The organism is Kribbella sp. NBC_01510 (assembly GCF_045040325.1).
Classification (GTDB): Bacteria; Actinomycetota; Actinomycetes; order Propionibacteriales; family Kribbellaceae; genus Kribbella.
The window spans coordinates 5,259,014-5,314,741 of the sequence record NZ_CP109418.1 but is presented as its reverse complement, the minus strand read 5'-3'; the positions used below and the strand labels follow the sequence as shown (position 1 = coordinate 5,314,741).

The 55,728-nt window shown below is 68.3% G+C and carries 60 protein-coding genes (2 of these 60 only partly in view); 25 read left to right on the top strand and 35 right to left on the bottom strand.

All coding sequences use genetic code 11. From position 1 onward, the window contains the following. From OG558_RS26795 to OG558_RS26775, 5 genes are all read right to left on the bottom strand, one after another. A protein-coding gene (locus OG558_RS26795) for a hypothetical protein (RefSeq protein WP_405065482.1) crosses the window boundary here: on the bottom strand, positions 1-99 show its beginning. 579 nt of this gene lie to the left of the window's left edge; only the first 99 of its 678 coding nucleotides appear in the window; its start codon is at positions 97-99; its stop codon lies off the left edge, out of view. A 2-nt stretch (positions 100-101) separates the two neighbouring features. Next, positions 102-1,487, bottom strand: coding sequence for a glycine--tRNA ligase (locus OG558_RS26790; RefSeq protein ID WP_329475368.1), 1,386 nt, complete (start codon positions 1,485-1,487; stop codon positions 102-104). Positions 1,488-1,578: 91 nt separating this feature from the next. Continuing rightward, a complete protein-coding gene (locus OG558_RS26785; RefSeq protein WP_405065481.1) occupies positions 1,579-1,869 on the bottom strand; it encodes an antibiotic biosynthesis monooxygenase family protein in 291 nt (96 codons plus the stop codon). Between the two features lie 10 nt (positions 1,870-1,879). Beyond that, positions 1,880-2,212, bottom strand: a complete 333-nt coding sequence (locus tag OG558_RS26780; protein ID WP_405065480.1) for a hypothetical protein — start codon at positions 2,210-2,212, stop codon at positions 1,880-1,882. Further along, a complete protein-coding gene (locus tag OG558_RS26775) occupies positions 2,209-2,703 on the bottom strand; it encodes a hypothetical protein (protein ID WP_405065479.1) in 495 nt (164 codons plus the stop codon). The genes OG558_RS26780 and OG558_RS26775 overlap by 4 nt, the downstream gene beginning before the upstream one ends. Before the next feature lie 76 nt (positions 2,704-2,779). Between OG558_RS26775 and OG558_RS26770 the strand changes: the two genes are divergently transcribed. Further along, positions 2,780-3,088 (top strand): DUF6703 family protein, encoded by a 309-nt coding sequence (locus OG558_RS26770; protein WP_329475365.1) that lies wholly within the window; start codon positions 2,780-2,782, stop codon positions 3,086-3,088. A gap of 2 nt (positions 3,089-3,090) precedes the next feature. Here the strand turns inward: OG558_RS26770 and OG558_RS26765 are convergent, their stop codons facing one another. Next, entirely contained in the window at positions 3,091-3,633 is a 543-nt protein-coding gene (locus OG558_RS26765) for a TetR/AcrR family transcriptional regulator (protein WP_405065478.1), read from the bottom strand. 97 nt (positions 3,634-3,730) lie between these two features. On the opposite strand from OG558_RS26765, the gene OG558_RS26760 reads away from it, so the two are divergent. Further along, a complete protein-coding gene (locus tag OG558_RS26760; protein ID WP_405065477.1) occupies positions 3,731-4,960 on the top strand; it encodes an FAD-dependent monooxygenase in 1,230 nt (409 codons plus the stop codon). Here OG558_RS26760 and eboE read toward each other — a convergent pair. Together eboE and OG558_RS26750 are read right to left on the bottom strand one after the other, a co-directional pair. Further along, positions 4,957-6,108 carry a metabolite traffic protein EboE gene (eboE, locus tag OG558_RS26755; RefSeq protein ID WP_405065476.1) on the bottom strand — a complete coding sequence of 384 codons (1,152 nt, stop codon included), beginning with the start codon at positions 6,106-6,108 and terminating at the stop codon, positions 4,957-4,959. The genes OG558_RS26760 and eboE overlap by 4 nt on opposite strands. 108 nt (positions 6,109-6,216) lie before the next feature. Next, a complete protein-coding gene (locus OG558_RS26750; RefSeq protein WP_405065475.1) occupies positions 6,217-7,521 on the bottom strand; it encodes a YibE/F family protein in 1,305 nt (434 codons plus the stop codon). A gap of 52 nt (positions 7,522-7,573) precedes the next feature. Here OG558_RS26750 and OG558_RS26745 point away from each other — a divergent pair, with 52 nt between their 5' ends. The 7 genes from OG558_RS26745 (at position 7,574) to OG558_RS26715 (ending at position 13,035) form a co-directional block, all read left to right on the top strand. Continuing rightward, positions 7,574-8,524 (top strand): metal ABC transporter substrate-binding protein, encoded by a 951-nt coding sequence (locus tag OG558_RS26745; RefSeq protein ID WP_405065474.1) that lies wholly within the window; start codon positions 7,574-7,576, stop codon positions 8,522-8,524. Continuing rightward, on the top strand, positions 8,521-9,279 hold the full coding sequence (locus OG558_RS26740) for a metal ABC transporter ATP-binding protein (RefSeq protein WP_405065473.1): 759 nt from the start codon (positions 8,521-8,523) through the stop codon (positions 9,277-9,279). The genes OG558_RS26745 and OG558_RS26740 overlap by 4 nt, the downstream gene beginning before the upstream one ends. After that, positions 9,279-10,283 (top strand): metal ABC transporter permease, encoded by a 1,005-nt coding sequence (locus tag OG558_RS26735; protein WP_329484878.1) that lies wholly within the window; start codon positions 9,279-9,281, stop codon positions 10,281-10,283. Before OG558_RS26740 ends, OG558_RS26735 begins: the two co-directional genes overlap by 1 nt. A gap of 212 nt (positions 10,284-10,495) precedes the next feature. After that, a complete protein-coding gene (locus tag OG558_RS26730) occupies positions 10,496-10,897 on the top strand; it encodes a Fur family transcriptional regulator (protein WP_405065472.1) in 402 nt (133 codons plus the stop codon). Between the two features lie 50 nt (positions 10,898-10,947). Continuing rightward, entirely contained in the window at positions 10,948-11,385 is a 438-nt protein-coding gene (locus tag OG558_RS26725; RefSeq protein WP_405065471.1) for a MerR family transcriptional regulator, read from the top strand. Positions 11,386-11,462: 77 nt separating this feature from the next. Further along, entirely contained in the window at positions 11,463-12,437 is a 975-nt protein-coding gene (locus OG558_RS26720) for an aldo/keto reductase (protein WP_405065470.1), read from the top strand. A gap of 85 nt (positions 12,438-12,522) precedes the next feature. Beyond that, positions 12,523-13,035, top strand: coding sequence for a GNAT family N-acetyltransferase (locus OG558_RS26715; RefSeq protein ID WP_405065469.1), 513 nt, complete (start codon positions 12,523-12,525; stop codon positions 13,033-13,035). Here the strand turns inward: OG558_RS26715 and OG558_RS26710 are convergent. Then, complete coding sequence (locus tag OG558_RS26710; RefSeq protein ID WP_405065468.1) at positions 12,999-14,093, bottom strand: S-(hydroxymethyl)mycothiol dehydrogenase; 1,095 nt, start codon at positions 14,091-14,093, stop codon at positions 12,999-13,001. The two genes, OG558_RS26715 and OG558_RS26710, sit on opposite strands and share 37 nt — an antisense overlap. 238 nt (positions 14,094-14,331) lie before the next feature. Here OG558_RS26710 and OG558_RS26705 point away from each other — a divergent pair, with 238 nt between their 5' ends. Genes OG558_RS26705 through OG558_RS26690 form a run of 4 tightly spaced genes read left to right on the top strand, consistent with a single transcriptional unit; the run spans position 14,332 to position 18,009 of the window. Next, positions 14,332-15,222, top strand: coding sequence for an ABC transporter ATP-binding protein (locus OG558_RS26705; RefSeq protein ID WP_405065467.1), 891 nt, complete (start codon positions 14,332-14,334; stop codon positions 15,220-15,222). Beyond that, complete coding sequence (locus OG558_RS26700) at positions 15,222-16,040, top strand: ABC transporter permease (RefSeq protein WP_405065466.1); 819 nt, start codon at positions 15,222-15,224, stop codon at positions 16,038-16,040. The genes OG558_RS26705 and OG558_RS26700 overlap by 1 nt, the downstream gene beginning before the upstream one ends. After that, on the top strand, positions 16,040-17,368 hold the full coding sequence (locus OG558_RS26695; RefSeq protein WP_405065465.1) for a sensor histidine kinase: 1,329 nt from the start codon (positions 16,040-16,042) through the stop codon (positions 17,366-17,368). Before OG558_RS26700 ends, OG558_RS26695 begins: the two co-directional genes overlap by 1 nt. Next, entirely contained in the window at positions 17,365-18,009 is a 645-nt protein-coding gene (locus tag OG558_RS26690) for a response regulator transcription factor (RefSeq protein WP_328522291.1), read from the top strand. Before OG558_RS26695 ends, OG558_RS26690 begins: the two co-directional genes overlap by 4 nt. On the opposite strand, the gene OG558_RS26685 is transcribed toward OG558_RS26690, so the two are convergent. Continuing rightward, positions 18,003-18,836 carry an isoprenyl transferase gene (locus OG558_RS26685; RefSeq protein ID WP_405065464.1) on the bottom strand — a complete coding sequence of 278 codons (834 nt, stop codon included), beginning with the start codon at positions 18,834-18,836 and terminating at the stop codon, positions 18,003-18,005. The genes OG558_RS26690 and OG558_RS26685 overlap by 7 nt on opposite strands. Positions 18,837-18,973: 137 nt before the next feature. On the opposite strand from OG558_RS26685, the gene OG558_RS26680 reads away from it, so the two are divergent. From OG558_RS26680 to OG558_RS26665, 4 genes are all read left to right on the top strand, one after another. Next, a complete protein-coding gene (locus tag OG558_RS26680) occupies positions 18,974-19,573 on the top strand; it encodes a hypothetical protein (RefSeq protein WP_405065463.1) in 600 nt (199 codons plus the stop codon). Beyond that, positions 19,534-20,553, top strand: coding sequence for a hypothetical protein (locus OG558_RS26675; RefSeq protein WP_405065462.1), 1,020 nt, complete (start codon positions 19,534-19,536; stop codon positions 20,551-20,553). Before OG558_RS26680 ends, OG558_RS26675 begins: the two co-directional genes overlap by 40 nt. Positions 20,554-20,661: 108 nt before the next feature. Beyond that, positions 20,662-21,081, top strand: coding sequence for a hypothetical protein (locus OG558_RS26670; protein WP_405065461.1), 420 nt, complete (start codon positions 20,662-20,664; stop codon positions 21,079-21,081). Further along, positions 21,078-21,839: a PIN domain-containing protein gene (locus tag OG558_RS26665; RefSeq protein ID WP_405065460.1), complete on the top strand. Its 762-nt coding sequence runs from the start codon at positions 21,078-21,080 to the stop codon at positions 21,837-21,839. The genes OG558_RS26670 and OG558_RS26665 overlap by 4 nt, the downstream gene beginning before the upstream one ends. An 8-nt stretch (positions 21,840-21,847) precedes the next feature. On the opposite strand, the gene recO is transcribed toward OG558_RS26665, so the two are convergent. From recO to OG558_RS26650, 3 genes are read right to left on the bottom strand one after another with little or no spacing between them, the layout of a single operon-like run. After that, positions 21,848-22,594 (bottom strand): DNA repair protein RecO, encoded by a 747-nt coding sequence (recO, locus tag OG558_RS26660; RefSeq protein WP_405065459.1) that lies wholly within the window; start codon positions 22,592-22,594, stop codon positions 21,848-21,850. Positions 22,595-22,606: 12 nt separating this feature from the next. After that, complete coding sequence (locus OG558_RS26655) at positions 22,607-23,434, bottom strand: SDR family oxidoreductase (RefSeq protein ID WP_405065458.1); 828 nt, start codon at positions 23,432-23,434, stop codon at positions 22,607-22,609. Beyond that, positions 23,431-24,420: an aldo/keto reductase gene (locus tag OG558_RS26650; RefSeq protein WP_405065457.1), complete on the bottom strand. Its 990-nt coding sequence runs from the start codon at positions 24,418-24,420 to the stop codon at positions 23,431-23,433. The genes OG558_RS26655 and OG558_RS26650 overlap by 4 nt, the downstream gene beginning before the upstream one ends. 181 nt (positions 24,421-24,601) lie before the next feature. On the opposite strand from OG558_RS26650, the gene OG558_RS26645 reads away from it, so the two are divergent. From OG558_RS26645 to OG558_RS26635, 3 genes are all read left to right on the top strand, one after another. Continuing rightward, entirely contained in the window at positions 24,602-27,679 is a 3,078-nt protein-coding gene (locus OG558_RS26645) for an FtsX-like permease family protein (RefSeq protein ID WP_405065456.1), read from the top strand. 67 nt (positions 27,680-27,746) lie between these two features. Next, positions 27,747-28,583, top strand: a complete 837-nt coding sequence (locus OG558_RS26640) for an ABC transporter ATP-binding protein (RefSeq protein WP_405065455.1) — start codon at positions 27,747-27,749, stop codon at positions 28,581-28,583. A gap of 123 nt (positions 28,584-28,706) precedes the next feature. Next, complete coding sequence (locus OG558_RS26635; RefSeq protein WP_405065454.1) at positions 28,707-29,243, top strand: ATP-binding cassette domain-containing protein; 537 nt, start codon at positions 28,707-28,709, stop codon at positions 29,241-29,243. On the opposite strand, the gene OG558_RS26630 is transcribed toward OG558_RS26635, so the two are convergent. From OG558_RS26630 to leuA, 9 genes are all read right to left on the bottom strand, one after another. After that, positions 29,202-29,507, bottom strand: coding sequence for an SAV_915 family protein (locus OG558_RS26630; protein ID WP_405065453.1), 306 nt, complete (start codon positions 29,505-29,507; stop codon positions 29,202-29,204). The two genes, OG558_RS26635 and OG558_RS26630, sit on opposite strands and share 42 nt — an antisense overlap. A 75-nt stretch (positions 29,508-29,582) precedes the next feature. Next, positions 29,583-31,040: a GNAT family N-acetyltransferase gene (locus OG558_RS26625; protein ID WP_405065452.1), complete on the bottom strand. Its 1,458-nt coding sequence runs from the start codon at positions 31,038-31,040 to the stop codon at positions 29,583-29,585. Positions 31,041-31,086: 46 nt separating this feature from the next. Beyond that, the gene (locus OG558_RS26620; protein ID WP_405065451.1) at positions 31,087-32,928 is read right to left on the bottom strand and encodes an ABC transporter substrate-binding protein; all 1,842 of its coding nucleotides are present in this window, start codon (positions 32,926-32,928) and stop codon (positions 31,087-31,089) included. A 60-nt stretch (positions 32,929-32,988) separates the two neighbouring features. Next, entirely contained in the window at positions 32,989-33,192 is a 204-nt protein-coding gene (locus OG558_RS26615) for a hypothetical protein (protein WP_405065450.1), read from the bottom strand. Beyond that, a complete protein-coding gene (locus tag OG558_RS26610; protein ID WP_405065449.1) occupies positions 33,192-34,283 on the bottom strand; it encodes an ABC transporter ATP-binding protein in 1,092 nt (363 codons plus the stop codon). The genes OG558_RS26615 and OG558_RS26610 overlap by 1 nt, the downstream gene beginning before the upstream one ends. Beyond that, positions 34,280-35,365 (bottom strand): ABC transporter ATP-binding protein, encoded by a 1,086-nt coding sequence (locus tag OG558_RS26605; protein WP_405065448.1) that lies wholly within the window; start codon positions 35,363-35,365, stop codon positions 34,280-34,282. The genes OG558_RS26610 and OG558_RS26605 overlap by 4 nt, the downstream gene beginning before the upstream one ends. A 2-nt stretch (positions 35,366-35,367) precedes the next feature. Further along, positions 35,368-36,270 (bottom strand): ABC transporter permease, encoded by a 903-nt coding sequence (locus OG558_RS26600; protein ID WP_405065447.1) that lies wholly within the window; start codon positions 36,268-36,270, stop codon positions 35,368-35,370. A 13-nt stretch (positions 36,271-36,283) separates the two neighbouring features. Then, entirely contained in the window at positions 36,284-37,384 is a 1,101-nt protein-coding gene (locus OG558_RS26595; RefSeq protein ID WP_405065446.1) for an ABC transporter permease, read from the bottom strand. A gap of 237 nt (positions 37,385-37,621) precedes the next feature. Then, on the bottom strand, positions 37,622-39,295 hold the full coding sequence (gene leuA, locus OG558_RS26590) for a 2-isopropylmalate synthase (protein WP_405072219.1): 1,674 nt from the start codon (positions 39,293-39,295) through the stop codon (positions 37,622-37,624). A gap of 312 nt (positions 39,296-39,607) precedes the next feature. Here leuA and OG558_RS26585 point away from each other — a divergent pair, with 312 nt between their 5' ends. From OG558_RS26585 to OG558_RS26575, 3 genes are all read left to right on the top strand, one after another. Beyond that, the gene (locus OG558_RS26585; protein WP_405065445.1) at positions 39,608-40,417 is read left to right on the top strand and encodes an EamA family transporter; all 810 of its coding nucleotides are present in this window, start codon (positions 39,608-39,610) and stop codon (positions 40,415-40,417) included. Between the two features lie 59 nt (positions 40,418-40,476). Beyond that, positions 40,477-40,896: a PPOX class F420-dependent oxidoreductase gene (locus OG558_RS26580; RefSeq protein ID WP_405065444.1), complete on the top strand. Its 420-nt coding sequence runs from the start codon at positions 40,477-40,479 to the stop codon at positions 40,894-40,896. 78 nt (positions 40,897-40,974) lie between these two features. Then, positions 40,975-41,964, top strand: a complete 990-nt coding sequence (locus tag OG558_RS26575; RefSeq protein WP_405065443.1) for a GNAT family N-acetyltransferase — start codon at positions 40,975-40,977, stop codon at positions 41,962-41,964. Here OG558_RS26575 and OG558_RS26570 read toward each other — a convergent pair. The 7 genes from OG558_RS26570 to OG558_RS26540 all read right to left on the bottom strand — a co-directional run bounded on the left by OG558_RS26570 (position 41,961) and on the right by OG558_RS26540 (position 49,696). After that, on the bottom strand, positions 41,961-44,693 hold the full coding sequence (locus tag OG558_RS26570; RefSeq protein WP_405065442.1) for an AAA family ATPase: 2,733 nt from the start codon (positions 44,691-44,693) through the stop codon (positions 41,961-41,963). The two genes, OG558_RS26575 and OG558_RS26570, sit on opposite strands and share 4 nt — an antisense overlap. A 317-nt stretch (positions 44,694-45,010) precedes the next feature. After that, the gene (locus OG558_RS26565; RefSeq protein WP_405065441.1) at positions 45,011-45,676 is read right to left on the bottom strand and encodes a GNAT family N-acetyltransferase; all 666 of its coding nucleotides are present in this window, start codon (positions 45,674-45,676) and stop codon (positions 45,011-45,013) included. Positions 45,677-45,695: 19 nt separating this feature from the next. Beyond that, a complete protein-coding gene (gene era / locus OG558_RS26560; protein ID WP_405065440.1) occupies positions 45,696-46,625 on the bottom strand; it encodes a GTPase Era in 930 nt (309 codons plus the stop codon). After that, complete coding sequence (locus OG558_RS26555) at positions 46,609-46,941, bottom strand: cytidine deaminase (RefSeq protein WP_405065439.1); 333 nt, start codon at positions 46,939-46,941, stop codon at positions 46,609-46,611. Before OG558_RS26555 ends, era begins: the two co-directional genes overlap by 17 nt. 22 nt (positions 46,942-46,963) lie before the next feature. Then, on the bottom strand, positions 46,964-48,268 hold the full coding sequence (locus OG558_RS26550; protein ID WP_329475323.1) for a hemolysin family protein: 1,305 nt from the start codon (positions 48,266-48,268) through the stop codon (positions 46,964-46,966). Between the two features lie 30 nt (positions 48,269-48,298). Further along, entirely contained in the window at positions 48,299-48,772 is a 474-nt protein-coding gene (ybeY, locus tag OG558_RS26545; RefSeq protein WP_329475322.1) for an rRNA maturation RNase YbeY, read from the bottom strand. 9 nt (positions 48,773-48,781) lie between these two features. Further along, the gene (locus OG558_RS26540; RefSeq protein ID WP_405072218.1) at positions 48,782-49,696 is read right to left on the bottom strand and encodes a PhoH family protein; all 915 of its coding nucleotides are present in this window, start codon (positions 49,694-49,696) and stop codon (positions 48,782-48,784) included. A gap of 542 nt (positions 49,697-50,238) precedes the next feature. Here OG558_RS26540 and OG558_RS26535 point away from each other — a divergent pair. Both OG558_RS26535 and OG558_RS26530 read left to right on the top strand, forming a co-directional pair. Beyond that, complete coding sequence (locus OG558_RS26535) at positions 50,239-50,748, top strand: SigE family RNA polymerase sigma factor (protein WP_329475321.1); 510 nt, start codon at positions 50,239-50,241, stop codon at positions 50,746-50,748. A 76-nt stretch (positions 50,749-50,824) separates the two neighbouring features. Beyond that, positions 50,825-51,979, top strand: a complete 1,155-nt coding sequence (locus tag OG558_RS26530; protein WP_405065438.1) for a Gmad2 immunoglobulin-like domain-containing protein — start codon at positions 50,825-50,827, stop codon at positions 51,977-51,979. A gap of 27 nt (positions 51,980-52,006) precedes the next feature. Here OG558_RS26530 and OG558_RS26525 read toward each other — a convergent pair whose 3' ends face one another. From OG558_RS26525 to OG558_RS26500, 6 genes are all read right to left on the bottom strand, one after another. After that, on the bottom strand, positions 52,007-53,413 hold the full coding sequence (locus OG558_RS26525; RefSeq protein WP_405065437.1) for a sensor histidine kinase: 1,407 nt from the start codon (positions 53,411-53,413) through the stop codon (positions 52,007-52,009). Continuing rightward, the gene (locus OG558_RS26520) at positions 53,413-54,099 is read right to left on the bottom strand and encodes a response regulator (protein WP_405065436.1); all 687 of its coding nucleotides are present in this window, start codon (positions 54,097-54,099) and stop codon (positions 53,413-53,415) included. The genes OG558_RS26525 and OG558_RS26520 overlap by 1 nt, the downstream gene beginning before the upstream one ends. Positions 54,100-54,121: 22 nt before the next feature. Then, positions 54,122-54,343 (bottom strand): hypothetical protein, encoded by a 222-nt coding sequence (locus OG558_RS26515; protein WP_405065435.1) that lies wholly within the window; start codon positions 54,341-54,343, stop codon positions 54,122-54,124. Further along, positions 54,343-54,759 (bottom strand): hypothetical protein, encoded by a 417-nt coding sequence (locus tag OG558_RS26510; protein WP_329475316.1) that lies wholly within the window; start codon positions 54,757-54,759, stop codon positions 54,343-54,345. The genes OG558_RS26515 and OG558_RS26510 overlap by 1 nt, the downstream gene beginning before the upstream one ends. Before the next feature lie 526 nt (positions 54,760-55,285). After that, positions 55,286-55,615 carry a helix-turn-helix domain-containing protein gene (locus tag OG558_RS26505; RefSeq protein WP_329475315.1) on the bottom strand — a complete coding sequence of 110 codons (330 nt, stop codon included), beginning with the start codon at positions 55,613-55,615 and terminating at the stop codon, positions 55,286-55,288. Positions 55,616-55,697: 82 nt separating this feature from the next. Further along, positions 55,698-55,728, bottom strand: partial view of a 16S rRNA (uracil(1498)-N(3))-methyltransferase gene (locus OG558_RS26500; protein WP_405065434.1) — the 3' portion only. The gene runs 686 nt beyond the window's last position; the window shows 31 of its 717 coding nt (coding positions 687-717); its start codon lies beyond the right edge, outside the window — the gene reads right to left on this strand; the stop codon is at positions 55,698-55,700.

The following is a 55,728-nucleotide window of genomic DNA, read 5'->3' as shown; positions in this document are numbered from 1 at the left end:
CGGCTTGGAGTCCGAGCACGCTGCCAGCAAGAACACCGCGACCGCGGACAGCCCGAAAACGGCCAGCCCGAAGCGCAACCGCTCCCGCGTGAACATCATCGTCAGCAACCCACCAGGTGCTGGGCGAGGTAGCCGGTGACCTCGGTCAGGGCGACGCGCTCCTGCTTCATCGAGTCGCGCTCCCGAATCGTCACCGCCTGGTCCTCGAGCGTGTCGAAGTCGACGGTGATGCAGTACGGCGTACCGATCTCGTCCTGCCGACGGTACCGGCGGCCGATCGCGCCCGCGTCGTCGAAGTCCACGTTCCAGTTCTTCCGCAACTCGGTGGCCAGATCGCGCGCCTTCGGGGACAGATCCGCGTTGCGCGACAACGGCAGTACGGCGGCCTTGACCGGCGCGAGCCGTGGGTCGAACCGCAGCACCGTCCGCTTGTCCACGCCACCCTTGGCGTTCGGCGCCTCGTCCTCGGTGTAGGCGTCGAGCAGGAACGCGAGCACGTTGCGGGTCAGGCCGGCCGCGGGCTCGATCACGTACGGCGTCCAGCGCTCGCCCTTCTCCTGGTCGAAGTACGACAGGTCGACCCCGGAGTGCTTGGAGTGGGTGGACAGGTCGAAGTCGGTCCGGTTCGCGATGCCCTCGAGCTCGTCGAACTCCTTGCCGCCGAAGTGGAACCTGTACTCGATGTCGACGGTGCGCTTCGAGTAGTGGCTCAGCTTCTCCTTCGGGTGCTCGTAGAACCGCATGTTGTCCGGGTTGAGACCGAGGCCGGTGTACCAGTCCCAGCGGGTCTTCAGCCAGTACTCGTGCCACTCCTCGTCCGAGCCCGGCGCGACGAAGAACTCCATCTCCATCTGCTCGAACTCGCGGGTGCGGAAGATGAAGTTGCCCGGGGTGATCTCGTTGCGGAAGCTCTTGCCGACCTGGGCGATGCCGAACGGCGGCTTCTTCCGGGCGGTGCCCATCACGTTCGCGAAGTTGATGAAGATGCCCTGCGCGGTCTCCGGGCGAAGGTAGTGCAGGCCCTCCTCGGACTCGACCGGGCCGAGGTAGGTCTTGAGCAGGCCGTTGAACATCCGCGGCTCGGTGAACGTGCCCTTGTTGCCGCAGTTCGGGCAGGCGATCTCGGCCAGCTTGACGTCGTCGACGTCCTTGTTCTTCCGCCGGGCGTAGTCCTCGCGCAGGTGGTCGTCGCGGAACCGCTTGTGGCACGACTGGCACTCGGTCAGCGGGTCGACGAACTCGGACAGGTGCCCGGACGCCTCCCAGACCTTGGTCGGCAGGATCACCGACGAGTCCAGGCCGACGATGTCGTCACGGCTGGTCACCATCGCCCGCCACCACTGGGTCCGGACGTTGTTCTTCAGCTCGACACCGAGCGGCCCGTAGTCCCAGGCCGACTTGGTTCCGCCGTAGATCTCGCCGCACGGGTACACAAAGCCTCTCCGCTTACTGAGGCTGACGACGGCATCGACGGTTTCCACGGGCACTTTGAGACTCCAGAACAGGCCAGTAATGAACACACTTGCACTTCGGAAGGGTCCAGGCTATCGGTCCGAGGCGGCCGTCGTCGCATCAGTGCTACGGAAGCAACTCGGCGAGGTCCTCATACGCGGTCGGCTCGTCGACAGCCTGGGAAAGGAGCGGTACGGCGGTCAGCTTCACCTCGTACGGCGACAACGCCCGGCGATAGCTGCCGACGTTCTCCCACTCCATGTTCAATGCCAGCAACTCCGGGTCATCGACATTCCGCCCGACCTGCGCCGAGACGAACCCCTTCTGCTTGGCCAGCACGTCGATGGCAGCCCGCGCTCGGACGGCGAACTCGGCCTGCGCGTCCTCCCCCACCCGGAACCTGATCACCACGAACACGCCCGCCACCCTAGTTCACCCGCTCCGGCCACCCGGTCCCCACCGCCCGCCCAGGCCGCCCCTCCGCCCCGATTTCCCGAAACACCAGTCGATAGTCGGCACTCTGCTGCGGATCGGATTGCAGATACGCCGTCACACAATCCCGCAGATCCCGCTTGCCAGGCTCGTATCCGAGCGCGTGGTGCCCGTCGGCGGTCCCGGCCGCGAGCTGGTCGATCAACCGGAGGGCCTGCTGCCGGAGGAACACCCGGCCGGGATCCCGCCGCGCCTCGGCAGCCAACCGGCGCAAGTCGTCGACGAATCCACTCGTCAGCAACAGCTCGTAGCCCGGCCCACGACTCACGGGTTGTCGCCTTCACGGCGAATCTTCTCCAGCTCCGCGACCGACTCCGGCCCCATCAATTCAGCGATCTCGTCCACGGTGAACGGGCGGCTGTCTGGGAGGGGTTGGGTGGCGTAGGTGCGGACTGTTGGGTCGTCGACTACGCCTGCGGGTGGCTCATCGTCGCCTCTGAGGTGGCGGTACTGGGCGACGGACAGCACGACCGCCTCGGGCACGCCGGACTCGCCCCATACCACCGGCGCCCCGTCGCCGGCGCGCGCCGCGGCCACCACCGCGGCCAACTCCCCCGCCAGCCGGCCCGGCTCCAGCACCTCCGCACCCACGACGAACTTCGACTCACCGCCGAGGTCCTCGAATTCGTCGTACGTGAGCACGACGGCCTCCGGCACGCCCGCGCCGAAGCTGAAGGCGCGCGTCCGGCCGGCGCGGAAGCGGGTCAGGATCGCGGGGAGGTCGGCACGGACGTCGGCAACGGAAGGCAGATCGGTCATGCCCTTGAATGTATTGGTTCGCGCTGCGGGGCGTCCGGAGTTATCCACAGCTTCGGCGGCCTGGAACAATAGAGCAATGAGTTCCCAGGGCAGTCAGCCGGTGAGTCCGCTGCGGCAGCGGATCACCAAGTTCAGCTATCCCTATATCGCCCGGCTGCACAGCATGCCGAAGCTCACCCTGCCCGGCATCACCCTGGTCCTCGCGCTGGTCGGTGTCTTCGGCCCTGTCGCCCTTGCCGTCCCCGCGCTGATTCTGCTGGCACTGCTGTTGTCCTGGCTCGGCTTCCTGTCCTGGCCGGTCGTCGGCACCGGCGCCCGCCTGCTCCGGATCTTCTCGATCCTGGTGATCCTGCTCTTCGCCGTTTCCCGCATCGCCAACGGCTGACGCTACGGGCGGCCCAGGCTGTCGTACGCCGCGTCGACGGCAGCGGATCGCAGTTCGTCGACCGGGACGTGGTCGATCATCACCGCGCAGTCGGAGAGCCCACCGATCGCGACCATGCAGCGGACCTGGTCGGCGAAGGCCGGGGCCGGGCCGATCAGGAGGTCGGCGAGTTGCCCGCGCCATTGGATGAAACGGTCGGCGAGTTTCAGCTCGTGCAGGACCGCCAGGTCGCGGATCGCCAGCTGGATCAGCGTCCGATGACGGTAGGCGAGGTCGAAGTACGAGCCCAGTAGCTCCCGTGCCTCGACGGGGGCGGCCGCCTGCTGTTCGGCGGCGTACGCCTCGAAGTCCTCGACCAGTGGCTGGACCAGGCTGTTCAGCAGGTCCTCCCGCGAGGCGAAGTGGTAGTAGAGCGCCGGCTTGGTGACACCGAGGCGGTCGGCGATGTCGCGCAGGCTCGTCTGCTGGACCCCCTGCTCGGAGAACAGCTCGATCGCGACCCGCTGGATCCGCGCCCGGGTGTCCCCCGTCCGTTGTCTCGGCATACCGCAAAGATTAACTGACTTTCCGTTAAGTAAGCCATTGACACGGCCACAGTCGAGCACTTACTTTCCGTTCAGTAAGCGAACCAAGGGGGTTCCCATGAAGATCCTGATCTCGGGTGCGAGCGTGGCCGGTCCGGTGCTCGCCTACTGGTTGCACCGCTACGGTTTCGAGCCGACCGTCGTCGAGCGCACCCCGGCGATGCGGCACGGTCTCGGTGGTCACGCCGTCGATCTGTTCGGCCCGGGCGCCGAGGTCGCCCGCCGGATGGGCCGCTGGGACGCGATCGAGGCGGCCCGGACCCGGATCGAGTCGATGACGATCGAGCGCTTCGGCAAGCGCCCGGTCCACGTCGACCTCAGCCGCCTGTACGCCGGCATCTCCGGAAGTCACGTGGAGATCCTCCGCGGCGAGCTCACCAAGATCCTGTCCGACGCCACCCGCGCCGGCACCGAATACGTCTTCGGCGACTCGATCGCGACCCTGCACGACGACGGCGCCGGCGTCGACGTCACCTTCGAGTCCGGCGACGAGCGCCGGTTCGACCTGGTGATCGGTGCCGACGGCATGCATTCGACCGTCCGCCGGCTCGCGTTCGGCCCGGAGGAGTCGATGCGCCGGCCACTCGGCGGCTACCTCGCGGTGTTCTCGATGCCCGACGTCCTCGACCTCGGCAACGGGATGGTCGCGCACTTCTCCGTCGACCGGATCGTCGCCGGGTACGGCGTTCACCAGACCGGCCAGACCCGCGCGGGCTTCCTGTTCCGGACTCCGCACGAACTGCACTACGACTACCGCGACAAGGGCGAGCAGAAAGCCCTGCTGGCCAAGGAGTTCCGCGACTACGGCTGGAAGGCGCCACTGCTCCTCGAGCACCTACCCGCGGCCGAGGACTTCTATTTCGACTCCATCTCGCAGATCACGCTCGACACCTGGCAGCGCGGCCGGATCGGCCTGGTCGGCGACGCCGGCTTCTGCCCGGCACCGGCTGTCGGTGGCGGCACCAGCCTGGCGGTCGTTACGGCGTACATCCTGGCCGGCGAGCTCGCAGCGGCGCGCAGCGATCTCCCCTCCGGACTGCGGAACTACGAGAGGACGGTCCGGCGGATGGTCGACCTGAGCCGGGCGATCGGGCCGAAGGTGATGCGCACACTGATTCCCGGCAGCCCGACCGCGCTCAAGCTGATGCCGTTCGCGGCGGCCGCCGTACCGAAGCTGCCGACCTCGGTGCAACGGTTCATCTGGTCGCAGAACGCCGTGGGCAAGGCCCTCAGCTCGGTGCCGCTTCCCGACTACTCCGACCTGACCAGAGTGCCGCGCGCGGCCTAGTCGATCGCCTGCAATCCCAGCCCTGTCAAGCGATCGCGAAGCCACCGCAGTTCCTTGGCGATCCGCTTGGCCAGCTGCTGCTTTGTCTTGGGAGGGCGCGGCCACGCGTAGACCTCGGACTCCAAGTGATGCGTGAGTGGATGGCCACCGCCGACCAGTCTGGTCAGACAGTCCTCCAAGGCAAGAGTTGTCGCCGAGAGCGGAGGTGGCGGCGCGGTGTGGGCGGGGACGTGGGCATGCATGCGCCAGGCCGAGTGCCCAGACAGCTCGTACGCCTGCGCGACATCGTCCACCCCAGGCCCACCCCACTCACGGACCTGCCGCAGGTACTTCGGAGTTCCGAGCTGTCCGAGCGCATAGCGACCGGCAGCGTCGGACGGGTCCACCAACGTCGGCGCCACCGCCAGTTGTCCCTTCACCACGTCAACGCCGGCCCGCCACAGTGTCTCGAACGCGTCCGCGGGCTCCTCGAACTGCACCGCGAGATGACACGCGTCCAATCCCAGTCCGATCCGCGACAGACCGCCGTACGGACTGGAATATCGGCTCAGCCAGGCGGCGGCCTGGCCGATCATCTCGAGGACGCAGCCGGGTTCGGGTTCGACGGCGATCCGGATCCTCCGACCCGTCCGCGTCTCGGTCCGGGCGAGGTGCTGCTCGACACCGTCGAGCGCCTTCCGGGCCGCGGTGTCGCGCGCCTTCGACCACGGCACGCGCCACGCGAGCGGCAGCGTCGAAATCGATCCGTACGACGCGTCCGCCGGGAGCAACTCGGCCAGGACGTCGACCAGATCGAGGGTGTACCGGAGTCGCTCGGGCTCGGTCCAGTCCGGGCAGAACACCTTGGTGCCGACGACCTGGTCGGTGAAATGTGCGTGTGGGATGCCGTTCAGCGTGACGACTTCCAAGTGGTTCCGGGTGAGCGATCGACGCAACTTGTTCAGCGAGGACGGCGAGTTCGCCAGCCGATCGGCCACTGGACTCGCGAGCCACAGACCGATGCCGAGCACCGGCACATCCAGCTCCACGCGGACCCGCCGCGCGCAGCCGTCGAGATCGGCGATCACCCCGTCGAGGTCGTCGGCCGGATGGACGGTCGCGCAGTACCCCACATGGACGGTCGACCCGTCCCGATGACGGAACCTCATCAGCACTCCTCACCCCGTATAGCCACCGAAGGTAGTCGTGAGCGGACCCTCTGTGACCTAGCAGAACAGTAGGAGCCCGAGGCCCTGGGCGGAAGGGGTGATTTTCAGTTAGCCCGCGTGGATGTGTTCCGGCTCCGCGGTGACCAAGTCGCGCGAGCGGTCCGCGACCGCCATCGCCGCGAGCGCGGTGGTCAGCGGGACGGCCGCGATGATGCCGAGGCTGCCGACGAGGCCGCGCACCACTTCCATCGCGACCAGTTCGGTCGAGACGACGTATCGGCCGGGCAAGCCCTGGATGGCGAAGACGAGCAGGATCGGCATCGCGGCACCGGCGTACGCGAGGACGAGGGTGTTGACCACCGAGGCCACATGGGTGCGGCCGATGCGCAAGCCCGCGCCGACCAGCTCACGCCGGTTCGCGGCCGGGTTCGCTGCGGACAACTCCCAGACCGCGGCCGCCTGCGTGACTGTGACGTCGTCGAGCACCCCCAACGCACCGATCACCATCCCGGCGACCAACAGTCCGGTCAGGTCGATATCGGGCGCGAACTGCTGCGCGGCCGACGCTCCCTCGGACGCCCACCCACTCAACTGGCAGAGCTTGGTGAAGAACCAGCCCAGGACCACGGTCAGCCCCAGCGCGGCGATCGTTCCGGACAGCGCAATCGAACTCTCTGCATTGATCCCGTGCGTGAGGAACAGCGCTATCGCCATGATCACCGTGCCACCGACGACCGCGACCACCAGCGCGTTCGAGCCCTTGAGGATCGCCGGCATGATGAATTGCGTCAGCATCACCGCGGTCACCGCCAGCGCGATCAACGCCGCGAAACCACGCCAGCGCGACAGCGCCACGACCGCGATCGCGAAGATCACCGTCAGCAGCAACAACGGTTTCGTCCGGTCGTGGTCGACGTACTGGTACCGGTCGGCGATCGTCGTCGCGCCGGCCACCACAGCGAGCATGACCGGCTGACCGACCTTGGGCGGGATCGGGACCTGACCGCCCGTCGGGACCTGGACCGGCACCGCCTTGGCCTTGTCCGCGCCGGTGGTCAGCTTCACCGTCGCCAAGTTGCACTTGTCCTTCGGATCCGGGCACGCCTTGAGCGCGGTGACCTCGCCGCGGGCGGTGTTGGTCTGGTACGACGTGACCTTGACGCCACCACCCGGCCACATCACGATCATCGCCACCACGGCGGCCGTGAGCAGCGGGATCAGTACGGCGGCGACCACGATCCGGACCCGCCGGGCGACGATCGCGTCCGAGTCCACCACCGAGGTGTCGACCACGTGGTCGCCGTGCCCATGCCCGTGACCATGCCCGTGACCATGGCCGGCGGGAATGTCGAGCTTGCGGCGGCGGTTGCTCCGGTGGTCGGCGCGCCGGCGCCCGACAGTACGGCTGGCCATCGGTCAACTCCCTGTTTTGACAATGACTTCCAGTTAAATGAAAATGATTGTCATGAGATCTAGTACTCGTGCTGTCGTCGCCGGCGCCACCGCCCTGGCGGCCCTCACCCTGGTGGGGTGTGGTGGCTCGACCGCCAGTGGCTCTGGCGACGGCAAGCTCGACGTCGTGACTTCGTTCTACCCGCTCGAGTTCATCGCCCGCTCAGTGGGGGGCGACGCGGTGCACGTCACCACCCTGACCGCGCCGGGTGTCGAGCCGCACGACCTGGAACTCACCCCCAAGCAGGTCGGCCACGTCGCCACCGCGAACCTGGTCGTCTACGAGAAGGGCCTGCAACCGGCCGTCGACGAGGCGATCGACCAGAACGCCAAGGACGCCGGCTTCGATGTCGCCCCGGCCGCCAAGCTGGAGGCCACGGGCGCCGACTTCGAGGAGCATCAGGAGCCCGGCGGCGCGGCACCGGCCGCGCACACCGAGGACGCGCTCGACCCGCACTTCTGGCTCGACCCGGTCCGGTACGCCGATGTCATCAACGCGGTCACCGAGAAGCTGGTCGCCACCGACAGCGCGAACGCCGAGGGCTACCACGCCCGGGCCAAGACTCTGCTGGCCGAGATCGGCAAGCTCGACAGCGACTTCAAGACCGGCCTGGCCGACTGCCGGCTCAAGACCTTCGTGACGAGTCATCAGGCCTTCGCCTACCTCGCGAAGCGATACGGTCTGACGATGGTCGGCATCGCCGGGTTCACCCCGGACGCCGAGCCGACCCCGGCCCGGATCAAGGAGGTCCAGGACATCGTGAAGGCACAGCAGGTGACCACGATCTTCTACGAGGAACTGGTCAGCCCGAAGGTGGCCGAGACGATCGCCCGGGACGTCGGCGTGCACACCGCCGTACTGAGTCCGATCGAGGGCCTGTCGGACGCGAACTCGCAGGAAACCTACCTGACCCTGATGCGGCAGAATCTCCAGGAGCTCGAGAAGGCGAACAGCTGCGCGTGACACCTCCAGAAACCTCCGCGAAGGCCGTTCAGGTCGCCGATCTCTCGGTCGACCTGGGCGGTCGTCTCGTGCTCCGGGGCGTCGACCTGCAGATCCGCCAGGGCGAGGTGGTCGCGGTTCTCGGCACCAACGGCTCCGGCAAGTCCACGCTGATCCGGACCATCGTCGGTCTGCTCCCGGCTGCTCGTGGAGGGGTCCGCCTCTTCGGCACGCCGGTCCCCCGCTTCCGGCAGTGGCGTCGGGTCGGGTACGTCCCGCAGCGGATCACCGCGGCCGGCGGCGTACCGGCGACCGTCTACGAGGTGGTGTCGTCCGGACTGCTGTCGAAGCGGCGGATGTTCACCCCACTCGGCTCGGCCGGCAAGGAGGCGATCGACGCGGCGTTGGAGATCGTCGACATGGCCGACCGGCACAAGGACGCGGTGGCCGAGCTGTCCGGCGGGCAGCAGCAGCGGGTCCTGATCGCGCGGGCGCTGGTGTCCGACCCGGAGCTGCTGATCCTCGACGAGCCGACCGCCGGGGTGGACCTGGCCAGCCAGCAGATCTTCGCCGACGCGATCCGGGAGCGGGTCACCCGCGGCACCACCGTGGTGATGGTCAGCCACGACCTCGGCCCGATGGATGCGCTGATCGACCGCTCGGTCGTCCTGCGCCGCGGCCGGATCGTGTACGACGGCCCGCCGCACGCCTCCCAGACCCACGCCCATGTCCACCACTCACACACAGATGACGACCCGGGATGGCTGACGTCCTGATGACCATGTTCCAACTGGAGTTCATGCAGCGGGCGTTGATTGCCGGGCTGCTGACTGGTCTGTCTGCCCCTGCCATCGGCACCTATCTGGTCCAGCGGCGGCTGTCGTTGATGGGTGATGGCATCGGCCACATCGCGATCACCGGTGTCGCCCTCGGTCTGCTGACCGGCACGGCGCCGGTGTTCACCGCGGTCCTCGTGGCGATCGCCGGTGCGACCGCGATCGAGCTGGTCCGCGCCCGCGGCAAGGCCAGCGGCGACGTGGCGCTCGCACTGCTCTTCTACGGCGGCATCGCGGGCGGTGTGCTCCTTATCGGGCTTGCCGGTCAAGGCGCCGCCACCCTGAACACCTATCTGTTCGGTTCACTGACGACTGTGTCCCCAAGCGACCTGTACGTCGTCGTCGGGCTGGCCGTGACCGTCCTGGTGGTGGCGATCGGGTTGGGACCGCAGTTGTTCGCGGTGTGCCAGGACGAGGAGTTCGCCCGCACTACCGGACTCCGGGTCCAACTGCTCAACCTGGTGATCGCGGTCATGGCTGCCGTGACGGTGACCGTGGCGATGCGGACGGTGGGCCTGCTGCTGGTCAGCGCGCTCATGGTGGTCCCGGTGGCGACCGCACAGCAGCTGACCCGGTCTTTCCGCAGTACGTTCGTGACCGCGTGTGGGATCGGTGTCGTGGTGTGCCTGGCCGGCATCATCACGTCGTACAACGCGAACGTGGCTCCGGGCGCGACCATCGTCGTACTGGCGCTGGCGTGCTTCGTGGTCGCCGCGGCGGTGGGCACGCTGCTCCGGCGGCGGTCCGGCCGGGCCCGCCCGCTCGCGGACGAGGAGCCGGAGGTCGGCGTACCGGCTCCGGAGCCGCATGTGGTGAGCTCTGGTCACCCGCACGCGCACAACCCGGCCTGCGGCCACAAGAAGGTCGAGCACGGCGATCATCTCGACTACGTCCACGACGGTCACCTGCACGCGGCCCACGACGATCACTGGGATGAGCACTAGTGCCCCGCGGTGGAGATAGTTCGAGTGATTGCGGTGCCCAGGTGCGTGCATCACGGTGCTTGGCGAGCGTCCTCGATGTGGTGCATCGTGGACGTTCGCCAAGTGCCGTGAGGTGCGTGCCTGGGCGCCGGAAGCGCCGAAGGATCTCCGCCGCGGGGCACTCGCTTGCTGACTTCTGAGAGAATCGGTGTGACTTGAGGACAGGAGGAATGGTGGCCATCGGAACACGCTCGACCCGTCAGCGCGCGGCGGTCGCGCTCGCGCTCGACAACCTCGACGAATTCCGGACCGCGCAGGAGATCCACCAGGAGCTCCGGACCGCGGGTGAGGCCGTCGGCCTGACCACTGTCTACCGGACCCTGCAGGCGCTCGCGGATTCGCGCGAGGTCGACGTCCTGCGCACCACGGACGGCGAGACGGCGTACCGGCGCTGCTCGAAGGGTCACCACCACCACCTGGTCTGCCGCAACTGCGGCCGCACGGTCGAGGTCGAAGGCCCGGCGGTCGAGCGCTGGGCGGACAAGGTCGCGGCCGAGCACGGGTACGCCGACGTCAGCCACACGCTGGAGATCTTCGGGACCTGCGCGGACTGCCAGCAGCCCCAGCGCTTGTGACGCAGGTCACCTTTGCCTTTGAGCGCACTCGAAGGCCTACGGTTGACGACATGAACACCACGGAGTTGCTCGACCAGCCGGTCGACCGGCACTTGCTGGGGCTGCTCGAGCTCCCCGACGACCTCCCCGAGCACCTCTCGATCGCCGATGCCGCCGCGATCACCGGGCTCACCGCCCACACCCTGCGGTACTACGAACGGATCGGACTGGTCCAGGTCGGTCGCGACGACGCCGGCTACCGCAGCTACGACCGGCACGCGATGGGCCGGATCGTGTTCGTCACCCGGCTCCGGGCGTCCGACATGCCGATCGGCACGATCAGTCACTACCTGGACCTGGTCGAGCAGGGCGATCACACCGCGCCGCAGCGGCTCGCTCTGATGGAAGAGCACCGGGCCGGCATCCAGCGCCGGATGCGTGATCTGCAGGCGGCGCTCGCGGTGACCGAGTACAAGATCACCGTGTACGGCGGAAACGCCACTCCGTAATCCGTTCATCGCTCAGCCGAGGACCCCTTGCGCGGTCCGTCGGCGGGCAGAGCCATGCCAACTTCTGGGAGATTCTGATGAAACTGGGTAGCAACGGCGCCGAGGTCAGCCGCCTCGGACTGGGCTGTATGGGAATGAGCTTCGCCTACGGCGCGACCGACGACACCGAGTCGATCGCGACGCTGCACCGGGCGCTCGACCTCGGCATCACCTTCCTCGACACCGCCGACATGTACGGGTACGGCGCCAACGAGGAACTGGTCGGCCGGGCGATCGCCGATCGCCGGAACGAGGTGTTCCTGGCGACCAAGTTCGGCATCGTCATGGATCCGCGGGACGTCACGAAGCGCGGTGTGAACGGGTCACCCGGCTATGTCCGGTCGTCGATCGACGCTTCGCTGCGGCGGCTCGGCCTCGACCACGTCGACCTGTACTACCAGCATCGTGCGGATCCCGACGTACCGGTCGAGGAGACGGTCGGGGCGATGGCGGAACTGGTGGAGGCCGGGAAGGTCCGGTATCTCGGGTTGTCAGAGGCGTCGGTGGACACCATCCGGCGCGCGCACGCCGTACACCCGATCACGGCGGTGCAGAGCGAGTGGTCGCTGTTCAGCCGGGACATCGAGGAGTCGGTACTGCCGACCTGCCGTGAGCTCGGCATCGGGATCGTGCCGTACTCCCCGCTCGGTCGCGGCATGCTGACCGGCGCGGCGCCGAAGAACCTCGCCGACGACGACTTCCGGCGTACTCTGCCGCGCTTCAACGACGAGAACCTCGAGGCGAATCTCGCGCTGGTCGACGAGATCCGCGCCGTTGCCTCCCGGTACGACGCGACGCCCGGGCAGGTCGCCCTGGCCTGGGTGCTTGCTCAGGGCAACGACGTGGCGCCGATCCCGGGAACGAAGCGACGCAAGTACCTCGAGGAGAACGCCGCGACGCTGGAGCTGGAACTGTCGGCGGACGACCTGGCCGCACTCGCCAAGCTGACGCCGATGGGCGCGCGCTACCCGGACATGACCTGGGTCGACCGAAGTACTGCCGCGCTGGACTGATAAGCTGACCGCAGTAAGCCTTCCGTACCGGATCTCCTTCCGGCGGGAGGCTTTTCTGCGTTCTCAGACCCTTGTGAGGAGACCTATGTTCGTACGACGAGCCGACACGGAGGACCGTGTCGTCCTGGAGCGGTTCTGGCTGATGTTCCGGCACGACATGTCGGAGTTCCAGGGCCAACTGCCGCGGCCGGACGGGAGTTACCGGACCGAGTGGCTGGAGAAGGTGCTCACCGGGGACCCGGACTGGGCCGGGTACTTGTTCTACAGCGGCGAGAGTCCGGTCGGCTTCTGCTTCATGCGGGCGCTCTCGCAACCGGTGCGAGTGCTCAACGCCTTCTTCATGGTCCGACCGGTACGGCGCAATGGACTAGGGCTGCGGGCGGTGCGCGAGGTCCTCGCACACCACCCCGGCCCGATTGACGTCGCATTCCAGGAGAACAACCCGAAAGCCGTCCGGTTCTGGCACCGGGTCGCCACCGAGGTCTCGGGCGACCTGTGGACGTCGGAACGCCGCCCGATCGCCGGGAAGCCCGACGCGACACCCGATGTCTGGATCTCCTTTCAGAACACCACGACCGAGCGCAGCACATCGCCGTGATGCATCTTGGTGAACGCGGCCTCCACGTCGTCAAGGGCAATCGTCTCGGAGACGAAGCGATCCAGCGGTAGCCGACCCTGGAGATGGAGGTCGATCAGCAGCGGGAAGTCCCGGGTCGGCAGGCAGTCGCCGTACCAGCTCGACTTCAGGGAACCGCCGCGGCCGAAGAAGTCGAGCAGCGGCATCTCCAGTGTCATGTCCGGCGTCGGTACGCCGACCAGGACGACGGTGCCGGCCAGGTCACGGGCGTAGAACGCCTGCTTCCACGTCTCCGGACGGCCGACCGCGTCGATCACCACATCCGCACCGAACCCGCCGGTCAGCTCCTGGACCGCGGCGACGACTCCGTCGTGGTCGAGGCCCTTGGAGTTGATCGTGTGGGTGGCGCCGAGCTCCTGGGCCACGGTGAGCTTGCGGTCGTCGATGTCGATGGCAATCACTTTCGCCGCCCCGGCCAGGCGGGCTCCGACGACAGCCGCCGTACCGACTCCGCCCGAGCCGATCACGGCGACGCTGTCACCGCGGCCGACGTTGCCGGTGTTGATCGCGGCCCCGAGCCCGGCCATCACACCGCAGCCGAGCAGGCCGGCGACCTCCGGCTTGGCGGCCGGGTCGACCTTGGTGCACTGGCCGGCCGCGACCAGGGTCTTGTCGGCGAAGGCGCCGATGCCGAGGGCCGGGCTCAGCTCGGTGCCGTCGGCCAGCGTCATCTTCTGCTTGGCGTTGTGGGTGTTGAAGCAATACCAGGGACGGCCGCGCAGGCAGGCCCGGCAGTTGCCGCAGACGGCCCGCCAGTTCAGGACGACGAAGTCGCCCGGCTGGACGTCGGTGACGCCGTCGCCGACCGACTCCACGATACCGGCCGCCTCGTGACCCAACAGGAAGGGGAAATCGTCGTTGATGCCGCCCTCGCGGTAGTGCAGGTCCGTGTGGCAGACGCCGCACGCCTGGATCTTCACCACCGCCTCCCCCGGACCGGGATCCGGGATCGTGATCTCCTCGATCGACACCGGTTGGCCTTTGCCCTTCGCCACCACACCACGCACCGTCTGAACCATTCCCCGACGCTATCCGCCACCGGGCGATCCCGTCATCCTTCGCGGGCGTGGCGGCGTGCGTAACGACAGGACGTAGTCGTGTGCGTACATGCCCGCGCCCGCCTGAGCAACCACCGGCGACCCCTCGCCGAGCCGACTACCACCTGTTCTTACGTACGCCTCTGTCCACCGGTCGGGGGACACCGAGTCCATCGGGCGGTGCTCCCGGGGGACGGTGCCGGAACGTGAAGGTTGAGGCATGCAGACAGACAACGCAGTGCGGGTGCGGGGCCTGGTGAAGCGATACCCCGACAAGGTCGCGGTTGACGGCGTCGATCTGGACATCCATCGGGGTGAGGTGTTCGCCCTGCTCGGGCCGAACGGGGCCGGCAAGACGACGACCACGGAGATCCTGGAGGGGTATCGCCGGGCCGACGAGGGTGAGATCAGCGTGCTCGGCACCGACCCGGGGCACGGCGACCGGCACTGGCGCAGCCGGCTCGGGATCGTGCTGCAGACGTCGCGCGACGAGGCCGAGTCCACGGTGTCCGAGCTGGTCAACCACTACGCCGGCTACTACCCCAACCCGCGCGACCCGGACGAGGTGATCGCCTCCGTGGGGCTGGAGGAGAAGCGCAAGACCCGTCCGCGCAAACTGTCCGGTGGACAACGCCGGCGGCTCGATGTGGCGCTCGGTGTGATCGGCAACCCGGAGCTGCTGTTCCTGGACGAACCGACGACCGGGTTCGACCCCGAGGCGCGGCGGCAGTTCTGGACGCTGATCGAGGGCCTGCGGACGAGCGGTACGACGATCCTGCTGACCACCCACTACCTGGACGAGGCCGAACACCTGGCCGACCGGGTCGGGGTGATCGCCGACGGCCGGATGCTCGAGATCGCAACACCGGAGACGCTCGGCGGACGCGGAGCCCGGACCGCGCGGGTCTCCTGGAGCGACGCCGACGGCCCGCACGAGCTGCGCACCGACCAGCCGACGGCCGAGGTCGCCGCGCTGATGCAGCGCTTCGGCGGCGAAGTACCGGAGCTCGAAGTACGGCGCCCGAGCCTGGAAGACATCTACCTGGACCTGATCGGCAACGTCACCGCCGCCGACCGGGCCGCTGTTGCGATCGAAGCTGGAGCACTCTGATGGCCGACACGTCCACCAAGCCGCTGCCGTCGACGCTGTCGATCGGCCTGGCCCGCACCAAGCTCGAGGTCCGCGAGTTCTTCCGGGAGCGGGAGGCGCTGATCTTCACCTTCTTCTTCCCGATCATCTTCCTCGGCATCTTCTCGGCCGTCTTCGGCAGCACCGACTTCAACGGCGTCAACGCCGCGACCTACTTCACGCCCGGGATGATTGCGTCCGGCATCTTCCTGAGCAGCTTCCAGTCGCTCGCGGTCAGCATCGCGCTGGAGCGCGACGACGGCCTGCTGAAGCGGCTGCGCGGTATGCCGATGCCCCCACAGTCCTACTTCGTCGGCAAGATCGGCCTGGTCCTGATCACCTCGATCGCGCAGATCGCGTTGCTGCTGACGATCTCCGGGGTGCTGCTCGGCGTCGACCTGCCGACCGACCCGGCCAAGTGGGCGAACTTCGTGTGGATCTTCGTTCTCGGTACCGCGTCGGGGTCGGCGCTGGGGATCGCGTTCAGCGTCGTACCGAGATCCGGCAAGGCGGCGTCCGCGGTCGTCGCTCCGGTGGTCCTGCTGCTGCAGTTCATGTCCGGCGTGTACTTCGTCTACAGCAGCCTGCCGCCCTGGATGCGCGGCGTCGCCTCGGCATTCCCGCTGAAGTGGCTGGCCCAGGGCATGCGGGCGGTGTTCCTGCCGGACGGGTTCGAGGTGAACGAGCCGGGTGGCTCGTGGCAGCTGGGCACCTGCGCGATCGTGCTCACAGTCTGGCTGATTGTGGGCCTGTTCGTCGCCCAGCGCGTCTTCCGCTGGACCCGGCGGGACGCGGGCTGATGAACGAGCTCTCCGGTACGACGCCGGCCGCACCGGCCCGGCGTCGTACCGGGCCGGCCGCCTGGAGCGCGCCGCGAGCGTGGGTCCTGGTGTGGAGGAAGATGGTGGCCGTGGAGAGCTCTGACACCGGGGTCGACCAGCCCGTGTGGACGCGGACGCTGGTCGGCTGGCACATCGTGTTCTGGGTGCTGCTGGCGATGACGCTGGCGCTGTCCTTCTCCGGGGACCTGACCCCGACGCGGCAGGCGGTGTTCGTCGGGGCGGCGGTGGTGCTCGGGGCGGCGTACCAGTTCATCGGGATGCCCGCGATCCGGTCCCGCCGCGCGCTTCGGTCGTACGCCTATCGGCTCGTGCTGATCGCCTGCCTGGTGGTGCTGGTCGCGCTGCATCCGCAGTCGGTGTTCCTGATGTTCATCGCGTCGGCGCAGATCTGGCTGCTCTGTGAGGACGTGCGCGAGGGCGCGGCGCTCAGCCTGCTGCTGGTGGTCGGCGTCGGCGCGGCGCAGCTGTGGAACGTCGGATGGGGCTGGGGCGCGTTCTGGGACATCCTGCCGTGGATGCTGGTCAGCCTGGTCGTAAGCCTGCTGTTCGGGATCTGGATCGAGAAGGTGATCACCCAGAGCCAGCAACGGGCCGAGCTGATCGAGCAACTCGAGTCGGCCCGGGACGAGCTCAACGAAGCGCACCACAGCGCCGGTGTGATGGCCGAGCGGGAGCGGATGGCTCGGGAGATCCACGACACGCTCGCGCAAGGGATGACGAGCATTGTCATGCTGGCCCAGACCGCCGCGGTCGAACTGCAGCGCGGCGGGACCGACGGCGCCGCAGCCCGGCTGGCGGCGATCGAGGACACCGCCCGGGAGAACCTGGCTGAAGCCCGCGCGCTGGTTGCCGCGTTCACGCCGGTTGCGTTGTCGGAGGCAACATTGTCCGAGGTGCTGCGGCGGCAGGCCGAACGGTTCGCGGCCGAGACGGGCGTCGACGTACAGGTGTCGCTGGACCTACCGGACGAGGAGGTCGCCGCGCTGCCGCAGGCGCAGCAGGTGGTGTTGCTGCGATCCGCTCAGGAGGCGCTGGCAAATGTGCGCAAGCACGCCCGGGCGACGCAGGTACGGATCACGCTGGGGCTGTCGGACGGCGGGGTGTGGATCGAGATCCGGGACGACGGGTCCGGGTTCACGCCGGCCGCGGTGTCCGGTGGCTTCGGGCTGACCGCGATGCGCGGGCGGGTCGAGGAGTCGGGTGGTTCGGTGCAGGTGGAGAGCGCGCCGGGGCGGGGTACTCGCGTTCAGGTGCTGATACCGGCTACGGCGCAGGAGGATGCGTGATTCGGGTTCTGGTGGTCGACGATCATCCGGTGGTGCGGTCCGGGCTGATCGGCATGCTCGCGGTGACCGACGACATCGCGGTGGTCGGCGAGGCCGGTGACGGCGCGGAGGCTCTCGCGCTGGTCGAGTCGACGCGGCCCGACGTCGTACTGATGGATCTGCGGATGCCTGGGCGCGACGGGGTGTGGGCTACTGGTGGGATCGTGGCCCGGTACCCGTCGACGCGGGTGCTCGTGCTGACGACGTACGACACCGACACCGACATCCTGCACGCGGTCGAGGCGGGCGCGGCGGGGTATCTGCTGAAGGACACTCCCCACGCCGAGTTGTTGGACGGGATTCGCTCCGCGGCCCGTGGTGAGACCGTCCTCGCGCCGCCGGTCGCGGCGCGCCTGATGAACCGCCTGCGTACGCCGGCCGCGCCCGCCGCGGCCCAGCCGTCACCTCGCGAGCTCGAGGTCCTCGCGGCGGTGGCTCGCGGCCTCAGTAACGCGGAGATCGGCCGAGAGCTCTTCATCGGCGAGGCGACTGTGAAGACGCATCTCCAGCGGCTGTTCACGAAGCTGGATGTGGACGACCGCACCCGAGCCGTCACTGTTGCGATGGAGCGGGGCCTACTCCCGAATCCCCGCGCTCACTGAGACACCTCGTTGGGGACGGCGCCGCCGTACCGGCGATCGCGCTGGGCGTAGAGCTCGATCGCGCGCCACAGGTCGCGGCGGTCGAAGTCCGGCCAGAGTGTGTCGAGGAAGACCATCTCGGCGTACGCGAGCTGCCAGACCAGGAAGTTGCTGGTCCGCTGCTCACCGGAGGACCGGACGAACAGGTCCACCTCGGGGATGTCCGGCGCATAGAGATGCCGGGCGATCGTCTGCTCGGTGATCCGGTCCGGCTTGAGCTTGCCTGCGGCAACATCCCGCGCGATCGCCTTCATCGCGTCGGCGATCTCCGCGCGACCGCCGTAGTTCACGCAGAACTGCAGGGTGATCGTGTCGTTGTCCTTGGTCCGCTCCTGCGCACGCTCCAGTTCGTCGATCACGCTCTTCCACAACCGCGGCCGCCGCCCGGACCACACCACCCGGACCCCCATCGCGTCCAACTCGTCCCGCCGACGGTGGATCACCTCGCGGTTGAACCCCATCAGGAACCGCACCTCTTCCGGCGACCGCGCCCAGTTCTCCGTCGAGAACGCGTACGCCGAGATGTACTTCACCCCGATCTCGATCCCACCCTTGATCACATCCAGCAGCGAAGCCTCCCCCGCCTTGTGCCCCTCGGTCCGAGGCAGCCCCCGCTGCTTGGCCCACCGCCCGTTCCCATCCATGACAATCGCCACATGCCGAGGCACCAACTCCCTCGGCACCGCCGGCGCCCGCTCCCCCGAAGGATGCACCTCAGGCGGAACCACCACCTTCTCCCCCACCCGAAGCCCCTCAACCCGACCCCGACGACGACCCAATGGCGACATATGCCGATCCTCTCCCACGCCCGGCACCGCGCCACACCCACCCCTTTGCACGAACCTGCAACCTGTGGATAAACCACCCCTCCGAACACCCTCCGTATGACACCCTTACACCACCCGCAACCCAGAACGGAGCCCGCATGACCCCCCGACCGGCCCTCGGCCCCGCCCTAGCAGCCCTCTGCGCCCTCACCGCGCTGACCGCCTGCCAAGGCTCCCCCGAAGCCGGCCATCCCAACACCACCCCCTCAGCGACCCCAACCCCAACAGCACCATCAACCCCAACCTGGACCGCCGAACAACAAACAGCAATCACCGCCGCCAAAGCGCAGTACGCTGCCGCGCGAACAGCCATCGACGCGGCGCTCGGCAGTCCGTCGACGGCGACCCGCGCAAAGCTCCAGCAGGCTGGAAACGGCGGCGAGTGGATCATCCAGGTGCTGGGGGACGTGAAGTTCAACCAGGATCGTGGTTGGTACCAGGAGGGCAAAGTCATCGTGACGTCGATGTCCGTGGCGTCAGTCAAGCTAGATGGGGAGCAGCCCGAGGTCCTTCTCAACGTCTGCCTGGACACTTCCAAGACGTCGCTGCGCTACCAGGCGACCCGCAAGCCTGTGCCAGTCGGCCCTGGAAATGGGAAACGGCACAAGGCCCAGGCGACGCTGGTCTACGCGCCACCGGCCGGTCGGGCCAATGAGATGTGGTTCCTCGTCAACGAGAAAGACGCAGGCTCATGCTGAGGGCTGCCTTTCTGGCAACGGCTTTCGTCCTGCTTGGGACGACGTTCGCACCGGCCGCCTCGGCGCAGGTCTACAACAAGGTGCCGCCGAAGCCCAAGGGCGATTACGTGCTCATCTGCAATACGAACCACGACTGTATGTGGATTCTGCGCTCCGTCGCGGAAGGCGATAAGAAGACGCCGCACCCTGGCAAGAAGCCCGCCAAGCAGCCGAAGCCGCTGTGCCTGTACAACGGTGCTCCGCAGGCGTGTACATCGGCGCTGGGCAACTGGTCGAACAGCCAGCAGTGCTACCTGCAGAGCTTGAGCCCGCCGCCCCCGTACAGCGATCCAAGGTGGGAAGGGCACACGGATGGCAGCATCTGGGCGTGTGTCCGGGAGCTGGGATACGACGAGGGGCGGCACGTGGTGACTCGATGGGTCTGGCTGCCAGGAGCGCCCGACACAGCGGTCGTCGATCCTGTGACTCTGGTATACCAAGCCATCGCGCAAATGCAGTTGGCGCCGCCGTTGGTCAAGTCAGCGCCTGGAGTGGGGCAGGTTGGGTTGGTGAATATGCCGGTCTGGTTCTGGGTGGACAAGACGCAGAACACCTGGGGGCCCATCGTGCGGACTGCGAGTGTGCCGGGGTTGTCGGTGACGGCTACTGCGCAGGTCAAGGCGGTCAATTGGTCGCTTGGGGATGGGAACACGATTCGGTGTGAGGCCGCGGGTACGCCCTACACGAAGGCGATGGGCGTCAAGGACTCACCTGACTGTGGATATCGATACAAGAAGACGTCTCGGGAACTCCCCAGCTGCAAGTATCCGGTCGCGGCGACCGCCCAGTGGGACATCACGTGGCAGAGCACCCTGGGCGATACCGGACAGCTCTCGATGACACAGCAGGCCGCAACACAGCTGCGGATCGCGGATGCTGTGCCGGTGTTGGTGGATCCTGATGGGTCGGAGGCGGTTGCGCCGGCCAAGAGCGGGTGCTGAGGTGCCGGCGATCAGGCGCCGTACTCCTTCACACGGCCGGCTGGCCGTTGTCCACAGGGGTGCGGCTTCTTACCGGTGGCGAGACCCGAGTTTGGTTACGATCTGTCTATGACTGGGCCTACTACTGACTCGCGGATCTACCTGCTCGATCCGGATGAACGACCGATCGTGCAGGGCGGGCCGGCAGTGGTGGGGCCTGATGGGACACGGGAGGACATTCCGCCGCTGGTGTTTCGGGCTGTGCAGCATGTGGTTGCGGCGATGCGGGCCGGACGGGCGGTCAAGATCACTCCGTTGCGACCCGAGTTGCCGATTGATGAGGCCGCGGATGCCATCGGGATGGGGCGGGACGATCTGCGCAAGCACGTCGCCGCGGGGGAGGTTCCGTTTCGGTCGTCGCAGTACGTGGACTGGGTGCAGCTGGCCGACATCATCAACTGGGACAACGAGCGCCGCTTGCGGCGGCGGGCAATCCTCGACGAGCTTCTGGCCGAGGATCCGACGGACGACAGCGGGCCGTCGTCGTGACCGAGTCATCCGCGCCCAACTCGGGCCGCCCGGAGCGGGCGTTCCTGGATGCCAACGTGATCCGTGGACAGCAGACCAACGACATCCTCTTGTCACTGGCCGACAACCAGGTCTTCGAACCCCGCTGGACACAGCAGGTCATCGATGAGATGCGCCGCAATCGGCCACCGGGGCTGTCGGAGAAGGCTATCGACAGGCGCATCACGATGATGAACGCGGCGTTCGAAGACGCGATGACAGAAGCTCCTCCGCAGGAGCTGCAGGATCAGATGCAGGCGGATCCGAAGGACAAGCATGTGCTTGCGGGTGCTGTTGCCAGCGAGTCGGATGTCCTCGTCACGGACAACCTCAAGGACTTCGATCCGCCGTCGTCCGGGCCGAACGCGATGCGGGTCGAAAGCCTCAACCAGTTTCTGAGCCGCAAGCTCGAGGAGGATCCCGAGCGGGTTCAGCAGGGCATGCAGGACATGCTCAGGGGTTACCGCCGCGACCCGCGCACGATGTCCGCGCTGATCGACACGATGGCGGAAGGGCAGGAGCTCAAGGACTTTGCGAAGCAGCTCAACGCCGTGGTGCCACCGGAGCAACGGGGCAGTTCTCCTGCTCTGAGCGGGAACCAGCGCGGCTCCGCTCAGTACGCCGCTCTCGAAGGGGTGGCGCGGCCGGGGAACGTCCAGGCACCCACGAGTACATCGGAGGCCCGCAAGTCCACCGGGCAGGATCTCGAGAAGTCCAAGGGCGCCGAGCAGGATGTCTAGGCGGTCGGTCAGCTGCCAGTTCCCGAACTCAGGTCTAGGTGGGGGAGGGAGCGGAGTTGGTGGTCTTGGTGGTAGGTGAAGAAGGCGGCGGTGAGGCTGGTGGCTTCTCGGCGGGTTCGGGGGTCGGCTTGGAGGGCGGTGGGCCAGTCGCCGGTGAGGAGGGCGGCCAGGTGGGTGACGGTGGCTGGGGAGGGCATGGCTGAGGCTGGGGGGCGGCAGGAGGAGCAGACCATGCCGCCGGCGGCGGGGTTGAAGGCTCGGTGGGGGCCTGGTTCGCCGCAGCGGGCGCAGTCGCCGAAGGACGGGGCATAGCCGGAGATCGCCAGGGAGCGGAGCAGGAAGGAGTCGAGGACCAGGCCTGGTTCGCGTTCGCCGGTGGACAGGACGCGGAGGGCGCCGGCCAGTAGCAGGTGATGCTGGGTGGCGGGTTCCTTCTCCTCGACGACGAGGCGGTCGGCGGTCTCCAGGAGGACCGTGCCGGTGGTGTACCGCGCGTAGTCGCCGACGATCCCCTCGCCGTACGCCGCGATCGACTCGGCCTGGGTGACGACGTCGAGGGTGCGGCCGGTAGCGAGTTGCAGGTCGACGTGGCTGAACGGCTCGAGCCGCGCGCCGAACCGGGACGACGTACGGCGGACTCCCTTGGCGACCGCGCGGACCTTGCCGCGCCCGCGCGTCAGCAGCGTGGCGATCCGGTCCGCCTCACCCAGCTTCTGGGTGCGCAGCACGATCGCCTCATCCCGGTAGAGCGGCACACGGCCAGTCTCTCACCCGCGACCGACATACTCCTCGAGGCTGATCGGCCGAGCACCGGTGATGTCCTCGACGGCGGTCGAGAGGTGGCTGAGCTCGCCGCTCGCGATCGCGGCGTACGACGTGACCCACCCGGCAACCTCCCACGGCGGAGCGCCGAAGCACTCGCGGGAGCGATACGCCTCGTCCAGCGTCTCGGGCTCGTAGCGGACCTTCCGCCCCCACGCCTCCGTGAGTACGGCGGCCGCCTCGGCGAGCGTGAACGCGGCCGGCCCGGTCAGGTCGTACGTCGCCCCGGAGTGCCCCGAGTCCACCAGCACCCGGGCCGCTACCGCCGCCACGTCATCCCGCGCGACCGCGGCCGTCCGCCCGTCTCCGGCCGGACCGCGAATCACCCCGTCCTCGCCCGCGAACCCAGGTACGAAGTCGAGATACAAGTTGTCCCGCAGGAACGTGAAGCCGACACCGGTCGACCGGATGTGCTGCTCCGTGTGCCAATGGTCCCGCGCGAACGTGAACGTCGCCCCTGGCGCCGCGCCGGCGAACGACGTGTAGACGATCCGCCTGACTCCCGCCGCCACCGCCGCGTCAACCGTTGCCTTGTGCAACGCGACCCGATCCGCCGATTCCGTTGCACTGAGCAACATCAACGTGTCGACCCCGTCGAGCGCGTTCAGCAGCGCGGCCTGCTCGCCGTACGCGGCCTGCGCCACCTCAGTGTCCGGCAACGACGGAGCCCGTCCGGGATCCCGGACGATCAGCCGCTGGCGTACGCCGGAATCCGCCAGCCGCCGCGCGATCCGGGACCCGAGGCCGCCGGTCGCAGCGGTGACGCCGATCACTTCCCCACCAGGTCCATTCCACCGTCGGTGTACCGCTGCCCGGACACCGCCTCCGCCGGGAACGCCTCGTCGAGCGCGGCCAGTTCGGACGCCGTCAGCGTGACGTCGACCGCACCGAGATTCTCGGCCAGGTACTTGCGCCGCTTCGTCCCCGGGATCGGCGCCACATCGTTGCCCTGAGCAAGCAGCCAGGCGAGCGCCAGCTGGCCGGGCGTGATCCCCTTGGCCGCCGCCAGCTCCTGCACCTTGGCGACCAGGTCGAGGTTGCGCTGGAAGTTCTCGCCCTGGAACCGCGGCAGCCCGCGCCGCATGTCGTCCGGCTCGAAGTCCTCCGGCGACTTGAGCTGCCCGGTCAGGAACCCGCGCCCGAGCGGGCTGAACGGCACGAACCCGATCCCGAGCTCCCGCAGCGTCGGCAGTACGACGGTCTCCGGGTCGCGCGTCCACAGCGACCACTCACTCTGGACGGCGCTGATCGGGTGCACGGCGTGCGCGGCCCGGACCGTGTCACCGTTCACCTCGGACAGCCCCAGGTACCGCACCTTGCCGGCCTGGACCTGCGAAGCCATCGCACCGACCGTCTCCTCGATCGGCACCTGCGGGTCACGCCGGTGCAGGTACCACAGGTCGACGTGGTCCACGCCCAGCCGGCGCAACGATGCGTCCAAGGCCTGTACGGCGTACTCCGGCGAACCGTCGACCTGGTTCGCGAGGCCGAGGCCGGCCCCAGGCTTCTTGAAGCCGAACTTGGTGGCGAGCACCACCTCGTCGCGACGGCCGGCCAGTGCGCGGCCGACGAGTTCCTCGTTCTCGCCGGCGCCGTACACGTCGGCGGTGTCGAGGAAGGTGCAGCCCGCGTCGATCGCCGCGTGCAGGGTGGCGACGGACTCGGCCTCGTCCGAGGTCACGCCGTACGACTGGGACATCCCCATGCAGCCGAGGCCGAGGCAGGAAACGGTCAGATCGCCGAGTTGGGATTCACGCATGCCCCGAACCTACCGCCGTCACTCGATGCGCCGGGCAACCCCCCTCCCGCACAGTCACCGTCCGTGATCCGGATTGCTGCCTAGACAACAACTCTGTGACATTTCGGCACGGTCCGGTACAGCCATCGGCCGGTTCCGTATCTTCGGGCGGGCGGGCGAGACGCTGGGGGTGGCTGAACAGATGTTCCTACGACGGGCGCTGCGGTACCGGTGGTCCCAGGCGCTGGTGCTGGCCGGTATCAGTCTGCTGATCGGGACCTGCGCGGTGTTCGGGCCGTGGTTCGCGCGCGCCGTCGAGCAGACCGTGATGACCGAGACCCTGACCGGGCAGCGCCTGTCGGCCGCGTGGCAGCTCGAGACGAGCCCGACCCGGAGTTCCGCCGGCACCCAGTCCCGACCCGAGGACCTCAGCAAGCTGGTACCGGCCGACCTCGCGCCTCTCTTCACCAAGCCCGTACTCGGCATTCACAGCGACGTCGTCTGGCGCGATGCGGACCCGTCGATCGTCAGCCGGCTGCTGTGGCGCGAGGGGTACTGCGACCAGATCGTCGTGGTCGCGGGCCGGTGCCCGCACGGACCGAACGAGGTGATCGCGTCGACGGTGGACCAGGCGACCTGGGGTGTCCAGCTCGGCGCGAAGGTCAACGCCGTACCGGACACGTACGCCGGTGGCGGCACGCTCACCGTGGTCGGGTTGTACCGCCCCAAGGACGTCGGCGCGGACTACTGGTTCGGCCGGCCGCCGATCGGTCATTCCAAGCCACCGGGAGACAAGGCGCCGGGCGAGACCGACTATCTGTTGACCGACCGTACGACGTTCACACCCGACATCTGGAATCAGCACACGACGCTGGACACCCGGCCGGCCCCCGGGCTGGCGAGGCTCGACGACCTGGACCGGCTGGAGGCGGCATCGACTGCCGTGAAGAGCCAAGCCGCCGAACTCGGCGCCGACAACACCTCCGGGCTGATCGGCGTGATCGACCGGATCCGCGACGAGCGTGAGCAGGCCGCGACGATCATCCCGCTCGTGATGGTCCAGGTCGCTCTGTTCGGACTGGTCGTCCTCGCCTTGGCCCTTGCCGTGGTCGTCGACCAGCGCCGGCCCGAGATCGCGGTCGCCCGCCTCCGCGGATCCACCGCACGCCGTACCGGCCGGTCGTTGTCCGTTGAGCTGGGCGTGCCTGTACTGGCCGGAACGCTCGCCGGTGCACCGGTCGGCTTCGCGCTCCTGCTGATCGTCCGAGCGACCTGGCTGCACCGAGGCTCCCCCATCGAGCTGCCGTGGACGGTGCCGGTCGCGCTGCTGGCGGTTGCGGTGGTTGCTCTCGGCGTCGTAGTGCTTCAGGTCCGCGGCGTCGTACGGCAGCAGATCTCCGCGCTGCTGCGGCGAGTGGCGCCACACCGGCGCGGCAGGACGCTCGACATGGTGGACCTGGCGATCATCGTGCTCGCCGTCGCGGGACTCGTCTCGGCGCTGACCGGTTCGGGCCGAGGCCCGCTGCCCGTTCTCGCACCCGCCCTGCTGGCGCTGGCAGTCGGGCTGACGTTCGCCCACCTACTCCTGCCGGTCGCGGGATTCATCAGCCGGCGAGCCTTGCGTCGGGGACGTCTGGGTCTGGCACTCGGAGCTTTGCAAGTCTCGCGCCGACCAGCTGTCACCCGTATCGTCGCGGCGGTCGCGGTAGCGGCCGGGCTGGTCGCCTTCGCCGGCCAGGCCGCGTCGGTCGGCGAACACAACCGGCAGTCCCGCGCCGGCTACGAGATCGGCGCCGAGGGTGTGCTGCGGGTGAACGCCGGAAACCTCGGCGCCTTCACCCAGGCGATCGACCGGATCGACCCGGACCGGCAGTGGTTCACACCGGTCGTCATGGCCCGTCCGCCGTCGCCCGACGCGCTGCAGACGATGATGATCGAACCGGACAGCTTCCGGCGGATCGCGTACCGCGGCAATCGGCTCACCGACGCCGAGGGATTCGGCAGGCTCGCGGCACCGAGCGTCCCGCCGATCGAGTTCCGCAGTACCCAGCTGACCATCACCGCCTCCCCCGGCCCGATGACGCCGGTGCAGGCGAAGACCACGAACGGCGAGGAGCCGGCGACTCAGCCGGCCGCGAAGTCCGTCCTCCTGGTGGCGAACCTCGTCAGCCTGCGCAATGGTGCACGCACCGACATCACTTTCCCGCGGCTGCCACTGATCCCCGGACGGCAGACCGAGCTACAGGCCAAGGTCGACTGCACGGACGGCTGCCAACTGCTCCGGCTCGGCGTCACCCGCGACCTGAACGACCAGGCCGGGATCCGCGGCGACATCCAGCTCGGCAAACTGTCCAGCGACGACAACCCGTCGATCCCACTCGGCGACCCCGACGACTGGCAGCCCATCAAGCAACTCGAGTCCAGTCAGGACTCCATCAAAGCGGCCGGCGGTGGAGCACTCACCCTGGCGGTGACGAACCTGGGCGGCGACCAGTACCTGCAGTACGCGACCGTGCCCCAGGTGACGCCCGCCCTGGTGACGCCGGACTACCGGTACGACGCCTCCGCCACGAGCCCCGCGCTCGACGGCACCCCGATACCGCTGGCCAAGCTCGACCGGCTGGGCGGTCCGGTCAACCGTTTCCCGCTCCGCACCGCAGTCGTCGATCTGGAGACGGTACGGCGACTGGCCGGGACCGTGGACGAAGCGTCGACCGAGTTCGAGCTCTGGCTCGACGCCGACGGGCTGGCGAAGGCCGACACGATCATCGACCAGCTCGCCAAGGCTGGGTACGCGGCCGAGGTCGTGGACCGCAGGGCCGATCGGATCGCGTCCTACGGGCGATCGGCGAGTGCACTGGCATTGCAACTGACACCAGTGGTCGGGATCGCGGGCTGGGCGCTGGCGATCGTCGTACTGCTGCTCACTGTGGTGACCTCGTGGCGGTCGCGGGCACAGGACTACGCGAGCCTGCGGATCACCGGCGTACCGGCCAACACCACCGGTAGGGCGGCACGGTGGGAGCAGACCGGTCCGGTGGCGCTGGCGGTGCTACTGGGATCGGTGTGTGGTGTGGTCGGGGCACAGATCGCGTTGCCACTGATACCGCTGTTCGCTGACACCGGTGGGCCGATACCTCTGGAGCTCAGCACCAACTGGCCGGTCGCGCTGCTGCTCTGGCTCGCAGGTACGGCGGTACTCGCGGCCGCGACCCTGTTGCTGGGTACCGGGGTCAACAGGCGAGCCGGGTTCGCCCGCATCCGCGAGGAGCTCACATGACGGTGTCATTGCCGCGCCTCCGGCACGGCGGGCTCCCTGCGCTCCTCAGTCCAGGCCGGGACGCCCCATGACCGGTCTGGCGATCAGTACGACGGGACTCGTGCATATCTACCGTGCACACGGGCACGACGTCGCCGCGTTGTCCGGCATCGGGATCACTGTGCGTCCAGGCGAACTGGTCGGGCTGCTCGGACCATCTGGTGCGGGAAAGTCGACGCTACTTCAGTTGTGTGGCGGTCTGCTGACTCCGAGCGCGGGCCGGTTGCAGATCGGTGAGCACAACGTGGCCACGATGACCGAGGCCGAGCTCGACCGGATGCGGGCCGGTGACGTCGGCATCGTGCTGCAAGGTGCCGGACGCAACCTCATCCCCTACCTGACGCCGGTGGACAACGTCCGCTACGCACAAGGAGCCGCATCGCGCGACCGCGACCTCCCACCACCGGAGTCCGTACTAGAGCTCGTGGGACTTCGAGAACACGCCACCTCGCCCCTGTCCGCGCTGACGCCGGGTCAGGTCCAGCTGTGTGCGGTGGCCGTGGGCATTGCGACGTACCCAGGACTGTTGCTGGCCGACGAGCCGACCAGTCAGCTCGATCACCAGGCGCGGGACGAGGTCCTCGCGGCGATCCGGACGATCAACGCGGAGACCGGGATGACGGTGCTGCTGATCACCCACGACCCCGAGGTGGCGGCGACACTGCCGCGGACGATCACGATCCGGGACGGCCGCATCGCCTCGGAAGGACGCTCGGGCGAGGAGTACGCCGTGGTCGCGACGGACGGGTCGTTGCCCCTGCCACCACACGTCGCCGAACTGCTGCCGGCCGGGACGCTCGTGCAGGTCACCACCGAAGACGGCGAGATCCGGCTCACCCCGGTGGATCAGGAGGGAGCGCGATGATCGAGGTCGATCAGGTGACGGTCAGCTACGGCGAGCTCATCGCGGTGTCCGACGTGTCGTTCCGGGTCCCCCCCGGGCTTCGTACTCGCGATCAGCGGGCCGTCCGGCGCCGGCAAGAGTTCGTTGCTCTGGGCAATCGCCGGCGCGGTGCCGGTGAAATCCGGTCAGGTCGAGATCGACGGGCTGGTGATCACCGACCGGCCGTCGGCCGCCGCGCATGGCGTCGTACTCATCCCCCAGGGCAACGGATTGGCGCGCGTGCTGACCGCGCGGGAGAACCTGTCGATGCCACTGCTCGCAGACCGCAGGCCGGCCGACGACGAGGCACTGGAGGAACTCGATCGCGCGATCGGGCAGGCCCTCACCCAGGTCGGCCTCGAGGAGAGCGGCGACCACCTGGTCGAGGAGCTGTCCGGTGGTGAACAGCAACGGGTCGCGGTCGCTCGCGGCATCGCCCAGCAGGGCCGGGTGATCCTGGCCGACGAGTCCACCAGCGAACTCGACAGCACCAACCGCGAGCGCGTCCTCGAACTGCTCCGGGCCGAGGCCGACCGGGGCGCCGCCGTCGTCATCGCCACCCACGACCCCAACGTCGCGGACGGCGCCGACGGCCACGCCTTAATGGACGAAGGCCGGCTGACCTGGGTACGGCGTCTCTGACGGACGGCTGCTGACATCGGGACCGACCAGGACCGGGTCGAGCTGGATCCTGGTGACGCCGAGCGGAGCGAGCGTCTCGCGCAAGGCGGCCTCGGTGAGGCGCATCCACTCCTGGCGCGGACCTGTTGCCGCCCGCAACTGCGCGAGAGTCGTGTACGCGATGCCGACCCGGCGACCATCGGGCAGGCGCCCGGTCTGCAGTGCCGCTGCGGCACCGGTCGAATGAACAGGGACAAACCAGTCAAGGCTATGTCGAGGCTTCACACTTCGACGTTAAGTCGCCGGCCTGGCCCCGATCATCCTTCCTCACACACCTCCCACAACCTCCACACGCACTTCTCACAGACCCAGTCGGGTCGGCGTGGTCGGTGGGCCGCTCTCCAACAGAACCCGGACCAGCTCGGGGAGATCCCGAGGGGCGAAGCGGCCTTCGTGGGAGCGGAGTTCGTCGAGGGTCCACCAGCGGTGGCCGTACAGATTCTCTGCCTCGAGCTCGGCCTCGGTGAGCGTGCCACCGACGGTGAAGGAGTCGGTGCGGACCAGGAAGTACTCGTTGATGACGCCGTCGTACCCGGGAGCGTGGCCCTCGGCAACGACCTCCTGGTGCCAGAGCTGCGATGGGTCGTCGGGACAGTCCAGGCCGATCTCCTCGATGAGCTCGCGGCGCAGGCCCTCGACCGCCGACTCGCCGTGCTCGATGCCGCCGCCGGGAGTCGCCCAGAGCGGGCCGGAGTCGAACTCGAAGCGGACCAGCAGGATCCGGTCCTCCCGATCCAGGACGACGCCACGGGCGGCCGGCCGCAGGCGCGGATAGGTCAGCTCCAGCTCGCGGTGTTCCTCGACCGGGCGGAAGCCGAAGCGAGCGTTGACCTTGCGCATCGGCGCGTTCGACAGCGCCGTCCACGTGTGCAGGAAGCGCTGCGTGGTCCGGTGCTTGTCCAGTTGTGCGAGATTGGCCAACTTCAGATGTGTGCCCAGGTTGTGCCCGCGATGATCCCGCAGTACGAGCGTGTCGTCCTGCTGGGCATGCTCGGCGTCGGCGCGCGGTAGATACAGCAACGTGTAGCCGGCCGGCTCCCCGGACAGCGTGTGCGCCATCGTCACGAGCGCGAGATAGTTGCGGTCGATCCGCTGCTCACTCGCCTGCAGCTTCTCGACCGTCCACGTCACGACCTCCCGGGTCATGCCACCCGTCGGTACGTCGTGATCCATCGCGGTGTGCAGGTCGGCGTACGCCTGCTGGTGCTCCGGGGGACACACGCCCGCCCACGACGTGAGCTGGTAGCCATCCAGCGGACCCGCCTCGAGCAGCAATTCGTCCAGCCGGAGCGCGTCGTACGGCAGCGGTACGACGAGTTGTTCCTCGACGTGCTCGACCGTGAAACCGAGCCGAGCGGCGAACTCCGCACCCGGCCACGGCTCCGACGGCACGCCGAGCTCGGTCTGGAAGATGGTCCGCCCGAGCTGCGCCGCCCGTGTCACCGCCCACTGCCACAGCGCCGTACCGATCCCCCGCCGCCGGTGCTGTGGGGGTACGTCGATCTCGACCTCGACCGTGTCGAGGTTGTCGGTCAACCGGTACTCGAACAGCATCGCGCCGAGCACGCGATCGTCCTCGAACGCACCGACCGCCAGGCGTTGCTTCAACGGCCCCGGATTGCGCAGGGAGTACCCGAGCGCCTCCCGGCCGACCACGAGCGCAGCCGTCCGGCCCGCGACCGCGCCGGCCCGCAGGGCGTCATACCACTCGTCGAACAGGGCCAGGTCGGCCGGGTCGATCTCGCGAACGCTGATCACCCGGCCGACCCAACCAAACAATCGGGTCAGTCCGCCAGTAGTTAACTCAGACCGGCGCGACCTTGCCCTGGTACATGTACATGATCACGAAGTTGTCCGCGTACGGCGCGTTCTTCAGGATCGGGTCGTCGTCCGCCGGGAACTTGGCGACTCGCGTCCCCTCCAGCGCCGGGTTGTTACCGTAGCGCTCCCAGAGCGGCATGATCGGGAGCAGCTCGTTGAACGCCAGCGCCGCGGCGGTGACGTTCTTCTTCTGCTCGTCGACGTTCAGGCCCTGGGCGGACTTGTCGACGACGGCCTGCAGGTCGATCGGACCCGCGGATGTCGTCTGCTTGAGCGGGAAGTTCATTCCCTTGCCGCCGGAGTTCGCCGCCGTCACGTAGTTGAACGTGTAGAGGTTCTGGACGAACGAGAAGTACGGGTGCGGGTGCGACGACGCGCCCCAGCTCTGGATCGCCATGTCGAACTTGCCGGCCAGGACGTCCGGGCTCAGCTGGGTGAACGTGATGCCGCGCTTGGTGATGTTGAACCCGAACTTGTTCAGCTGGTCGGCCGCGTTGGTGGCAGCCGGGTTCCAGTCGGCGAACTCGGTCGGGAACTTGAGGTCGTACGCCGCGGGCTTACCCGACGGCAGCTGCCACTTGTCGCCGGCCTTCTTCCAGCCCGCCGCCTGCAGCAACTGGGTGGCCTTGGCCTCGTCCTTCTCGTAGGCCTGCAGCTTCTTCTGGTCGGCGTCGGAGATCCAGTCCGGTACGGCGATGTCGGAGAAACCGGCCATGAACTTGCAGGCCTTGCCCGAGTCGCCGAGCGCGACGGTGCCGTTCTCGTTGCGGTCGATGATGTAGGCGATCGCCTGCCGCACACGGACGTCGGAGAACTCCGGGTGGGTGGTGAAGTTGTACACCAGGGCCGGACCCGAGTACACCGGCGGACGGAGGATCCGGAAGCCGGTGGACAGGAAGGTCTTCTCGCTGGCCACCGCGAAGCCGTGGGTGGCGTAGTCGACGTCCTTGTTCATCACCGTCGGGGTGATGTCCGAGGTCTCACCGTTGTACAGCAGGACCTTGCTGAAGCCGATCTTGTCGGCGAACAGGCCCTTGTCGTTCTTGACCAGACTCATCTGGGAGTTGGTCATGGTCTTCGTGTCGTAGTTGAACGGGCCCGACACGACCGGGTTCTCCGGGCGGAACTTCTGGAAGTCGCCGTTCAGCGCCTTGCCTTCGGCGCTGTCCAGGCTGGTCTTGGCCTTGCGCATCGTCTCGGCCTTGGTGGCCCACTGACCGTAGACGGAGTCCGGCAGGATCGGCGCCCGGAGAATGTAGCGCTCGAGCACCGTCGACGGCGTGCCGATGGTGAACAGGACAGTGGTGTCGTCCTGCGCCTTGACGTCGGACAGGAACGTCCACGACTGCTGGCGCATCAGCCAGTGCAGGTTGAACGTCGACACGACGTCCTTCGCGGTGATCGGTGACCCGTCACTCCAGGTCAGACCGGACCGGAGCTTCATCGTATACGTGTTGGCCGCCTCGTCCAGCTTGCTGGACTCGGCCATCATGTATTCCCACTTCTTGTCGGCCCAGTAGTACAGACCGCCGCTGGGGTAGATCAGATCGAGGTACGGGCTCTGCTGCTGGATGCCGTCGGTGACGCCGGCGGCCAGGTTGAAGTGACCCTTGGGTGGCAGCTGGTAGGGGTACGCGCCGTGGAACTCCTTGTTGCCACCCGACTTGCTGCTCTCCGCGGTCGGAGAGCTCGGTGAACACGCCTCCAGCGACCCGACGCCGGCGATGCCGACGCCGGCGATGCCGAACAGCTGGAGCACGTGCCGGCGAGAGACCGCGTTGGTCCGGTCGCTAGCGCCGGATTCGTTGGTGCCGGTGGGACTCATCCTTCGTCCTTTCCTGAACTGACCGCACGCCCGCGTGGTCAGGCACTACTACTGGTGTTACTAACCGTCCTCGCGTTTCTCCCGGCGCCTGGTCAGGACGACCCCGGCGACGACGATCAGGCCCAAGAGCAGGCCCAAACACAAGGTGAACAGGGTGATCACGAACTCCGGTGTCCCCGGCGTCAGCGCGAACAGCAGAACCACGCTGGCCAGGACCAGGAACGTCGCCCAGCCGAGAGCAACTCGGCCGATCTCGGGCGGCATCAGCCGGCCGGTTCATCCGGCCGGAGCTTGTCGACCGGCCGGAGCTTGTCGACCGGCCGGAGCTCGTCGGCGCCGTCGCGAGCCACCACGTGGCACGCGGCCGACTGCCCAGAACGTACTTCGACCAGACCGGGCACCTCGCCGTCGCACAGGCCGCCCTCGAACCGGCCGCAGCGCGGATGGAACGCACACCCGGGTGGCAGGTGCGCCAGACTCGGGATCTCCAGGCTGCGCAGCGAGCCGGCGCCCTTGGTCTTGGTCAGGTCGGGATCAGGCTCCGGGATCGCGTCGATCAGCGCCTGGGTGTACGGATGCGTGGGCGCGTTGATGATCTGCCGGGTCGGCCCGAACTCGACGATCCGGCCCAGGTACATCACCGCGGTCTTGCCGTTCCAGCCGAAGTACTTCGCGATTGCCAGGTCGTGGGTGATGAAGAGGAACCCCACGCCGAGGTCGTCGCGCAGCCGGCCGAGCATCGCCAGCACGCTGATCCGGATCGAGACGTCGAGCATCGAGGTCGACTCGTCGGCGATGATGAGCTTCGGGTCCAGCGTCAGCGCCCGGGCGACCGACGCCCGCTGCCGCTGGCCGCCGGACAGCTGGTGCGGGTACTTCTGCAGGAAGTTCTCCGGTGGCGTCAGGTCGACCTTCTTCAGCAGCTCGGCCGCGTGCGCAGCCGCGGCCTTCGAGCCTTTGACCACCCCGTGCTTGAGCAGCGGCGCGGTCAGCGTCTGCTGGATGGTCCGGGTCGGGTTCAGCGAGGCGTACGGATCCTGGTGAACGTACTGGACGCTGCGCCGGAAGCGGCCGAACTCCTGCCGCTTCATCGACCAGATGTCGGTGCCGTCGAAGGCCACCTGCCCGTCGGTCGGCCGGGCCAGACCGGCCGCCATCCGGGCGGCCGTGGTCTTGCCGGAGCCGCTCTCGCCGACCAGGCAGAGCACCTCACCGGGATTCACGGACAGGTCGACGTGATCGACCGCGCGGATCGGGCCGGCCTTGGTGTCGAACACCTGACTGACCCCCGCGAGCGTCATCAGTGGCTTGCGCCCCTCAGCCGTCGCGTCCGGGGCCGTCTCCGTCGCGGTCATGCGGGCGTCTCCAAGTCGTCGCTTCGCACCCGTCGATCGAGGTGCACCTCACCGGAATGGATGCAGGCGACCTCGTGCGCGTCGCCCGGCTGGTCGGTCACCGCAAGCAGCGGCGGGTCGGCCGCCTTGCACTCCTCCGTGGCGAACTTGCAGCGCGGGTGGAACGTGCAGCCCCGCGGCAACGCGGCCAGACTCGGCGGACCGCCCGGGATCGACTCGAGATCCGGCAGGTCGCCGACGATCGGCGGCACGGCGTTGATCAGGGCGAGCGTGTACGGATGCCGTGGCTGGTAGAACAGGTCCCGGACGCCACCGGTCTCGACGATGCGACCGGCGTACATGGTGGCGACCCGGTCGGCGAGCTCCGCGGCCAGCGACAGGTCGTGCGAGATGAAGATCATCGAGAAGCCGAGCCGCTCCCGGACCTCGTGCAGTACGTCGACGATCGAACGCTGCGTGAGGATGTCCAGGGCCGTGGTCGGCTCGTCCAGGATCAGGACCTCTGGCTCGAGCAGCAGGCTCATCGCGATCAGCACCCGCTGCCGCATGCCGCCGGACAGTTCGTGCGGGTAGCTGTCCATCACCCGGGCCGGCTCGAGCCGGACCAGTCGCAGCAGTTCCCCGGCCCGGTCCTCGATCTCCTGCCTGCTGGCCTTGGTGTGCGCCCGCATCGTGTCGTGCATGTGCCCGCGGATCTTCAGCAACGGGTTGAAGGCGTTCATCGCGCCCTGGAAGACCATCGCCGCGTCCCGCCAGCGGAACTGCCGCAGGTCGCGGCCGTCGAGACCGAGGATGTCGATCTCGGCGCCGTCGCCGCGGTTGAACGTCACTGTTCCGGAGGCGTGGCCGAGCCGGGGCAGCAACCGCAGCAGACCGAGCCCGAAGGTCGTCTTGCCACAGCCACTCTCCCCCACCAGCGCGAGGCTTTCGCCGGGGTAGAGATCCAGGTCGACGCCCCGGACGGCGTGCACCGTGGCGCCGGCTCCGGTCCGGTACTCGACCTTGAAGTCGCGGATGGACAGCAGTGGCTTGCCCTGGCCGCCGCGCACCGCGCGGGTCGCTCCCGCTGTGCTGGTCACCATGCTCACCGGTCCCGGAGACGCGGGTTGAGGATTTCTTCGAGCGATCTCGTCATCATCACCAATCCGAGCAGCAGGAGGACGATCGCCGCGATCGGGGCCAGGATGAACGCCAGGCTCGCGTCGTTGAAGATGGCGCCGGCGATCCAGGCGCGGTTGAGCATGATGCCCCAGTTCGATCCGGTCAACGGCGCCAGACCCAGCAGGTAGAGGCCGACCAGCGCGTAGATCGCGTTGGTGACGGCGATCATGAAGTTCATCAGGATGAAGCTGGCCATGTTCGGCAGGATCTCGACGAAGATCACCCGGGGCGTGCCGAGGTCGAGCAGCCGGGCCGCCTCGACGAACTCACGTTCCTTGAGTGAGAGCACCAGCGACCGCACCGCCCGAGTCAGCACCGGCCAGGCCAGGCCGCCGACCAGCACGGCCAGCAGTAACGGCGAGTCGAGCTTGAACATCGCACCGAGCACCGCGAGCAGGACGATCGTCGGGATCGTGAGCGCGACGTCGGCGGCGGTGACCACCACCGAGTCGACCCACCCGCCGAGGTAGGCGGCCAGCGACCCGAGGACGATCGCGATGACTGTCGAGATCGCCGCGGCGAGGAATCCGATGAAGATGACGGCCCGGCCGCCGTCGATCATCTGGATCAGCACATCTTTGCCCTCGTTGTCGGTGCCGAGCAGGTGCCCGGGCGAACCTGCGGGCAGCATGATCGACTTCACGTCGGGCACCACGTCCGGGGTGAAGAACGGCCCGATCGCGGTGATCAGCACCAGCAGCGCCACGATTATGAAGCCGATGAAACCGGCCGGGCTGCGCCGCAGCCCCCGGAGGATGCTGGAGAATTTCCCGATGCTCGTCGTACCGATCGCGGTGTCGGTATCGCCGATCACTGTGTCAGTCATGTCGGACATCTCGTCACCCCTTCGCCTTGCCGCTGACGCGGATCCGCGGATCCAGCCGGCTGTAGAGGATGTCGGCGACCAGGTTGGCCAGCACCACCGAGATGGTGAGGACGAGGAAGATCCCCTGCAGGACCGCGTAGTCGCGGCCGTTGAGCGCGGTGAAGAGGCTGTAGCCGATGCCCTGGTAGCCGAAGATCTTCTCGACGAAGATCGCTCCGCCGACGACGAATCCGAGCGACACGGCGAGCGCGCTGAACAACGGCAGTACCGCGTTGCGTCCGACGTACCCGCTGCGGATGCGCCCGTCGGTCAGGCCGCGGGCCCGGGCAACGGTCACATAGTCCTCGCCCAGGGTCTCCACCGTCGAGGACTTCATCACCAGCGCCCAGGACCCGACCGTGGTCAGTGTGTAGGCGAGGATCGGCAGCGTCGCGTGGTACAGCGCATCGTTCAGGAAGCTCAGGCTGAACGCCGGCTCCACGCCGGGCGAGAACGAGCCGCGGGCCTTGGTCAGGTCGAAGAGCTGCAGCTTCACGCCGAGGAAGACCACGATCAGGATCGCGAGGATGTAGTTCGGGATCGCGTGCAGCAGCGCCCCGACCGAGGTCAGCAGGTGGTCGATCCAGCTCTCCCGGCGGTAGGCCATCACCATCCCGGCGATGATGCCGATGATGAAGGCGAGGGTCGTGGCGATGCCGACGGAGAACAGCGTCCAGGGCAGGTAGGTCTTGATGACCTCGGCCACCGTGGTGCCGGGTGACAGCAGCGAGTTCCCGAAGTCACCGTGCACCATGTTGACCATGTACTGGAGGTACTGCTGGATCAGCGGCTGGTCCGGATCGAGCGAGAACAGGCTCTGCGCCTGCGCGGCGGCGTCGGCGTAGGAGACACCGGTCTGCGCGATCTGGGTCGAGATGAAGGTGTCGACCGGGTTCCCCGGCAGCAGCCGGACCAGGAAGAACGTCATCGTCGTGACCAGAAAGATGGTCAAGATCGCTTTGGCGAATCTTCGGACCAGCCAGGCACTTGTGAAGCGTCGAACGACTGTCGGTCTCGGTTCTTCGGCCGGACCTTCGATCAGTTTCGACGCGGGTGTCTCGACCGCACCGCTCACTGCTCACCTCCACGCGACTGCCAGGGAAAGTCGGTGGCGCAGACCCTCAGACCACAAGACTTAGTAATGCTGTCTTGCAAGGATCTGCGCATAGTGACGACAGTGTGCGCAACCCCAGTCATCGAGTCAACGTCTTGAGGCAACGTTGAGACAACGTTGCGAACCGTGACGCAACGGTATCGGGGAGTGCTGGAATCGCCCGCCTCCGACACGGGGAGACGGGCGATACCTGATTGCTCAGCGAGTGGCGCGGTTGATGGCGGACACGACCGCCTTGAGCGAGGCGGTCAGGATGTTGGCGTCCCGCCCGACGCCCCAGAAGACCTCGTCGCCGACCTCGCACTCGACGTACGCCGCGGCCAGCGCGTCACCGCCCGCGGACAGCGCGTGCTCGTGATAGTCCAGTACGCGGATGTCGTACTTGAGCGGCTTGATAGCGTCGACGAAAGCCGAGACGGGGCCGTTGCCTTCGCCAACCAACTCGTGTGGGACCCCATTGGAATAGACCTGAACGCGCAGCTGATCGCCTTGGCCCTCGCCGGATGTCGAGTTGACCGTGAGCAGTGACAGCTTGCCAGGGGCCAGGTACTCGGCCGCGAAGATGTCCCACATCTGCTGCGGGCCGACCTCGCCGCCCTCGGAGTCGGTGTGCTGCTGGATCACCCGGCTGAACTCGATCTGCAGCCGGCGCGGCAGGTCGAGCCGGTGCTCGGACTTCATGATGTACGCGACGCCGCCCTTGCCCGACTGCGAGTTGACCCGGATGACCGCCTCGTACGACCGGCCGACGTCCTTCGGGTCGATCGGCAGGTACGGCGCCTCCCAGGCGATCTCGCCGACCGGCCTGCCCTCGGCCGCCGCCTGCTTGTCCAGCGCCTCCAGGCCCTTCTTGATCGCGTCCTGGTGCGATCCGGAGAATGCGGTGTAGACCAGGTCACCGGCGTACGGCTGCCGCTCGGGAACGCGCATCTGCGTGCAGTACTCGACCGTGCGGCGGATCTCGTCGATGTCGGAGAAGTCGATCTGCGGGTCGATGCCCTGGCTGAACAGGTTCATCCCCAGCGTGACCAGGTCCACGTTGCCCGTCCGCTCACCGTGGCCGAACAGGCAGCCCTCGACCCGGTCCGCGCCGGCCATCAGGGCCAGCTCGGTGGCGGCCACCGCCGTTCCGCGGTCGTTGTGCGGGTGCAGGCTGATCGTGCTGTGCTCGCGCCGGGTCAGGTTGCGGCCGAACCACTCGATCTGGTCGGCGTACACGTTCGGGGTGGACATCTCGACGGTGGCCGGCAGGTTCAGGATGATCTCCCGGCCCTCGGCGGGCTGCCAGACGTCGGAGACCGCCTCGCACACCTCCAGCGCGAACTCCAGCTCGGTGCCGGTGAAGATCTCCGGGCTGTACTGGTAGCCGAACTCGCAGTCGCCCAGGATCTCGTCGGCGTACTTCATCACGGTCTCGGTGCCGCGGACCGCGATGGTGCGGCACTCGGCCTTGTCCACGGCGAAGACGACCCGGCGGAACAGCGGCGCGGTCGCGTTATAGAGGTGGATGGTGGCCTTCGGCGAGCCCTGCAGTGACTGCACGGTCCGCTCGATCAGCTCGTCGCGGGCCTGGGTCAGCACCGAGATCGTCACGTCGTCGGGGATGACGTCGTCCTCGATCAGGCTGCGGACGAAGTCGAAGTCGTACTGGCTGGCGCTCGGGAAGCCGACCTCGATCTCCTTGTAGCCCATCGACACCAGCAGGTCGAACATCCGCCGCTTCCGGGCCGGCGACATCGGCTCGACCAGCGCCTGGTTACCGTCGCGGAGGTCGGTGGACAGCCAGCGCGGGGTCCGGTCGACGGACTTGGTGGGCCAGGTGCGGTCCGGCAGGTCGATCGGCGGGAACGCGCGGTAGCGCTGGATCGGCATACCGGAGGACTGCTGGACAGGCTTGGGCTGGTTCTTGGGTGCCACGGGGTTCTCCTCGGGAGGGTGTACTGCGGGTGTCGTGAGGGACGACCGGCGTACGACGAGACTCCGCGGCGAGGGAACCGGCCTTGTCAGGCCTCGCCGCGGCAGCGAAGGAGGAGAAGCTGGTGCCGCATGATGCCAGGGAGTCTATGCACAACCCGGTTACCCCGTCGAACCCGGGGTCTCGATCGCCGAGACACAGAGGGTGATGGCCGCGGCGCGGAATGGTTGGTAGACAACGTCTACGCCGATCCTGTAGACACTGTCTACGTGATCGCCCTGGGCCTGCTGACGGCATCCGCGTGCTGCCATGCCGCGTGGAATCTACTGATGAAGACGTCCGGTGCGGGAGGTCCGGCCTTCGTGTGGCTGTGCGGTCTGGTGACCCTGCCGGTATCGCTCGTACTGCTGGTCCACTCGGCGACCCACGGCACTCTCACGGGGACCTGGTGGGCCGGACTGGTGAGCATGGTCCTGCACACCGGGTACGCCGTCACACTGCAGAAGGCCTATGCCGCCGGAGAGTTCTCGACGGTCTATCCGGTCAGTCGGGGGACGGCTCCGGTGCTGGTGACCGTGGCGGCGATTCCGTGGCTGGGCGGATCCGGTCCGTGGGTGTTCGTCGGTGCCACGCTGGTGCTGGGCGGCGTACTGCTCATGGACGGGGTGCACTCGCGGCGGTTGGGGCGCGGGATTGCCCTGGGCCTGGCCGTGGCGAGCTGTACTGCTGCTTACACCCTGTGGGACGGCTTCTCCGTCACGTCGCTCCGCGTCGACGTCCTGACGTATCTCGCCGTGGCGAATGTGGCTCAGGTCGTCGTGTTGTCGGCACTGGTCCGGAGGCTGGCCCTCACTCAGTGGCGGCGCGCGGTCCCGATCGCTGTCCTGACGCCGGCGAGCTATGGCCTTGTTTTGCTGGCGTTGTCGGTCGCATCGGTCGGCACGGTGGCGATCGGCCGCACGCTGAACGTCGTACTCGGCGCCCTGCTCGGTGCGGTCGTGCTGCACGAGCGGCTCACTCCTACCCGTATCGCCGGCCTCACCACGATCATCGCCGGCGTCTTGCTTGTCAGCACCTGAAGACGTTGTTCCTGGTCTGAGGTTGCCTTCAAGGGGGCTTGAATATTTAGGCTTCAATCATGACTGATTCCCTCAGCGACCGGATCGGCAGCCACGGACTCGGCGTCCTGGTCACGATCAAGCGGGACGGACGACCCCAACTGTCGAACGTCACCTATGTTTACGACGGCACCCGGATCCGGGTCTCACTCACCGACGACCGGGCCAAGACGAAGAACCTGCGCCGCGATCCGCGAGCCAGCCTGTACGTCGGTGGCCCGCGCGGCCGCTCGTACGTCGTACTGGAAGGGAAGGCCGAGCTCAGCCCGGTCGCCGCAGACCCGCACGACGCGGTCGTCGAGGATCTTGTGGATTACTACCGGACCGCTTCGGGTGAGCACCCGGACTGGGACGAGTACCGCGCGGTCATGGTGCAGGACAAACGGCTGATGTTCTCGATGACCGTTGACCACGCGTACGGAATGCCTATGCCGAGCTGACCTACGCGGCGGCCGTGGAACTTCTCGACGGCGAATAAACCACTCGCGGTAACCGCCCGGCTGATGGACGCTGAGGGCGTGGAGATCACGAGACTGTCACCCGACGACGAGGCCGGGTGCACGGAAGCCGTAGCCCTGCTGACCGTAGCGGCGAAGCTGGACTGCCCGGAGTGGTTGCTGCCGACACCGCGCAGCTACGCCGCCCATTTGAAGTACGGCTGGGACGGCGACCCCGGCCAGGCCTACCTGGCCCGCGACGACGACGGCGTGACCGTCGGACTCCTCGGCCTGCACACCCCGACGTACGACAACACCCATCTCGCGTGGCTCGAGGTCCAGGTGCATCCGGATCACCGAGGTCGCGGGATCGGCTCGGAGCTGGTCGCGTACGGCGAGCGGTTGGCCCGCGAACTGGGCCGGACCTCCGTCGGCACGGACAACTGGGACCTGCCGAAGGCGAACGCGTTCTCGCTGCGGCACGGGTTCGAGCAGAAGGCGATCGAGGTCAACCGGCGGCAGGACATCGCCGGCCTCGATTGGTCCGTCGTACAGCGCCTGTACGACGAGGCGGTGCAGGCATCGACGGCGTACGAGCTGCTGCGGGTGATCGGGCCGGTGCCCGAGGAACTGCTGGGCGGCATGGTCGCACTGACCGAGTCGATCAACGATGCGCCGAAGGACGACCTGGACATCGAGGACGACGTGTTCACGCCGGAGCGGCTGCGCGCGTACGAAGCTGCTCAGATCGCCCACGACCGGACGGTGTATCGCGTGATCGCGCGGGAGCGTTCGACCGGCGAGCTGGCCGGGCACTCGGTCGTCGCGGTCGAGCAGGAACGACCGCACATCGCCGAGCAGCACGACACCGCCGTCGACCGCAAGCACCGCGGCCACCGCCTCGGCGCCCTGGTCAAGTGCGACATGCTCCTCTGGCTGCGCGAGCAGGAGACCGCCGTCACCCAGCTCGACACCTGGAACGCCGAGTCCAACGCCCACATGATCGCCATCAACGAACAGCTCAACTACCACATCGTCGCCCGAGCCATCGCCTACCAGAAGCCGCTCTAGTTGTCGTCCCCGTCGAGGGCGTCCCGGAGGGCAGCTCGGGTACTGATGCCCAGCTTCGGGAAGACCCGGTAGAGGTGTCCACCGATCGTGCGCGGCGACAGGTAGAGCTGTGTCGCGATCTCCTTGTTTGTGAGCCCGGAGGCGGCGAGCCGGGCGATCTGGAGCTCTTGGGCAGTCAGCGCGGGGAGGCTCGGCGCCGCCAGGGTCGGTGCGAGACCAGCGGCGCGTAGTTCACGCTCGGCCCGTTGGGTCCAGGGATCGGCGCCGAGCGTCCGGAACGCGGCCAGGGCTGTCTGCAACTGGACCTTGGCCTCGGTCAGCGCCCGGGCGCGCCGCAGCTGTTCGCCGTACACGAGACGAACGCGCGCGACATCGAACGGCCACTGCTCGGCCGCGGGCAGGCTGAGCGCGTCCTCGAAGAGTGCGCTCGCCTTCTCCTCCCCTGCCACCATGGCCGCGGATCCCGCCACGAGGATCGCCAGTCTGGGAGAAAGCTTGCTGATCTGAGCCTCTTGGAGCGCGCGGACGTGGCGTTCCGCTTCGATTCGCCTGCCGGTGTGTACGGCGGCCTCGACGAGGTCCATCGCGATCCACAGCGCGTGCGGAACGTAGGAGGCCAGGGTGCCGGCCGGGCTCACCGCGGCTGCGTTTCGGTACGCGCTCTCGAAGTCGCCGGCGCCGAGATCGGCCAGCACCAGGGCGTGGTGCGCGTAGACACGTGCGGTACCCACGCCTCGGGGTCCGGCCCAGCCGATCATCTCGTGGGCGAGCGCCCGGCTGGTCTCGAACCTGCCCTGGACCGCGGCGAGCATCGCCTGGTGATAGCGGAAGTACCAGCTGAAGAAGCGGCCGGTCCGCTCCTCGGTCACCGACAGTCCTTCGGCCGCGAGCTCGGCGGCCTCGTCCCACTGGCCGCGGTGGAAGTCGTCGACGCAGAGGTCCATCAGGGCCACCAGGTGCCGTCGGGCCGGGCCACCTTCGCGACCGTTCCGGACGGCCCGCCACAAGGCCTCGCGAACCTCCACGAGACGATCGGCGTACATTGCCGCACCGGCGAGATCGTCCACGATGTTCGGATCGCTCTCGTGGTGCACGGACCGCAGCGCGGCGCGGAGACGAGGCAGCGCGGCCACTCCGGTGCGTGCCGGGTCGGCGAACATGTCCAGCGTGAGCGAGAGCAGCGGTGACGGTCCGCCCGAGAGTCTCGCGATCGCGGCGTACAGCTGCTCCCACAACTCCCGCCGGCCACTCACGAAGCACACGAGTGCGAGTGTCCAGAGCGCCCGGACGACCTCCGGGTCGTCGGCGTTCTGCTGCTGCGGACTGCTGTCGAGGGCACTCACCAGGAGCCGGTGCGCGGTGTCGACCTGTCCGTCCCCGTTCAGCATCACGAAGGCGGCGGCGGACGCGTAGTACAAGGATGTGCTCGCTTGACCGCCGGCGAGCCGGCTGCCTTCGAGCAGTTCCGCCGTACTCGTCATCTCGCCCGTACTCTCTGCGCCGATGTACGCCGCCGCGGCCAGCCGGCGACCGCGCTCCGCGGGGTCAGGGCTGAGATCGGCGGCGCGCGTGAGCAGGCTCACCACCGACTGGTAGTCGCCTCGCGGGAGCAGGCGCAGCGCCGCGTCTTCCAGGACGCCGGCAACCTGCTCGTCGGCCCCGGTCGTCGCCTCGCCGAGGTGCCACGCCCTGCGGTCGGGCCGATCGACGAGCGCCGCGGCCAGCGCGCGATGGGCCCGGCGGCGCTCCGCGGCGGTCGTGGCGTCGACGACCGCGGATCGGATCAGCGGGTGGCGAAACACGACTCGGCGCGAACTCACCTGCACCAGTTGGTCCTGCTCGGCCGGTGCCAGGTCGTCGATCTTGTACACACCGGCGCCGGCCGCCTCGAGGACTCCGAGCTCCCCGGTGCCTTCCAATGCGGCCGTGAGCAGGAAGGTTCTGGTCGTGCCGGGCAGCTTCGCCACGCGCGACGTGAAGTACCTCTGCAAATGCCGGCCAAGAGGCAGCACCGGCGGCAGTGGCTCCGCTCCGGTGCGCTGCGTCTGGCTCAGCGCCCGCGGAAGTTCGAGCAACGCCAGCGGGTTGCCTTGCGCGGTCTGGAGCAGCCGGGTCCGGACGGCCGCGTCGAGGTCGGGGAACCGGTCGGACAGGAGGCGGCCGGCCGCTTCGTCGTCCAAGGGCTCCAGCCCGAACTCCGGCAGCCCGGTCCGGTCGAAGTACCCCCGGACCTCGCCGCTGCGGGCAGCCACTAGAAGTCCGGCTCGGCTGCCGGCGAGCCTCCTCGCGACGAAACTCAGAACCCCTGCGCTGGCCCGGTCGATCCAGGGCACGTCGTCGACGATCAGCACCAGGGGCGCGCGTGCTGCCGCCCGCCGGAGCAGAACAGCAGCGGCGTTGGACACCAGCAGTCTGTCCGGGGGAGGTCCGTCACCGAACCCGAGCGCCACCTGCAGCGCGTCGCGCTGGGCCGTGCCGAGCTGCTCGACGTCGTCCAGCAGTGGGTACAGCGCCTGGTTCAGAGCGGCGTAGCTGATCTGCTCCTCGAGCTCGGTGCCCGTCGTCCGCAAGACATCTCCCCCGGACGCCCTGGTGTAGTCGGCCGCGGCGTCCAGCAGCGTGGTCTTGCCCACCCCGGCGTCGCCGGACACCAGCAGCACCCCTCCGGTGACGGCGACTTCGCGCACGAACGTCTGCAGGTACTCGATCTCCCGCAACCGTCCGATCATCACGCCCTCCATGCTGTCGAAGGCCGACTCGATGCTCCGGGATCGAGTCGGATGACTAGTCCGCGGACCGCGGGCCGGGCCACACAGTGATCGTGACCCCGCAACCACCCTGCCGAGAAGGGACCGACCATGCCGCGCTGGTCGACGCCGGGACCTGCCCAGTCGTGCCCACCAAGCGGATCGGCGCCAGCAGGTTCGTACCTAAGAACAGGTGGTAGTTGCCTCATCCCGCCGGGCTCCCGCCTGAAGACACCATCAAGTCCTCGCGCGAGCCGACTACTACCTGTTCTTAGGTACGCCAGCGGCGCGGAGGTCGGTCATGCGGGCTCGACGATGGTTACCTTCATTTGGTTGGTGAGGGTGAAGCCGAGGGATTCGTAGAGGCGGATGGCGGGGGTGTTGGTGCCGCCGGTGTGGAGGAAGGGCTGGCGGCCGGTTGAGGTGATGTGGGCTGCTACGGCTCGGATCAGCCGGCTGCCGAGACCTTGGCCTCGGTACGACGGGTGGGTGCAGACGGCGCTGATCTCGGTGTGGTCGGGGAGGGCGAAGCGGGTGCCGGCCATGGCGATCAGTTCGTCGTTGCGACGGATGCCGAGGTAGGTGCCGAGTTCGATGGTGCGGGAGCGGAAGGGGCCGGGGTCGGTCAGGGCGACCAAGGCGAGCATTTCGGGTACGTCGTCGGGACCGAGGACGACCGTCTCGGGGTCCTCGGCGGCCAGCGACTCGGGTGCGACGAACTGGACGAGGTCGAACTGGCGGTCCAGCTTGAAGGTCTCCGGCAGCGGGAAGTCGGGCCGCATCAGGGCCGCGGTGGTGCCGGGGCCGAGGAGTGTCGCGGCGTCCGCCCAGTCCTGGTCGGTCGGGTTGTCGGGCAGGCCGAGGAACGGCGCGACCGCGGTCGGGTAGCGCCGGGCGTCGCCGCGGGTTTCGGCGAAGGTGGCGTGCGGGCCGGTCAGAGCGGAGTACACGGGGTTGGTCAGCACCGAGGATCTCTCCAAGTCGTCAGAAGCCCAGCTTGCGGAGATGCTTGGCGTCTGTCTGCCAGTTCTTCGCGATCTTGACGTGCAGGTCGAGGTAAACCGGCGTACCCAGCAACGCCTCGATCTGGCGGCGGGCGGACGCGCCGACCTCGCGCAGGCGGGCGCCCTTGTGGCCGATCACGATGCCCTTCTGGCTGTCCCGCTCGAGGTAGATGTTCGCGTACACGTCGAGCAGCGGCTTGTCCTCGGGCCGGTCCTCGCGCAGGCCCATCTCGTCGATGGTGACCGCGATCGAGTGCGGCAACTCGTCCCGGACGCCTTCGAGCGCGGCCTCGCGGATGAGCTCCGCGACCAGCGTCTCCTCGGGCTCGTCGGTGATGTCGCCGTCCGGATAGAGCGGGAAGCCCTCCGGCAGCAGCTTGATCAGCTCGTCGGTGACGACGTCGACCTGATAGCCCGACGTGGCGGAGACCGGGATGATCGAGGCCCACTCGATCCCGGCCGACTCCCCCAGCGTGGCGATCTCGGCCAGGTGCTCGAGCATCCGGTCCGGCTCGACCAGGTCCGCCTTGGTGGCCAGCGCGACCTTCGGGGTCTTCGCGACCTTCGCCGCCTCGGTGACCAGGAACCGGTCGCCGGGGCCGATCTTGTCGCTGGCCGGCAGGCAGACCGCGATCACGTCGACCTCGGCCCACGTGGTCTTCACGAGGTCGTTCAACCGCTCGCCCAGCAGGGTCCGCGGTTTGTGCAGGCCAGGCGTGTCGACCAGGATCAGCTGCGCGTCCGGCCGGTGCACGATCCCCCGTACGGCGTGCCGCGTGGTCTGCGGCTTCGACGACGTGATGACGATCTTCTGGCCGACCAACGCGTTGGTCAGTGTGGACTTGCCGGCGTTGGGTCGTCCGACGAAGCAGGCGAAACCTGACTTGAAGGGCTCAGGTGTGGACGACATCGCGGACCTCTCCGGTGCCTTGGGCAAGTACTACGGGAATGGCGGCACCCGCGAAGTGGCGTACGACGCCGACGTCGACGGACTGCGAGTCGGTGACCACCGCGGCGGCCTCCAGGCCTTTCACGCCGGACGCCAGCGCCATCGCGACCGCCAGCTGCAGGGCGGTCAGGTCGACGGTGTCGAGTGCCACCGTGCAGGCGGCGTACGTCCGTCCGTCGGAGTCGCGGACAGCGGCTCCTTCACCGGCCCGGGTACGTGCCCGGGCGGCGCGGGCGAGCGTCACGAGTTTGGCGTCCTCGGCCGAGAGGTCTGACAAGAAAACTCCAAAGCAGAAGTGGTTACGCGTGCTGGTGGTTCTGGTCCTGCGGGGTGGCGGCGGACTGCCCCCGCCGTACCAGCACAGTACCGACCTGGTTGCGCCGGCCGGACGGCCGCTCCGCCGTCAGCGACAGGCCCGCGATCTCCACCTCGGCGCCGGGGATCGGCACCTTGCCGAGCAGCTTTGCCATCAGGCCGCCGACGGTGTCGACGTCGTCGTCGTCCAGCGGTACGCCGAACAGCTCACCGAGCTCGTCGATCGGGAGCCGGCTGGACACCCGGTACGCGCCGTCGGACAGCTCCTGGACCGAGTCCGGGTCCTCGTCGTACTCGTCGGTGATCTCGCCGACGATCTCCTCGAGGATGTCCTCGATCGCCACGAGTCCCGCCGTACCGCCGTACTCGTCGACGACGATCGCGAGGTGCATCCGGGCCGCCTGCATCTCACGCAGCAGCTCGTCGACCGGTTTGGAGTCCGGCACGTACATGCACGGCCGCATCACCGACTCGACCCGCTCGGTCGACTCGGCCGAGGAGTTGTCGTAAACCCGGCGCATCACGTCCTTGAGGTAGGCGACGCCGAGGATGTCGTCGAGGGACTCGCCGATCACCGGGATCCGTGAGTACCCGGAGCGCAGCGCCAGCGACGTGAGCTGGCGGAGCTTCTTGTGCCGCTCGATGTAGACCATGTCGGTGCGTGGCACCATCACCTCGCGGACGATGGTGTCGCCGAGCTCGAACACCGAGTGGATCATCTGCCGCTCACCGGACTCGATCACCGCGGACTTCTCGGCGTAGTCGACCAGCGCGCGCAGCTCGGCCTCGGTCGCGAACGGGCCCTCGGCGAACCCCTTGCCCGGGGTGAGCGCGTTGCCGATCATGATCAGCACCTTGGGCAGCGGGCCGAGCACCTTGGTCAGCGCCATCACCGGACCGGCCGAGACGATCGCGAACCGGTCCGAGTGCTGCCGGCCCAGCGTCCGCGGCGCGACGCCGATGATCACGTACGAGACCAGCACCATCACCACCGCGGTGATCAGGATGTGTACCCAGGTGAGTTCGAAGACTCCGGACAGGGCCTGGGTGACGAGCACGATCGCGGTGATCTCGCAGCTCAGGCGGAGCAGCAGCAGGGAGTTCAGGTACCGGGGCGCGTCCGAGAGCAGGTCGCGGAGCCGGACCGCGCGCAGGTTGCCCAGCTCGACCTGCTCGTTCGCCCGGACCTTGGAGTACGACGACAGTGCGGCCTCGGCGCCGGCGAACAGACCGGCGAGCAGGACGAGCACCGCGGCCACAACCAGCAGAACGAGGTCGTGGGAGCTCAACAGAACGTCACTCCTGTCCTGAGGGAACCATCAGGCATCCACTAGTCGGTTTCCAGGGGCTCGCCATGCTTCCAGAAGGCGGCCCTGGACGTCCCACATCTCCGCCTTCTCGGCGGGTTCCGCGTGGTCGTAGCCGAGCAGGTGCAGGATGCCGTGCACGGTCAGGAGCTCCAGCTCGGCCCACGTGCCGTGGCCGGCCTTCGCCCCTTGCGCGGCCGCGACGGTCGGGCAGAGCGCGATGTCACCGAGATGCCCGAGCGGCGGGTCGGCGTCGTCCTCGGCACCGGGCCGCAACTCGTCCATCGGCCACGACATCACGTCGGTCGGACCCGGCAGGTCCAGGAACTCGACGTGATACCGCGCCATCGTGTCCTCGTCGACCAGCTTGATCGACAGCTCACATTCGGGGTGCAGGCGCAGCGACGACATCACGAATCGGCTGAGCCGCATCAGTCCGTGTGCGTCGATCTCCACGCCGGACTCGTTGTTGACCTCGACGTTCATCGGTTCGGCTCAGCGCTGCCCTTCGAAGTTCTCGTACGCCGAGACGATCCGGCCGACCAGCTTGTGCCGGACCACGTCGTGCGAGGTCAGCCGGCAGAAGGTCAGGTCCTGGACACCGTCGAGGATGTCCTGCACGACGCGCAGTCCGGAGTTGGTGCCGCTCGGCAGGTCGACCTGGGTGACGTCGCCGGTGACGACCATCTTGGAGCCGAAACCGAGCCGGGTGAGGAACATCTTCATCTGCTCCGGCGAGGTGTTCTGCGCCTCGTCCAGGATGATGTAGGCGTCGTTCAGGGTCCGGCCGCGCATGTAGGCCAGCGGCGCGATCTCGATCGTGCCCGCCGTCATCAGGCGCGGGATCGACTCCGGGTCGAGCATGTCGTGCAGAGCGTCGTACAGCGGGCGCAGGTACGGGTCGATCTTCTCCGACAGGGTGCCGGGCAGGAACCCGAGCCGCTCGCCGGCCTCGACGGCCGGCCGGGTCAGGATGATCCGGGTGACCTCCTTGGCCTGCAGCGCCTGGACCGCCTTGGCGACGGCCAGGTACGTCTTGCCGGTACCGGCCGGGCCGATGCCGAACGTGATCGTGTTCTTGTCGATCGCGTCGACGTACCGCTTCTGGTTCAGCGTCTTGGGCCGGATCGTGCGGCCGCGGCTGGACAGGATGTTCTGGGTCAGGACATCGGCCGGGCTCTCGGCCGTGGCGGACTTGATCATCGCGATGCTGCGCTCGACCGAGTCGGCGGTCAGCCCGTGCCCGGTCCGGATGACCGCGATCAGCTCGTCGATCAGCCGCTCGGCCAGGGCCAGCTCGGCCGGCTCGCCGTTCAGCGTGATCTCGTTGCCGCGGACCATGATGTCGGCGGCGAACTCCTTCTCGACGATGCGGAGGAACTCGTCCCGGGCTCCGAGCAGGGCCACCATGTCGATGCTGTTCGGCACGACGATCTTGTGCGACGCCTGCGTGCTGGTGGCGGTGTCCGATCGGGACAGCTCATCGCGTCCGCGACCGTTCGCGCGCGCCTCCGGTTCGATACTGCGTGGCCTGGACAGCCTGTTCCCTCCTGATGCCGGTGAAGTAATCACCCCATGCTAGCCGTCCCCACCGACAGCCTCACTTCTTATTCGCCCGGACACGCTCGGTGACCACAGTCCGCCAGGTCATGGGGCCTCCCGCCCTGGACTGAGGAGCGTAGGGAGCCCGGTCATGGGGCCCCGGTCTGGACTGAGGAACGCAGGGAGCGAAGCGACCGGAGAGACGAGGGAAGACCGGGAGCCAAGCCCCATGACCTGCCGCGCCGGAGGCGTGGCATCCGACACAGCGACCGGAGCGACGAGGGAAGGCCGGGAGTAAAAGCCCCATGACCGCGCCGAGCCGGAGGCGAGGCCAAAAACACTGTCAACCTGGAAGGTGATTGCCGCGTCTTCGTGTCGTGGCTCAACCGGCCGTGGTGTACGAAGAGTGCGTGACACATGAGTCCTCGTGGGATGCCGACGAGGCGCTGACGGCTGTCTATACCGCGCACTACACGTCGCTGGTTCGCCTCGGCGCCTTGCTGCTGCGCGACACCGGCGCGGCGGAGGAGATCGTGCAGGACGCGTTCGTCGCGATGCACGGCCGCTGGCACCGGCTGCGCGACCCCCATAAGGCGCTCGCGTACCTGCGCACCGCGGTCGTCAACCGCTGCCGCTCCCGCCAGCGTCACCTGGTGGTCGTCGACAAGCACACCCCGCGCACGCTCCCCGACGAGCCGAGCGCGGAGCAGGCAGTACTGCGAACCGCCGAGACCGACCGGGTCATCGAGGCGATGCGCACCTTGCCGGAGAAGCAGCGGACCGTGATGGTGCTGCGGTACTACGGTGAGCTCTCGGAGGCCGAGATCGCCGACACGATGGGCATCAGCCGGGGATCCGTGAAGAGCCATGCCGCGCGGGCGACCAAGTCGCTCCGCCAGGTCCTGGAGCAGAGCGTATGAACGAGCGGAGCGAGTTCATCATCAAACACAGGACGACTTGTGCCTCAGCCGCGCCCGGAGCGAAGCGAGGACGCGGATGAACGACCATCCGAACGAGCCGTTCGACGAACTGATGCGGCGGGCCCTCTCCGAGGAGGCGGACCGGATCGAACCGGCCGACGCCCTGCCGGAGATCCGCGCCCGCGCGCACGCCCAGCGCCGGCCCGCGGTCCGGCGGCCCTGGCTCCTGACCGTCGGCGCGGCGGCGGTCGGCACCGCCGCGGCGATCGGCGCCTTCGCCGTTTTCAACGGCAACCAGAACTCCGCGAACGACGGCGACGAGGTAGCCGGCCCTGGCACGACCACGACCGCCACCGGAGTCCCGTCCGCAAAGTCCCCGGCCACCACGGCCGCGCCGTCCGCCCTGCCGACCGCCGCCACCCTCGCACCGAGCACAAGCGCTGCGCCGACCGTTGTCCCCACAGAGCGCGGCGAGCCGGAGCAGGCCGTCAAGAGCGCGCTCGTACCGGTCTACTGGCTCGGCAACAGGACCGGGACCCAGGCCGGTGCCGACCCGACGCCGACCGTGAAGGCAAAAGCCGTCAAGCTGTACCGCACCTGGGCGAAGGTCAGCGGCCGGCCGGCCGAGCAGGCGGTCCGGATCATGACGTCGAAAGGGCCGTCCGACCCCGACTACTACACGGTCTGGCGCGGCGCCGAGGTCAACGCCGTCACCCGCACGGATGGCGTCGTGACGGTCGATTTCAAGGAGCTCCCGGCGGCCTCGCTCGACCCTGACGTCGCGGACGTGGCCGCGCAGCAACTGATCTACACCGTCCAAGGTGCCCTCCACACCAGCACCGAGCCGGTCCAGATCACCCGCCGGGGCCGCGCCGGCGCCAAGCTCTTCGGCCAGATCGACACCAGTACGCCGCTAGGCCGCGCCCAAGCTGCTGACGTCCAGGCGCTCGTATGGATCGACTCCCCGGCCGACGGCGAGACCACCGCCAACCCCGTCACCATCCAAGGCACCGCCAACGCCTTCGAGGCAACCGTCAACTACCAGGTCACCAACCTGAAGACCCGCAAGACGTCGAAGAGCGTCGTCAACACCAAGGAAGGCCAGAAATTCTCGCCCTTCCTCATCGAACTGAAACTCACCCCCGGCCCCTACCAGATCGACGCCTACCTCATCTCCGACGCCGACGGCACCATCTCCGACTCCGACTCGAAGTCGATCATCGTCAGGTAGTCGATTGGCGGAGATCGTCGATCATCGTCAGGTAGTCGGGAGCTGGATGGTGAAGGCGGCGCCGCCTTCGGGGGCGGGGGCGGCGGTCAGGGTGCCGCCGAGTCTGGTGATGAGGCCGTGGGCCAGGGCCAGGCCGATGCCGGAGCCTACTGGGCGGCGGCCGCGGTACTTCTGGTTGAGTACGCCGCGTTCGAAGGCGACCGCGTAGTCCTCGGGGGCCAGTCCGGGGCCTCCGTCGCGGACCTGGATCGCCACACCTGGCCCGGGCTGGGTGAGTGACATGGTGAGCTGGGCGCCGGGCGGGGTGACGCGGAGGGCGTTCTCGGCCAAGCCGTCGAGGACCTGGCGGATTCGGCGGGGGTCGGTGGTGGCCACGGCCGGCATGGGCGGCAGGTCGAGGCGGAAGTGCACACCTTGGCGCTCGCAGCGCACCCGCCAGACCTCGGCGCACGCGCTGAGCGTTTCGCGCAGATCCACTTGAGCGAGATCGAGCTGGAACTGGTCGGCCCCGATCCGGGCCAGGTCGAGCAGGTCGCTCACCAGCCGCTCGAGCCTTTGCGACTCCTGCTGGATGACCTGCCCGGCGTGCCGCGGATCCGTCGCCACTCCATCGGCAAGCGATTCGGCGAACCCATGGACGGCGGTCAGCGGCGTCCGGAGCTCATGCGAGACCGAGAGCAGGAACTCCCGCTGCCGTTCCTCGCTGTGCTGCAAGGCAACCGAGAGCTCATTGACCGCCTGCGCCACTTCAGCGACCTCAGCCGGTCCCTCAACCGGTGCACGCAGATCCCGTCGCCCCTGACGCATGGCCGCCGCGACATCCGCCGTACGACGTAGTGGCCGGCCGAGCAGTCGGCCGAGGAGGGCACCAGCGAGCGCCGCCACCAGTAGACCGGCGCCGAGCGCGAACAGGATGTTGCGGATCAGGATCCGCTGGGTATCCGCCGCCAGCCGCACAGGCTCCACCAGCGCGAAGCCGGAACTCTCGCCGATGCCGCGCGCTTCGACCAGATAGTCCGTGCCGTCGACGCTCACCGTGGCCGAGATCCGTTGCGTTCTCCCGATGTCGTTCAGCCCTGCCATGGTCGCGGCTTGGATGGACCGCTGGTCCGTCGGCTGGATCCGGCTCCGGGGCAACAGAATCACCACGACGATCCCCTGCCCACGCACCACCTGGGCGACCCGCCCGAGCCCCACCGTTCGCGACCCCGCACCCCGCTCGTCCACCTGACTGGCGATCACATCAGCTTGCGCGGCCAGCGAGTCCTGCAACACGTTCTGAGCCGACCGCCGGGCCAGCCCCGCCATCACCACGCCCGCGACCAGCACGGCGATCCCGGCCACCGCGACGCAAGCGACCACGATCCGGGTCGCCAGTGATCCCCGCCCGACCTCGTCTCCTGCTGAGCGGAGATCGTGTGGCACGGACGCCATCAGTCGAGATCCGCGGCGTACCCGACGCCGCGGACGGTGCGGATGGGACTGGACGATCCGAGCTTGGCCCGGAGCTGAGCGATGTGTACGTCGACTGTCCGCGTCCCGGCCGACGCTTGGTAACCCCACACCGAGCTCAGCAACTCATCCCGCTCGAACACCCGCCCTGGCCGCCGGAACAACTGCGCGAGCAGATCGAACTCGGTCGAGGTCAGACTCACCTCGGCGTCACCGGCCCACGCCCGCCGCCGACTCACATCCACCCGCACCGCCCCCACCGACAGCACGTCTCCCGCAGGCAACGTGCCGGCCGATCGCCGCAGTACGGTCCGCACCCGCGCGGCCAGTTCGCGCGGACTGAACGGCTTGGTGACGTAGTCGTCGGCGCCGAGCTCGAGGCCGAGCAGCCGGTCGACCTCGTCGTCGCGCGCGGTGACGAACAGGACCGGAGTCCAGTCCCCTGCCGCGCGCATCGTTCGGCAGATGTCCGTGCCGTCGCGTCCCGGCAGCCCGATGTCGAGGATCACCGCGACGGGATGGAGCCGCCGCCAGGCGGCCAGCGCGCCCTCGCCGTCGGACTCGACCTGTACGCCGAACCCGTCACGCCGCAGGTACAGCGCGATCACCTCGGCGATCGCCACCTCGTCCTCCACGACCAGGACCAGCCCGCGAGCGGCTGCGGTCATCATCTGCTCCTGGAGTGCCTGCTCAGGGTGAGCCGTCTGCTGCCAGCTCGCCATCGATCGCGTCCAGGGTAGACCCGATCCCCGCCAGCTCCTGCTCCGGCGACCCCACCTGCTGAGTGGCCGCCGGAGCAGGAGCGGGCTGTCCGGTTCCCTGCCGGCCGGACTGCTCGGCGGAGTTCCCACACGACGACAGTCCGATCACCATCGCCGCCGTACCCGCGAGCACGACCAGGACCTTGCGCATCACTTCGCGACCTGGCAGTGCTGGGACTTGAAGGTCTCGAGCTTCGTCTTCATCGTGCCGAGCTGGGTGAGCCGCTCGGACCGGCGATCGGCCCGCTTCTGGAGCTGGGCGGCGATCTTCTCGTGCCCCTTGGCCTTCTGCTTCTCGGCGCGCGCCTTCAGCCACGCGACCGAACCCTTCACGTCCGCGCCGCCGCTGATCCGCTTCGCCAGCTTGTCGCGGCGCTCGATCAGCTTCGGCAGCTTCTCGGCACACAGCCGCTGCGACTCCTCCGGGCTGAGCGTGACCTGCTTGTACGTCGGAGTCGGCGTCGGACTCGGATCGGCCGACGCAACCGTCGTACCTCCGACCAGACCGCCCACCAGTAGGACGGCCGACGTACCCACCGCCACCGTGCCGCGCACAGACCTGCGCATCTCTGCACTCCTCGTTCTCGGTCAACCTGACATGAACGACTCTCCCCGAACCCCGTTCGAGGACCATCGGCGCAATGTTCGGACTGTGTAAGGATCACGGCATGGCTGCCCGTCCACCCGGGTCGGCGCACGGGCTTCGGCGACGGGAACCTTCTCGATGGCGGGTACAGCCCGTCGTGGGCTGGGACAAGGAATAACGGCTCCCGGCTCACCACCTCTTGTCCGAGGCCCCAGCAGCTGCATAGCGGCTGGCCCAAAGACGATCCCCGTCATCGTTCACAGCTCCGATCCACCCGGGCCGAGGACGGCGCGGCGGGGCAGTGGATGGAGCGGACGCGCTCCCGGCATGGGGGCGGTTCGGATCCGCGGAGCGGAGCTGTGCCACTCACCAAGCAGGCACCGCCCGGACCGGTCACGCTCAGACCTGCACTGATGATGACGCGGCGGCGGGGTTGGTGAGTGTCTCAGGTCCGCACCGCACGCCCGCAGGTCCCGGCTGCTGTCAACCGGCCGGCGCGAGCAACTCCTAGTCCGCGCGGTCGATGGTCGCGGCGAGGAGGCCCGGGAAGGCCTGGTCGAATTCCGGGCGGCGGAGGCGGTTGAGGCGGCGGGCGCCCTCGTCGCGTTGCTCGATCAGGCCGGCGGCGCGCAGTACGGCGAAGTGGTGGCTGCGGGTCCCCTTCGTCACGGGCAGGTCGAAGGTGCCGCAGGCACGGGTCCAGTCGTCGTGCCCGGCCAAGTCACGCAGGATCGACCGGCGGACCGGGTCGGCGAGCGCGTCGAGCGCCGCCTGCAACGGCACCCCGGCCGGGTCGGCGTGGCTGAGCGCGCGCGTTCGAGCGGATTCCACAGCCATAAGTGCTCGATCCTCGTCGCACAGGGAGGTTCGGTTGGTGTCTAACAGTCTAGGTCGTCGCTGGCCTGCGGACAGCGCGCGGTCAGGTCCAGCGCGAGCGCGCGAGGAGCGCG

Bases quoted from the DNA above. Each gene is read 5' to 3' on its own strand.
- OG558_RS26775 (WP_405065479.1), bottom strand. From the start codon at position 2,703: ATGACCGATCTGCCTTCCGTTGCCGACGTCCGTGCCGACCTCCCCGCG.
- OG558_RS26770 (WP_329475365.1), top strand. From the start codon at position 2,780: ATGAGTTCCCAGGGCAGTCAGCCGGTGAGTCCGCTGCGGCAGCGGATC.
- OG558_RS26765 (WP_405065478.1), bottom strand. From the start codon at position 3,633: ATGCCGAGACAACGGACGGGGGACACCCGGGCGCGGATCCAGCGGGTC.
- OG558_RS26760 (WP_405065477.1), top strand. From the start codon at position 3,731: ATGAAGATCCTGATCTCGGGTGCGAGCGTGGCCGGTCCGGTGCTCGCC.
- eboE (WP_405065476.1), bottom strand. From the start codon at position 6,108: ATGAGGTTCCGTCATCGGGACGGGTCGACCGTCCATGTGGGGTACTGC.
- OG558_RS26750 (WP_405065475.1), bottom strand. From the start codon at position 7,521: ATGGCCAGCCGTACTGTCGGGCGCCGGCGCGCCGACCACCGGAGCAAC.
- OG558_RS26745 (WP_405065474.1), top strand. From the start codon at position 7,574: ATGAGATCTAGTACTCGTGCTGTCGTCGCCGGCGCCACCGCCCTGGCG.
- OG558_RS26735 (WP_329484878.1), top strand. From the start codon at position 9,279: ATGACCATGTTCCAACTGGAGTTCATGCAGCGGGCGTTGATTGCCGGG.
- OG558_RS26725 (WP_405065471.1), top strand. From the start codon at position 10,948: ATGAACACCACGGAGTTGCTCGACCAGCCGGTCGACCGGCACTTGCTG.
- OG558_RS26720 (WP_405065470.1), top strand. From the start codon at position 11,463: ATGAAACTGGGTAGCAACGGCGCCGAGGTCAGCCGCCTCGGACTGGGC.
- OG558_RS26715 (WP_405065469.1), top strand. From the start codon at position 12,523: ATGTTCGTACGACGAGCCGACACGGAGGACCGTGTCGTCCTGGAGCGG.
- OG558_RS26710 (WP_405065468.1), bottom strand. From the start codon at position 14,093: ATGGTTCAGACGGTGCGTGGTGTGGTGGCGAAGGGCAAAGGCCAACCG.
- OG558_RS26705 (WP_405065467.1), top strand. From the start codon at position 14,332: ATGCAGACAGACAACGCAGTGCGGGTGCGGGGCCTGGTGAAGCGATAC.
- OG558_RS26700 (WP_405065466.1), top strand. From the start codon at position 15,222: ATGGCCGACACGTCCACCAAGCCGCTGCCGTCGACGCTGTCGATCGGC.
- OG558_RS26695 (WP_405065465.1), top strand. From the start codon at position 16,040: ATGAACGAGCTCTCCGGTACGACGCCGGCCGCACCGGCCCGGCGTCGT.
- OG558_RS26685 (WP_405065464.1), bottom strand. From the start codon at position 18,836: ATGTCGCCATTGGGTCGTCGTCGGGGTCGGGTTGAGGGGCTTCGGGTG.
- OG558_RS26680 (WP_405065463.1), top strand. From the start codon at position 18,974: ATGACCCCCCGACCGGCCCTCGGCCCCGCCCTAGCAGCCCTCTGCGCC.
- OG558_RS26670 (WP_405065461.1), top strand. From the start codon at position 20,662: ATGACTGGGCCTACTACTGACTCGCGGATCTACCTGCTCGATCCGGAT.
- OG558_RS26650 (WP_405065457.1), bottom strand. From the start codon at position 24,420: ATGCGTGAATCCCAACTCGGCGATCTGACCGTTTCCTGCCTCGGCCTC.
- OG558_RS26645 (WP_405065456.1), top strand. From the start codon at position 24,602: ATGTTCCTACGACGGGCGCTGCGGTACCGGTGGTCCCAGGCGCTGGTG.
- OG558_RS26640 (WP_405065455.1), top strand. From the start codon at position 27,747: ATGACCGGTCTGGCGATCAGTACGACGGGACTCGTGCATATCTACCGT.
- OG558_RS26620 (WP_405065451.1), bottom strand. From the start codon at position 32,928: ATGAGTCCCACCGGCACCAACGAATCCGGCGCTAGCGACCGGACCAAC.
- OG558_RS26615 (WP_405065450.1), bottom strand. From the start codon at position 33,192: ATGCCGCCCGAGATCGGCCGAGTTGCTCTCGGCTGGGCGACGTTCCTG.
- OG558_RS26610 (WP_405065449.1), bottom strand. From the start codon at position 34,283: ATGACCGCGACGGAGACGGCCCCGGACGCGACGGCTGAGGGGCGCAAG.
- OG558_RS26605 (WP_405065448.1), bottom strand. From the start codon at position 35,365: ATGGTGACCAGCACAGCGGGAGCGACCCGCGCGGTGCGCGGCGGCCAG.
- OG558_RS26600 (WP_405065447.1), bottom strand. From the start codon at position 36,270: ATGACTGACACAGTGATCGGCGATACCGACACCGCGATCGGTACGACG.
- leuA (WP_405072219.1), bottom strand. From the start codon at position 39,295: ATGCCGATCCAGCGCTACCGCGCGTTCCCGCCGATCGACCTGCCGGAC.
- OG558_RS26580 (WP_405065444.1), top strand. From the start codon at position 40,477: ATGACTGATTCCCTCAGCGACCGGATCGGCAGCCACGGACTCGGCGTC.
- OG558_RS26570 (WP_405065442.1), bottom strand. From the start codon at position 44,693: ATGATCGGACGGTTGCGGGAGATCGAGTACCTGCAGACGTTCGTGCGC.
- era (WP_405065440.1), bottom strand. From the start codon at position 46,625: ATGTCGTCCACACCTGAGCCCTTCAAGTCAGGTTTCGCCTGCTTCGTC.
- ybeY (WP_329475322.1), bottom strand. From the start codon at position 48,772: ATGAACGTCGAGGTCAACAACGAGTCCGGCGTGGAGATCGACGCACAC.
- OG558_RS26540 (WP_405072218.1), bottom strand. From the start codon at position 49,696: ATGGTGGCCCTGCTCGGAGCCCGGGACGAGTTCCTCCGCATCGTCGAG.
- OG558_RS26530 (WP_405065438.1), top strand. From the start codon at position 50,825: ATGAACGACCATCCGAACGAGCCGTTCGACGAACTGATGCGGCGGGCC.
- OG558_RS26525 (WP_405065437.1), bottom strand. From the start codon at position 53,413: ATGGCGTCCGTGCCACACGATCTCCGCTCAGCAGGAGACGAGGTCGGG.
- OG558_RS26520 (WP_405065436.1), bottom strand. From the start codon at position 54,099: ATGACCGCAGCCGCTCGCGGGCTGGTCCTGGTCGTGGAGGACGAGGTG.
- OG558_RS26515 (WP_405065435.1), bottom strand. From the start codon at position 54,343: ATGCGCAAGGTCCTGGTCGTGCTCGCGGGTACGGCGGCGATGGTGATC.
- OG558_RS26510 (WP_329475316.1), bottom strand. From the start codon at position 54,759: ATGCGCAGGTCTGTGCGCGGCACGGTGGCGGTGGGTACGTCGGCCGTC.
- OG558_RS26505 (WP_329475315.1), bottom strand. From the start codon at position 55,615: ATGGCTGTGGAATCCGCTCGAACGCGCGCGCTCAGCCACGCCGACCCG.